General features: G+C 62.4%; 55 protein-coding genes (2 of these 55 only partly in view). 21 read left to right on the top strand and 34 right to left on the bottom strand.

Annotated elements, in window-relative coordinates; genetic code table 11:
- From ACN5AZ_RS13670 to ACN5AZ_RS13650, 5 genes are all read right to left on the bottom strand, one after another.
- Positions 1-1,037, bottom strand: partial view of an aromatic amino acid transaminase gene (locus ACN5AZ_RS13670; protein WP_419429439.1) — the 5' portion only. Its footprint begins 148 nt before the window's first position; 1,037 of the gene's 1,185 nt are visible here — the first part of the coding sequence; its start codon is at positions 1,035-1,037; its stop codon lies beyond the left edge, outside the window.
- Positions 1,037-1,894, bottom strand: a complete 858-nt coding sequence (gene sseA, locus ACN5AZ_RS13665; protein WP_419429438.1) for a 3-mercaptopyruvate sulfurtransferase — start codon at positions 1,892-1,894, stop codon at positions 1,037-1,039. Before sseA ends, ACN5AZ_RS13670 begins: the two co-directional genes overlap by 1 nt.
- 97 nt (positions 1,895-1,991) lie before the next feature.
- Positions 1,992-2,282 carry a hypothetical protein gene (locus ACN5AZ_RS13660; RefSeq protein WP_419429437.1) on the bottom strand — a complete coding sequence of 97 codons (291 nt, stop codon included), beginning with the start codon at positions 2,280-2,282 and terminating at the stop codon, positions 1,992-1,994.
- Positions 2,283-2,386: 104 nt separating this feature from the next.
- A complete protein-coding gene (gene smpB, locus ACN5AZ_RS13655) occupies positions 2,387-2,860 on the bottom strand; it encodes an SsrA-binding protein SmpB (protein WP_419429436.1) in 474 nt (157 codons plus the stop codon).
- Between the two features lie 188 nt (positions 2,861-3,048).
- A complete protein-coding gene (locus tag ACN5AZ_RS13650; RefSeq protein WP_419429435.1) occupies positions 3,049-3,519 on the bottom strand; it encodes a hypothetical protein in 471 nt (156 codons plus the stop codon).
- A 177-nt stretch (positions 3,520-3,696) separates the two neighbouring features.
- Between ACN5AZ_RS13650 and ACN5AZ_RS13645 the strand changes: the two genes are divergently transcribed.
- The gene (locus ACN5AZ_RS13645) at positions 3,697-3,987 is read left to right on the top strand and encodes a hypothetical protein (RefSeq protein WP_419429434.1); all 291 of its coding nucleotides are present in this window, start codon (positions 3,697-3,699) and stop codon (positions 3,985-3,987) included.
- Positions 3,959-4,663 carry a hypothetical protein gene (locus ACN5AZ_RS13640; RefSeq protein WP_419429433.1) on the top strand — a complete coding sequence of 235 codons (705 nt, stop codon included), beginning with the start codon at positions 3,959-3,961 and terminating at the stop codon, positions 4,661-4,663. Before ACN5AZ_RS13645 ends, ACN5AZ_RS13640 begins: the two co-directional genes overlap by 29 nt.
- Positions 4,664-4,676: 13 nt before the next feature.
- Here the strand turns inward: ACN5AZ_RS13640 and ACN5AZ_RS13635 are convergent, their stop codons facing one another.
- The 4 genes from ACN5AZ_RS13635 to ACN5AZ_RS13620 all read right to left on the bottom strand — a co-directional run bounded on the left by ACN5AZ_RS13635 (position 4,677) and on the right by ACN5AZ_RS13620 (position 9,385).
- On the bottom strand, positions 4,677-7,268 hold the full coding sequence (locus ACN5AZ_RS13635) for an HWE histidine kinase domain-containing protein (protein WP_419429432.1): 2,592 nt from the start codon (positions 7,266-7,268) through the stop codon (positions 4,677-4,679).
- Entirely contained in the window at positions 7,265-7,861 is a 597-nt protein-coding gene (locus tag ACN5AZ_RS13630; protein WP_419429431.1) for a hypothetical protein, read from the bottom strand. Before ACN5AZ_RS13630 ends, ACN5AZ_RS13635 begins: the two co-directional genes overlap by 4 nt.
- Positions 7,862-8,071: 210 nt before the next feature.
- Positions 8,072-8,347: a hypothetical protein gene (locus ACN5AZ_RS13625; protein ID WP_419429430.1), complete on the bottom strand. Its 276-nt coding sequence runs from the start codon at positions 8,345-8,347 to the stop codon at positions 8,072-8,074.
- Between the two features lie 270 nt (positions 8,348-8,617).
- Positions 8,618-9,385 (bottom strand): sulfite exporter TauE/SafE family protein, encoded by a 768-nt coding sequence (locus tag ACN5AZ_RS13620; protein WP_419429429.1) that lies wholly within the window; start codon positions 9,383-9,385, stop codon positions 8,618-8,620.
- A 146-nt stretch (positions 9,386-9,531) separates the two neighbouring features.
- On the opposite strand from ACN5AZ_RS13620, the gene ACN5AZ_RS13615 reads away from it, so the two are divergent.
- Positions 9,532-11,217, top strand: a complete 1,686-nt coding sequence (locus ACN5AZ_RS13615) for an acyl-CoA dehydrogenase family protein (RefSeq protein ID WP_419429428.1) — start codon at positions 9,532-9,534, stop codon at positions 11,215-11,217.
- 73 nt (positions 11,218-11,290) lie between these two features.
- Here the strand turns inward: ACN5AZ_RS13615 and ACN5AZ_RS13610 are convergent, their stop codons facing one another.
- The 3 genes from ACN5AZ_RS13610 to pheS form a co-directional block, all read right to left on the bottom strand.
- Positions 11,291-12,310: a fatty acid desaturase gene (locus tag ACN5AZ_RS13610; RefSeq protein WP_419429427.1), complete on the bottom strand. Its 1,020-nt coding sequence runs from the start codon at positions 12,308-12,310 to the stop codon at positions 11,291-11,293.
- 213 nt (positions 12,311-12,523) lie between these two features.
- Positions 12,524-14,920, bottom strand: coding sequence for a phenylalanine--tRNA ligase subunit beta (gene pheT / locus ACN5AZ_RS13605; RefSeq protein WP_419429426.1), 2,397 nt, complete (start codon positions 14,918-14,920; stop codon positions 12,524-12,526).
- 138 nt (positions 14,921-15,058) lie between these two features.
- The gene (gene pheS, locus ACN5AZ_RS13600; protein ID WP_419429425.1) at positions 15,059-16,132 is read right to left on the bottom strand and encodes a phenylalanine--tRNA ligase subunit alpha; all 1,074 of its coding nucleotides are present in this window, start codon (positions 16,130-16,132) and stop codon (positions 15,059-15,061) included.
- A gap of 102 nt (positions 16,133-16,234) precedes the next feature.
- Here pheS and ACN5AZ_RS13595 point away from each other — a divergent pair, with 102 nt between their 5' ends.
- Positions 16,235-16,894: an SGNH/GDSL hydrolase family protein gene (locus ACN5AZ_RS13595; protein ID WP_419429424.1), complete on the top strand. Its 660-nt coding sequence runs from the start codon at positions 16,235-16,237 to the stop codon at positions 16,892-16,894.
- A gap of 63 nt (positions 16,895-16,957) precedes the next feature.
- On the opposite strand, the gene rplT is transcribed toward ACN5AZ_RS13595, so the two are convergent.
- The 4 genes from rplT to pyk form a co-directional block, all read right to left on the bottom strand.
- Positions 16,958-17,326, bottom strand: a complete 369-nt coding sequence (gene rplT / locus ACN5AZ_RS13590) for a 50S ribosomal protein L20 (RefSeq protein WP_419429423.1) — start codon at positions 17,324-17,326, stop codon at positions 16,958-16,960.
- Positions 17,327-17,349: 23 nt separating this feature from the next.
- Positions 17,350-17,550, bottom strand: a complete 201-nt coding sequence (gene rpmI / locus ACN5AZ_RS13585) for a 50S ribosomal protein L35 (protein ID WP_419429422.1) — start codon at positions 17,548-17,550, stop codon at positions 17,350-17,352.
- 108 nt (positions 17,551-17,658) lie between these two features.
- Positions 17,659-17,880 carry a hypothetical protein gene (locus ACN5AZ_RS13580; RefSeq protein WP_419429421.1) on the bottom strand — a complete coding sequence of 74 codons (222 nt, stop codon included), beginning with the start codon at positions 17,878-17,880 and terminating at the stop codon, positions 17,659-17,661.
- A gap of 137 nt (positions 17,881-18,017) precedes the next feature.
- Positions 18,018-19,463, bottom strand: a complete 1,446-nt coding sequence (pyk, locus tag ACN5AZ_RS13575) for a pyruvate kinase (RefSeq protein WP_419429420.1) — start codon at positions 19,461-19,463, stop codon at positions 18,018-18,020.
- Between the two features lie 277 nt (positions 19,464-19,740).
- On the opposite strand from pyk, the gene ACN5AZ_RS13570 reads away from it, so the two are divergent.
- Complete coding sequence (locus ACN5AZ_RS13570) at positions 19,741-20,055, top strand: DUF1244 domain-containing protein (RefSeq protein ID WP_419429419.1); 315 nt, start codon at positions 19,741-19,743, stop codon at positions 20,053-20,055.
- Between the two features lie 21 nt (positions 20,056-20,076).
- Here ACN5AZ_RS13570 and holA read toward each other — a convergent pair whose 3' ends face one another.
- The 4 genes from holA to ACN5AZ_RS13550 form a co-directional block, all read right to left on the bottom strand.
- Positions 20,077-21,105: a DNA polymerase III subunit delta gene (gene holA / locus ACN5AZ_RS13565; protein ID WP_419429418.1), complete on the bottom strand. Its 1,029-nt coding sequence runs from the start codon at positions 21,103-21,105 to the stop codon at positions 20,077-20,079.
- Positions 21,102-21,602: an LPS assembly lipoprotein LptE gene (lptE, locus tag ACN5AZ_RS13560; protein ID WP_419429417.1), complete on the bottom strand. Its 501-nt coding sequence runs from the start codon at positions 21,600-21,602 to the stop codon at positions 21,102-21,104. Before lptE ends, holA begins: the two co-directional genes overlap by 4 nt.
- Before the next feature lie 28 nt (positions 21,603-21,630).
- Positions 21,631-24,204, bottom strand: a complete 2,574-nt coding sequence (gene leuS / locus ACN5AZ_RS13555; protein WP_419429416.1) for a leucine--tRNA ligase — start codon at positions 24,202-24,204, stop codon at positions 21,631-21,633.
- An 84-nt stretch (positions 24,205-24,288) separates the two neighbouring features.
- Positions 24,289-25,068 carry a hypothetical protein gene (locus ACN5AZ_RS13550; protein ID WP_419429415.1) on the bottom strand — a complete coding sequence of 260 codons (780 nt, stop codon included), beginning with the start codon at positions 25,066-25,068 and terminating at the stop codon, positions 24,289-24,291.
- Positions 25,069-25,205: 137 nt separating this feature from the next.
- Here ACN5AZ_RS13550 and ACN5AZ_RS13545 point away from each other — a divergent pair, with 137 nt between their 5' ends.
- The gene (locus ACN5AZ_RS13545; protein ID WP_419429414.1) at positions 25,206-26,465 is read left to right on the top strand and encodes a glycosyltransferase; all 1,260 of its coding nucleotides are present in this window, start codon (positions 25,206-25,208) and stop codon (positions 26,463-26,465) included.
- 54 nt (positions 26,466-26,519) lie between these two features.
- Here ACN5AZ_RS13545 and ACN5AZ_RS13540 read toward each other — a convergent pair whose 3' ends face one another.
- On the bottom strand, positions 26,520-27,047 hold the full coding sequence (locus ACN5AZ_RS13540; protein WP_419429413.1) for a DUF3576 domain-containing protein: 528 nt from the start codon (positions 27,045-27,047) through the stop codon (positions 26,520-26,522).
- 268 nt (positions 27,048-27,315) lie between these two features.
- Here ACN5AZ_RS13540 and ACN5AZ_RS13535 point away from each other — a divergent pair, with 268 nt between their 5' ends.
- The 7 genes from ACN5AZ_RS13535 (at position 27,316) to ACN5AZ_RS13505 (ending at position 34,511) form a co-directional block, all read left to right on the top strand.
- Positions 27,316-28,254 (top strand): porin, encoded by a 939-nt coding sequence (locus tag ACN5AZ_RS13535; protein ID WP_419429412.1) that lies wholly within the window; start codon positions 27,316-27,318, stop codon positions 28,252-28,254.
- A gap of 93 nt (positions 28,255-28,347) precedes the next feature.
- Entirely contained in the window at positions 28,348-29,808 is a 1,461-nt protein-coding gene (locus ACN5AZ_RS13530; RefSeq protein ID WP_419429411.1) for a tetratricopeptide repeat-containing sulfotransferase family protein, read from the top strand.
- Positions 29,799-30,452 carry a YggS family pyridoxal phosphate-dependent enzyme gene (locus ACN5AZ_RS13525; RefSeq protein ID WP_419429410.1) on the top strand — a complete coding sequence of 218 codons (654 nt, stop codon included), beginning with the start codon at positions 29,799-29,801 and terminating at the stop codon, positions 30,450-30,452. The genes ACN5AZ_RS13530 and ACN5AZ_RS13525 overlap by 10 nt, the downstream gene beginning before the upstream one ends.
- Positions 30,453-30,503: 51 nt before the next feature.
- Entirely contained in the window at positions 30,504-31,961 is a 1,458-nt protein-coding gene (locus ACN5AZ_RS13520) for a PLP-dependent aminotransferase family protein (RefSeq protein WP_419429409.1), read from the top strand.
- Positions 31,962-32,037: 76 nt separating this feature from the next.
- A complete protein-coding gene (locus ACN5AZ_RS13515; protein WP_419429408.1) occupies positions 32,038-32,970 on the top strand; it encodes a bifunctional riboflavin kinase/FAD synthetase in 933 nt (310 codons plus the stop codon).
- Positions 32,967-33,437: a YcgN family cysteine cluster protein gene (locus ACN5AZ_RS13510; RefSeq protein WP_419429407.1), complete on the top strand. Its 471-nt coding sequence runs from the start codon at positions 32,967-32,969 to the stop codon at positions 33,435-33,437. Before ACN5AZ_RS13515 ends, ACN5AZ_RS13510 begins: the two co-directional genes overlap by 4 nt.
- 30 nt (positions 33,438-33,467) lie before the next feature.
- Entirely contained in the window at positions 33,468-34,511 is a 1,044-nt protein-coding gene (locus ACN5AZ_RS13505; RefSeq protein ID WP_419429406.1) for a threonine aldolase family protein, read from the top strand.
- 39 nt (positions 34,512-34,550) lie between these two features.
- On the opposite strand, the gene hspQ is transcribed toward ACN5AZ_RS13505, so the two are convergent.
- Positions 34,551-34,877, bottom strand: coding sequence for a heat shock protein HspQ (gene hspQ / locus ACN5AZ_RS13500; RefSeq protein WP_419429405.1), 327 nt, complete (start codon positions 34,875-34,877; stop codon positions 34,551-34,553).
- A 239-nt stretch (positions 34,878-35,116) separates the two neighbouring features.
- On the opposite strand from hspQ, the gene ACN5AZ_RS13495 reads away from it, so the two are divergent.
- Positions 35,117-35,710, top strand: a complete 594-nt coding sequence (locus ACN5AZ_RS13495) for a lytic transglycosylase (RefSeq protein WP_419429404.1) — start codon at positions 35,117-35,119, stop codon at positions 35,708-35,710.
- 61 nt (positions 35,711-35,771) lie between these two features.
- Here the strand turns inward: ACN5AZ_RS13495 and ACN5AZ_RS13490 are convergent, their stop codons facing one another.
- The 3 genes from ACN5AZ_RS13490 to ACN5AZ_RS13480 form a co-directional block, all read right to left on the bottom strand.
- Positions 35,772-36,353: a LolA family protein gene (locus ACN5AZ_RS13490; RefSeq protein WP_419429403.1), complete on the bottom strand. Its 582-nt coding sequence runs from the start codon at positions 36,351-36,353 to the stop codon at positions 35,772-35,774.
- Positions 36,354-36,835: 482 nt separating this feature from the next.
- The gene (locus ACN5AZ_RS13485; RefSeq protein ID WP_419429402.1) at positions 36,836-40,033 is read right to left on the bottom strand and encodes a DNA translocase FtsK; all 3,198 of its coding nucleotides are present in this window, start codon (positions 40,031-40,033) and stop codon (positions 36,836-36,838) included.
- 17 nt (positions 40,034-40,050) lie between these two features.
- A complete protein-coding gene (locus ACN5AZ_RS13480) occupies positions 40,051-41,235 on the bottom strand; it encodes an aminotransferase class I/II-fold pyridoxal phosphate-dependent enzyme (RefSeq protein WP_419429477.1) in 1,185 nt (394 codons plus the stop codon).
- A gap of 223 nt (positions 41,236-41,458) precedes the next feature.
- On the opposite strand from ACN5AZ_RS13480, the gene ACN5AZ_RS13475 reads away from it, so the two are divergent.
- Entirely contained in the window at positions 41,459-42,703 is a 1,245-nt protein-coding gene (locus ACN5AZ_RS13475) for a UbiH/UbiF/VisC/COQ6 family ubiquinone biosynthesis hydroxylase (protein WP_419429401.1), read from the top strand.
- A 145-nt stretch (positions 42,704-42,848) separates the two neighbouring features.
- Here ACN5AZ_RS13475 and ACN5AZ_RS13470 read toward each other — a convergent pair whose 3' ends face one another.
- Positions 42,849-44,375, bottom strand: coding sequence for a DUF2125 domain-containing protein (locus ACN5AZ_RS13470; RefSeq protein WP_419429400.1), 1,527 nt, complete (start codon positions 44,373-44,375; stop codon positions 42,849-42,851).
- A 146-nt stretch (positions 44,376-44,521) separates the two neighbouring features.
- Here ACN5AZ_RS13470 and ACN5AZ_RS13465 point away from each other — a divergent pair, with 146 nt between their 5' ends.
- The 4 genes from ACN5AZ_RS13465 to ACN5AZ_RS13450 all read left to right on the top strand — a co-directional run bounded on the left by ACN5AZ_RS13465 (position 44,522) and on the right by ACN5AZ_RS13450 (position 48,337).
- The gene (locus tag ACN5AZ_RS13465) at positions 44,522-45,271 is read left to right on the top strand and encodes an SDR family oxidoreductase (protein ID WP_419429476.1); all 750 of its coding nucleotides are present in this window, start codon (positions 44,522-44,524) and stop codon (positions 45,269-45,271) included.
- On the top strand, positions 45,268-45,885 hold the full coding sequence (locus tag ACN5AZ_RS13460; protein ID WP_419429399.1) for an enoyl-CoA hydratase/isomerase family protein: 618 nt from the start codon (positions 45,268-45,270) through the stop codon (positions 45,883-45,885). Before ACN5AZ_RS13465 ends, ACN5AZ_RS13460 begins: the two co-directional genes overlap by 4 nt.
- A gap of 11 nt (positions 45,886-45,896) precedes the next feature.
- Entirely contained in the window at positions 45,897-47,591 is a 1,695-nt protein-coding gene (gene ade / locus ACN5AZ_RS13455) for an adenine deaminase (RefSeq protein WP_419429398.1), read from the top strand.
- 101 nt (positions 47,592-47,692) lie between these two features.
- Complete coding sequence (locus ACN5AZ_RS13450) at positions 47,693-48,337, top strand: hypothetical protein (protein ID WP_419429397.1); 645 nt, start codon at positions 47,693-47,695, stop codon at positions 48,335-48,337.
- A 3-nt stretch (positions 48,338-48,340) separates the two neighbouring features.
- Here ACN5AZ_RS13450 and ACN5AZ_RS13445 read toward each other — a convergent pair whose 3' ends face one another.
- A complete protein-coding gene (locus tag ACN5AZ_RS13445) occupies positions 48,341-49,531 on the bottom strand; it encodes a lytic murein transglycosylase (protein ID WP_419429396.1) in 1,191 nt (396 codons plus the stop codon).
- 242 nt (positions 49,532-49,773) lie between these two features.
- Between ACN5AZ_RS13445 and ACN5AZ_RS13440 the strand changes: the two genes are divergently transcribed.
- Positions 49,774-50,130 (top strand): response regulator, encoded by a 357-nt coding sequence (locus ACN5AZ_RS13440; protein ID WP_419429395.1) that lies wholly within the window; start codon positions 49,774-49,776, stop codon positions 50,128-50,130.
- A 15-nt stretch (positions 50,131-50,145) separates the two neighbouring features.
- Here the strand turns inward: ACN5AZ_RS13440 and ACN5AZ_RS13435 are convergent, their stop codons facing one another.
- The 7 genes from ACN5AZ_RS13435 to def (ACN5AZ_RS13405) form a co-directional block, all read right to left on the bottom strand.
- Positions 50,146-51,135, bottom strand: coding sequence for a glutathione S-transferase family protein (locus ACN5AZ_RS13435; protein WP_419429394.1), 990 nt, complete (start codon positions 51,133-51,135; stop codon positions 50,146-50,148).
- Between the two features lie 96 nt (positions 51,136-51,231).
- A complete protein-coding gene (locus ACN5AZ_RS13430) occupies positions 51,232-51,468 on the bottom strand; it encodes a GlsB/YeaQ/YmgE family stress response membrane protein (RefSeq protein ID WP_419429393.1) in 237 nt (78 codons plus the stop codon).
- A gap of 5 nt (positions 51,469-51,473) precedes the next feature.
- Complete coding sequence (locus tag ACN5AZ_RS13425; RefSeq protein WP_419429392.1) at positions 51,474-51,737, bottom strand: hypothetical protein; 264 nt, start codon at positions 51,735-51,737, stop codon at positions 51,474-51,476.
- A gap of 54 nt (positions 51,738-51,791) precedes the next feature.
- Positions 51,792-52,703 (bottom strand): methionyl-tRNA formyltransferase, encoded by a 912-nt coding sequence (gene fmt, locus ACN5AZ_RS13420; protein ID WP_419429391.1) that lies wholly within the window; start codon positions 52,701-52,703, stop codon positions 51,792-51,794.
- A gap of 179 nt (positions 52,704-52,882) precedes the next feature.
- Positions 52,883-53,374 (bottom strand): peptide deformylase, encoded by a 492-nt coding sequence (gene def / locus ACN5AZ_RS13415; protein ID WP_419429475.1) that lies wholly within the window; start codon positions 53,372-53,374, stop codon positions 52,883-52,885.
- Positions 53,371-53,868 (bottom strand): peptide deformylase, encoded by a 498-nt coding sequence (gene def, locus ACN5AZ_RS13410; RefSeq protein WP_419429390.1) that lies wholly within the window; start codon positions 53,866-53,868, stop codon positions 53,371-53,373. Before def (ACN5AZ_RS13410) ends, def (ACN5AZ_RS13415) begins: the two co-directional genes overlap by 4 nt.
- Positions 53,865-54,392, bottom strand: a complete 528-nt coding sequence (def, locus tag ACN5AZ_RS13405; protein WP_419429389.1) for a peptide deformylase — start codon at positions 54,390-54,392, stop codon at positions 53,865-53,867. The genes def (ACN5AZ_RS13410) and def (ACN5AZ_RS13405) overlap by 4 nt, the downstream gene beginning before the upstream one ends.
- A 137-nt stretch (positions 54,393-54,529) precedes the next feature.
- On the opposite strand from def (ACN5AZ_RS13405), the gene ACN5AZ_RS13400 reads away from it, so the two are divergent.
- Positions 54,530-55,172, top strand: the 5' portion of a protein-coding gene (locus tag ACN5AZ_RS13400) for a MalY/PatB family protein (RefSeq protein ID WP_419429388.1). Its footprint extends 530 nt past the window's final position; only the first 643 of its 1,173 coding nucleotides appear in the window; the start codon lies at positions 54,530-54,532; its stop codon lies beyond the right edge, outside the window.

Genomic DNA, 55,172 nt, shown 5'->3' with positions numbered 1-55,172 from the left:
GAGAACATGCCCCGGTGTTCCGCGATAAAGGCGAAGCGGTCGGAGTTGGTCAGACGGGCCAGTTCCGCAGACAATTGCTGGCGCAGGGACAACACGCCCTCGCGCACTTCGCGCAGTTCCTCTTCCCAATCGGCGCGCAGGGCCGGGTCTTGCAGGACCATCGTCACCAGACGGGCCCCATGGTCGGGCGGGAAAGAGAAGTTCTGGCGGTTCAGGTGGTTGAGCATGCCCTGATTGGTCTCGCGGCGCACCTTGTCCTGCGCCACAGCCATCAGCAGCCCTGTGCGTTCACGGTACACACCGAAGTTTTTCGAGCAGGAGGCCGCAATCAGGACCTCTGGCATCTGGCTGACCACCATGCGCAGACCTGCGGCGTCTTCGGCCAGACCATCACCGAAGCCCTGATAGGCGATGTCGATCATCGGGGTGGCGCCGGATTTCAGCAGCTGGTCAATGACTTGCTGCCATTGTTCCAGCGTCAGGTTCGCGCCCGTCGGGTTGTGGCAGCAGCCGTGCAGAAGAACCACATCACCCACACGCGCGTCGGAGATGTCTTCCATCATACCGGCGAAATCAACGCTGCGGCTGTCGGAATCAAAATACCGGTAGGGCTGGATGTGCAGATCCATGTGTTTGAGCATGGACAGATGGTTCGGCCATGTGGGGTCGGAGACGAACACCCGCGCCTCGCGGTTGGCCATACGGATCATGTCAAAGCCCTGACGCACCGCGCCGGTGCCGCCGGGGGTGGCCGCCGCAGCAATGCAATCGCGCGGGCAGGCGTCGCCAATCAGCAGATCAATCATGGCATCCGCAAAGCCGATGTCACCGGCAAGGCCCGTGTAGCTTTTGGTTTCCTCGACCTCCCAAAGCTGCTTTTCCGCAGCTTTGATGGCGCGCATGATCGGGGTCTTGCCCTCGGCGGTTTTGTAGACGCCAACACCGAGATCGATCTTCGCCTCGCGCGGGTCTTCGCGATAAGCCTGCATCAAGGCGAGGATCTTGTCCTTGGGTTGTTCATTGAGAAGTTCGAACATCAGTTTTCTCCCGTGGCGACGGGGAGCGTGGGGAAGGCCCCCCATTCCGCCCATGATCCGTCGTAAAGCGCGTGATCGTTTTTGCCCATGACCTCGAGCGCGAGGTTGATGATGGCGGCTGTCACGCCCGAGCCGCAGCTGGTGATCACCGGCTTGGTCAGATCCACCCCGGCGGCATCGAATTCCGCGCGCAGCGCATCGGGCGATTTCAGGCAGCCGGTGTCATCCATCAGGCGTCCAAAATACATGCTCTTTGCGCCCGGAATATGGCCGGAGCGCAGCCCCTTGCGCGGTTCGGGATCAGCCCCGGAAAATCGCGACATCGGGCGGGCATCAAGAATTTCGTGGTCTTTCAGCTTGGACGCGGCAGAGACCTGCGTGACATCACGGACCAGATGGGCCTGACGCCGGACGGTCATGTGACGGTCGCGGATCACCGGCGGCATGTCTTCGGTCGCGTGGCCGTCGGCGCGCCATTTCGGCAGGCCACCGTCCAGCACGGCAATGTCTTCCTTGCCCATCAGCTTGAACAGCCACCACACGCGGGCCGCCGAAAAGATGCCCATGCCGTCGTAGACCACCACTTGATGGCCATCGCCCACGCCCATCGCCCGCAGGCGGGACATGAATTTCTCCGGCTCGGGCGCCATATGCGGCAGCTCTGACCGGGCATCGCTGATATCGTCGATGTCAAAGAAGCGCGCACCGGGAATATGGGCTGCGTCATATTCCGCGCGGGCATCGCGACCCATCGCGGGCAGATACCAGCTGGCATCCAGAATCCGCAGATCGGGATCGTTCAGATGTTTCGCAAGCCAGTCCGTCGAAACGAGGACCTTTGGGTTGTCACCGGCCATGTCGCACCTCCCTGTCGGGAGAGAGGCTTAGGCCCGTGCCGCCCTATATGCAAGCGGATGCGGCGGGAAACCCGTGCCACATCCGCCCCAAATCGGCTTAGGCCGTCAAAACGTTGCGCAACAGGCCGACAATGCCCAGAACCGCGCCGCCGCCCACGCCGCCACCGGCGACTTGCCCCAGAATCGCGCCGATGTCCAAACCCTCGACCGCACCTGCGGCCCCGGCCAGATCCGGCGCACCCAGCATGCCCAGAAGCGTGCCGCCAATGCCGCCGCCCAAGATCCCGGCAACCGAGTTGATGATGGTGCCCTGATCGATGCTTTTGACCAGACCGCCAGCGGCATTCCCGCCTACGGCACCCGCGATCAGACTGATGATAAGTTCCATGATCTCTCCTGTCGTCGTCACACCCCAGCGGTGTCACAGGCAGGATAGATGAGCGATCAACCACAAGGCACGGGAACCGCAGGCGGCTATTCCCCGCGCGCCGATCAGCCGTTTTTCAGCAAACGCTGCTTTTGACGGCCCCAGTCGCGCTTGGCTTCGGTTTCGCGCTTGTCGTGGTTCTTCTTACCCTTGGCGATGCCGATCTTGAGCTTGGCGATCCCCTTGTGGTTGAAATACAAAACCAGCGGCACGATGGTCATGCCCTTGCGCTGGGTTTCATTCCACAGGCGGGACAGCTCTTTTTTCGACACCAGCAGTTTGCGACGGCGGCGTTCCTCGTGGCCGAACATGGCGCGATCATAGGGCGCGATGTAGGAGTTCACCAACCACAGTTCGCCCTCTTCGACCGCTGCATAGCTTTCGGCGATGTTCGACGTGTTCTCCCGCAGGGATTTCACCTCGGACCCCGACAGGATGATGCCACATTCGAGATCGTCCTCGATGGCATAATCGAATCGCGCGCGCCGGTTTTCGGCGATGACTTTGTAATTCGGGTCGGATTTGGGTTTCTTGGCCATGGCAGGACTAGATAGGGGCGCAAGCGCGGCATGTCCATATGCGCAGCACATGACAGCAAGGGAATCTTGACCGCCCACACCCGAAGGGGGCCACTGGCCCCCTTCACGCGAAGGATCATCCGGGACAGGGACGCCCCTCGTCGCCGCACAGGGCCGGTGCCGAGCAGTCCGGCCTGTGCAGTGTCAGGTCACCGCCGTGCGAGCGCATAGCCCCGCGCGCTCAGGCAGTTGTACTGAAACCCGTTGCGACGGTCGCCATTGGCGCGGAACACAGTGCGGCAGGCATTGGGCAGGCGATTAACCGCCTTGTAATTGCGGTTCAGACAGCCCTGCCCCATCACCAGCCCCTGCCTGCGGGTGTCGCGCAAGCACTGGCGCGGCAAAGCAGGTTTCGCATGCCCGCGCGGCGGAGCAGCCTTTTTGTGCGCAGGCGCGTGGGCGTGCTTTTTCACCTCCTTCTTCTTCGCCTCCTTCTTCGAGGACTTGGATTTTTCCTTTTGGTTCAGCTCGTGCAGCAACCAGATCGTCGCTGCCGTCCCGAGGAAAATCTTGGCCCCGTCATAATTTTCCGCACGCGCGGGTGCGGCGGCGGTCACAGCAGCGACCAACGCGCCGATGCTGAGAATCGAGGTGATGAATTTCATATGTTTCAGTGCCATTGGGCGGTCCTTTCTGCGGGTCATGCAGTCAGCCCCCTTTGGTGGGTGCCGTTCGTGCAAGCAGGCTGGCCCACAGTGTTCGGCCATCACAATATCGGCGCCCTGTTATCCGATATCGCCACGCGCAGCCCCCGTTGGATATTGAATTTCACCGCCCCCCGGCGCAGGGTCATGCTTATGAAACAGATGTTAGCCCTTGCACTGGTGATGATCGCGCTGGCCCTGCCCTCTCAGGCGGCGGCAGACTGTTTTGTCACCTACAAAGCCAAAAAGCAGCCACCACTGGAGCTGCATTTCGGCGTCATATCCATGTCCGGCAGCTGCCCCGACAGAGGCACCGCCGCATCGGAAACCGCTGCGCGGATCGCATCGGGCGGCTGGACCCTGCTGAATGTCGTAGCCCTGTCCAGCACCCCCCCTTCCAGCGCGGAGAGAGCCAATGCCGGCAGCTTCTATCTCCGTTACTGACAGCTTGCGGTCAGGCAGCCGTTTGGTGGCCTACGGGATCGGGGGGATCGTGATGATCCTTGCGGTGACGGCGGCGCTTTTGATGCTGACCCTCCCCGATGGGCAGGCCTTCAACGATCAGGTGGCCAACCTGTTTGCGCAGAACGATTCCCTGCAAAGTCAGGGCGAAGTGCAACTGTTGATGATCCTCGCACAGTCCGGCACCGCCTTTTCCGAGGTGCTGGGCAGCTACCGCATGATCATTCTGATCCTGCTGATCTTTGCCACAGCCCTGCTGATCGCGGCGCTGGTGTTTCTGGTCACGCTGGTCACCCTGAACCGTCGCATGGCACAGATCGAACGGTCCGGCATCGAGGTGAGCAGCCTGATCATCTCGCGCGAGGAACGCATGGTCTACCTGAACACGATGGGGTTCAAACTGACCGACGCCATGATCGAGACGCTTTCGGTTCTCGCAGAAGCGCGACTGGACGACGAGATGCTGACCGGCGCCGAAATCGAAGGGATGATTTCAGGCCGCGACGCATCGGATTGCGAAGAGGCCGCAGGCGCCACACGGATCAAGCGTCTGCGCGACGGTCTGGGCAACCAGATGGTGTCGGAATTGCTGGTCAAGAACATCAGCCGACGCGGCTATGTTCTCGCCATCGATAAAAACGTGATCGAGGTTCTGTAAGCGGCGGCGCGGGTTACTGCCCGCCCCGCCCCTGCAGTGCAAAGGCCTTTTGGAACGCCAATTCCAAAGCCGCCTGCGAAAACGGTTTTTGCACGATGATCGCCCCGGCGGGATACGCCTCTATCAGCTCGTCCGATGCGCCATAGCCAGTGGCCAAGACATAGGGCACACCCTCTGCTGCAAGACGTTCTGCCACGGGCAAGGATTGCTCATCCCCGAGGTTCACGTCAAGCAGGGCAAAATCGACGGTGTTGCCATCCAGATAGGACATGGCGTCCGCAACGGATGCGAGGATCTTGACGTCCGACGCGCCCAGATCGTCCAGAATATCTGCTGCGTCCATGGCGATGATCAGCGCATCTTCCAGCACCAGACCACGGCCTGCCACCTGCACAACATGCGAATCGGCAGCCACTGCGGCATCGCCATCCTCCGGCTGAGAGTCGTCGGTTACAGAGGCAATGCAGCGTGGCGGCAGCCGGAACCGTGCTTCGACCCCCGTGACCTTGTACGAGATCTCTGAATCGCCGCGCAGTTCATGCGGGATCGAATTTTCGATGATCGTCGTCCCGAACCCGCGCCGCGTCGGCGGGGCCACGGGCGGGCCGCCGCGTTCCTTCCAGAGCAGGGTCAGACCGCCGCTACCATCGACCTGCATCGTCAGCTGCAAATGGCCGCTTTGATCGCAAAGCGCGCCATATTTGATCGAGTTGGTCATCATCTCGTGGATAACGAGCGCCATGGTCGTATAGGCCTTGGGCGTTATCATCGCGTCCGGGCCATCAATCTGCAGCCTGTCGGCCTTATGATCGGCAAAGGCCTCAAGCTCGCAGCGGATCAGCTCCTTGAGAGACGCGGGTTCCCACTGTTCGGCCGTAAGCTGGTCATGCGCCCGCGCCAAGGCCTGAATCCGTCCATCCAGATTGCTGGCCAGCTGCTCTGTCGTGGTCGCAGCCGACGACGAACGCGCCAGCAGACCGCGCATCAGGTTCAGGATGTTGCGCACGCGGTGGTTCAATTCAGAGATCAGCAATTGCTGCTGTTCCTGCGCCCGTTTGCGTTCCAGATTGGCCGCATCGGTCACTTTCAGGAACACCTCGAGCAGCACAGTGCGCAGCAGTTCCGCCGCATGGCGTTCGGCCACGCCCCAAGGGGCGGACCGGCCATAGACCTTCTGCGTCCAGACCTCAAAGCTTTTGCGCGGGGTCAGACGGGTGCCGTTCGGGCCCACGGTCACGGGCTTTTCAGGGTTGCCCGCCCAATCGATCACATCGACCACCGGACGACGGATCAACAACAGATAATCGCGCGGACGTTTGGAGATCGGGATGGCCAATATCCCCGCGTGACGGTCCGCGTAATCCGCAGCTTCCGGCAACACGGCTGCCAGATGATCGGTCGCAAACACGCCGACGCCCGCGCCACGGTCGAGCATCTGACAGATCGCACGGGTCTGATCCTCCGTCGGGGCGCGCCCTGCGCTGCGGAAGGTCTCGTTCTCGTAAAGCACCAGCCCGTCGTGCGGGATCACGCGACGAATGTCTTCGGATACGGACAGAATGCTTTTGTCCAACGTCTCGCCATTGGCCATCTGCCCCATCAACTGGGTCTGCAGGCGGCGCGTGGCGAGCTCCACCTCTTTGCGGCTGCGCTCTTCGTGGCTGCCCAGCTCGTAGCTGAACATATGGGCGAACATCTCGACCGCGGTGCGGCGTTCGTAATCGATGTAGCGCGGGCTGTTGTTGTGGCAGGCAAACAGGCCCCACAGACGCCCCTCGCGCATGATCGATACGGACATCGATGCCTCGACCCCCATGTTGCGCAGATATTCGATATGGATCGGAGACACCGCGCGGGTGACGGCCAGCGACAGATCAATCGGCGCGCCGGTCAAATCGGTGCCCGGCGTGATCTCGACCCCGGGGTCGTTCACATCGGCAATCAACCGCAGCAAAGACCGCGCATAGAGCGCACGCGCCTGTACCGGAATGTCAGACGCAGGGAACATCATCCCGTTGTAGCGCTCCTCGCCATCCGCGCGATATTCGGCGATGACCTTGCCCGAATGGTCCGGCTGGAACTGGTAGACCATCACACTGTCAAAGCCGGATATCTCGTGCAGGCTGCGCGCGGCATCCCGTGCCAGACGGCGCAGGTCCCCGTCTTTCGCCAAACCCGCGATATGCGGATAGACCTCGGCCACAACGTCGTTGCCGCGAGTCGCGCGCTTGGGTTCGAATTCGATGATCAGCAGGGCGTCGGACTGGTGGATGCAGACATCATAGGTCACATCGGAGGCGCGCAGGGTGACGCCGAACATACGTGTGGTGGCATCGGCAGAATCAACCAGACGCAGGCCATTGCGAATGCGGTCGAACCCGTCGGAATAAATCAGCTCGCTCAGCGGTCGGCCAAGTGCGTCGGCTACATTGATGCCTAGAATCTCTGGCAGGTTGGCAGAGGCATGTTGCACCAACCAATCCGACGACACCGCGACCAGGGCCCCGTAGGACTGGATACGGCCAAGCCGGTGGATCGGCTCGCGGTCACAGTTGGTCAGATCGACAGCGGTCGACGCATGCGGCGGCGGAAAGGATGTGGTCACGCCGGCTCCCCTTCGGTCTTGGGGGCGGATTGCGCCCGGTCTTGCAGGGCAGCCGCCTGTTCAAACAGGGAAAAGCCGTGTTTCACGTCTTCGATGATGCGCGCGGCTTCGCTGCTGTCGACGGGGATGTCATCCAGCGTGCGGCAATGCCTTTGCCACAGCGCACCGGTGGAAGGCGCGAGGAAATAGGTGGGCATGTCTTCGCGGGCCATGTCGCGCGCCAATGCACGGCGCAGCACCTCTGTGCCCAAACGCGACCCAAGAACAAGATAATCGATGGCCAGATTATGCAGCGGGCGTTCTGACTGAACCTGAACCGCGCGCACCCCGGCGGTGGTCAGATCAAAATCGAGACGTTCGATCAGATCCTCCAACGCGACCTGAGACGCCCCGCGCTGTTGGTCCAGACGTGCCAGATCCAGCGCGGCAAGGCCCGCGCGCTGTGTCGACAAAAACCAGTACATCTCGGATGCGGGATTCGCATGGAACCGCGCGAACTGATGTTCGGCACCGTCATGCGCTTCGCGCGTGGCAAAGCGCAAAGCGTGACGGAAGCCGGCCGTTTCCCGGCGCGCGATTTCTTTGTTGTTCATTAAATGTCCAATATCCCTGCGTGGCACGCACTTGTTTTGAAGGCTAACTCACCGCTATTCAGTTTGGTTCCGCAAAAATTAACGAAAAGTTAATTATTCTTGAACCGAGCAAGCCATCCCCGCTGTCCGACCACGGTACCACACCAAGTGAACATGAAAAGACCCCGAACCGGATTCGGGGTCTTTCACGCAGGTTGTGGCCATCAGCCTTCAGTTGGGTGTACAGCGCAGGACCATCTTGCTGCCGTGCCAAAAGGATTTGACCTGTTTGTAGCGCAGCCCCGTATAAGGGTCGCGGCACTTCAGCTTTTTGTAGTGACCGGTCGCATAGGGTTCGTAGGCGGTGAAACAGATGCTGTGGGTCGTTAGGCCTTTGCGAAAGTTCTCCTTACATCCCGTGGTAACCAAATCCATCGGACCGGCCAAAGCCGCCCCTGCGGTCAAAGCGAAACCGGCGACGAGCGCGGATAGAGAAAGTTTTTTCATTAAAATATCTCCTGAAACATAGGCGCTGAAAATGCAGCCGTTGCAGGATAACACTGTTCGGGGTCGCTCAGACGGCTGGGGCGTCGATTAACGAAATTTTCATGTCCCTTGGGAAAGCCGAAGGATCACAAGATCTGGTATCCAACGCGAAAATCGCTGCGCTACAGGTAAGATGTGGACAAGGGCTAGGGCACCTGCCTGTGCCGCGATACGCCAGGTGACGGAGATTTTTCCACAGAAGGTTCCCGCAACAGGACGGAACTCCCGCCCTTAAAACACCGCGCGGCGCACCAAGTTCAGTCCGGCGACCAACAGCACAATCAGCGTGGCCCGTCTGAACGCCACCTGATCGATCCGATCCTGAATACGCGTGCCCAATACCATGCCCAGCACCGCAGGCGGCAGCAGCGCAAGGCTGAACCAAACCGTTTTGGCATTCAGCACACCCGATCCCGTATGCGCGAGGGTCAGCGCCGCCGCGCCCAATCCGTAGATCACCCCCTGCACCCGCATTTGTTCGCGCTTTTCCGTGCCAAGCGCCGTCAAATACGCCACCGTCGGCGGGCCCCAAACCCCCGACATGCCGCCAATAAACCCGGCAAAGGCGCCCACGCCGACCTCTGCCCGGCGCCGCTGTTCGGGGCGGATATGCAGCTGCCATCCGGCCAGTTGCGCCGTGGCGAACAAGACCACCGGCCCGCCGATCATCAACAACAGCACCTCGGCGCTGACCACTGCCACAAGCTGCGCAGAGATCAGCAACATTACAAACCCCGTCAGCAAAAACACCCTGAACTGCCGCACAGAGGCCCAAGCCGCCGCACCACCTTGCCGCAACGCCTGCATCCCGTTGGTCACAAGCGCTGGCAGAATCAGCCCCGCCAGCGCCAGATCAGGGGGCAGAAATGACGACAGAGCAGAGATCAGGATCATCGGCATGGCAAAGCCCACCATGCCCTTGACCACCCCCGCACCGACAGCGAGCCCCAGACTGACCAGCACCAAAGGCAGGCCGATTTCCGCAAATATCTCTAACATATGACTGCTGTAGCACGGGTCCGTGCGCTGCACCCGCAGAAAGTGCGCGCGCAAGAAATGGTCCACATGACGCAGTTAAACGCATTTATGTTGCGCTGCACCTGCAAAGACGCTACCACCATCGCAACCCTTTGGAGGAGAGTTTCATGCCCCATGACGGACAAGACATGAGCCGCGACACCGCCATTCTGAGCGAGCTTTTGACCACCACGGCCGCCGCGCTTCCGCCAGTGGAGGCTGTGTTTGAGACCGCCCGTGCGCGGGTGCGCGACATGGTAACGGTCGACGGGCGCGTCTCGGCCTCTGCGATCGAGGAAAACCAGACCGCCGCCCACGGGCTTGCGTGGCTTGCAACATATGTCGAAAGCCTGCGCCAGATGCAGGGCTGGGCCACGCGCATGGCCGAGGAGGGCACCTTTGGCGAGGTGGAACAGCTGCTGCACCAGATCGCCTTTGGCGAATATCTGGCGCAGATCATGGGTGGCATCCAGATGAACCAGGGCGAGGTGATCCGCCTTGCCGATCTGGGCCTGACCGCCGCCGATGTGCAGCCGCTGGCGGCAGAGCCTTTGGTGCGCCTGTCCTTGCAAGCAAACTCGCAAGCCGCGCGCAGCCGTCTCGTCACGCTGATGGAGGAACGCGCCGCCGAGATCACCGTCGGCCGCAGCGGGCTGGACGAAGAGCTGGAGATGATTCGCGAGCAATTCCGCCGCTACGCCGTGGAAAAGGTCGAACCCCACGCCCATGGCTGGCATCTCAACGATGATCTGATTCCGATGGACGTCATCGAAGAGCTGGCCGAAATGGGCGTGTTCGGCCTGACCATCCCCGAGGAACACGGCGGGCTGGGCCTGTCCAAAGCATCCATGTGCGTCGTCTCCGAAGAGCTGTCACGCGGCTATATCGGCGTCGGCTCGCTGGGGACCCGTTCGGAAATTGCGGCCGAGCTGATCATCGCCGGCGGCACCGATGTGCAAAAGGCCAAATGGCTGCCCAAGCTCGCCTCCGGCGAGGTGCTGCCCACGGCGGTCTTTACCGAACCCAACACTGGGTCCGATCTGGGCAGCCTGCGCACCCGCGCCGTCAAGGATGAGAACGGCGACTACCGCATCACCGGCAACAAAACATGGATCACCCATGCGGCGCGCACGCATATCATGACCCTGCTGGCCCGCACCGATCCTGACACCACCGACTACCGCGGCCTGTCCATGTTCATCGCCGAGAAAACGCCCGGCACGGACGAGAACCCCTTCCCGACCGAAGGCATGACCGGCGGCGAGATCGAGGTGCTCGGCTATCGCGGGATGAAGGAATATGAACTGGGGTTCGATAACTTCAAAGTCGCGGGGGAAAACCTGCTTGGTTCTGAAGAGGGCAAAGGTTTCAAACAGTTGATGGAGACGTTTGAATCCGCCCGCATCCAGACCGCCGCCCGCGCGATTGGTGTGGCACAGGCCGCGCTCGACGTGGGCATGCGCTATGCGCAGGATCGCAAACAGTTCGGCAAATCGCTGATCGCCTTCCCGCGCGTCTCCGGCAAGTTGGCCATGATGGCGGTCGAGATCATGATTGCCCGTCAGCTGACATACTTCTCGGCCCGCGAAAAGGACGAAGGCCGCCGCTGCGATCTGGAGGCCGGAATGGCCAAGCTGCTGGGTGCGCGGGTGGCCTGGGCTGCTGCTGATAATGCGTTGCAGATCCACGGCGGCAACGGCTTTGCGCTGGAATACACCGTTTCGCGGATTCTGTGCGATGCCCGCATCCTGAATATCTTTGAAGGGGCGGCAGAAATTCAGGCCCAAGTCATCGCCCGCCGCTTGCTGGCCTGACCCACCGAGACGGAGACATGCAAAAGGCCCCGCCAATCGCTGACGGGGCCTTTTTGTTTTAACGCGCCCGATCTCAGGCGGTTTTCAGCATCATCCGCGCCTCGCGGAAGGACAACAGCCGCTGATTGGCCTCGTCCCACAGGTGCAGGCGCACACTGGCAAAGCTTTCGCGGATGGTCAGGCGCTGTGCCTCTGCCAGCTCACGATGCTGGCGCAGCACCTCTGGCAGGCGGTAGAACGGAATGCGGGAATACAGGTGGTGCACATGGTGAATGCCGATGTTCCCCGACAACCAGCGCAGCGGCTGCGGCAGCACGTAATGAGACGACCCTTCCAGTGCGGCGTGATGCAACTGCCAGTCTTCGTCCTTGGACCAATGGGTTTCTTCGAACTGGTGCTGGACGTAGAACAGCCACACCCCGATCGTCGCCGCCGTGATCGCCGTCGGCAGGTAGATCCACAGCACAGGCGCCCAGCCGCCAAACCACAAAATGGCGCCGATGATAACAGCCATGCCGATGTTGGTGCCCATCGAAGAAATCCAATAGCGCCAGCCGGACCGCATCAGCCAGACCGGCAAACGATGCTGCAGCAGGAACATGTAGCTCGGCCCGATGCCAAACAGCACGATGGGATGGCGATAGACGCGATACATCAGCCGCCCCCACCAGCCACGGGATTGATATTCCGCAACTGTCAGAGTGGTGACATCGCCGATGCCGCGCAGATCAAGGTTGCCATGATGGGAATGGTGGATCGCATGGGTACGCTTCCACACGTCATAGGGCGTCAGGGTCAGCACCCCCAAAGCGCGCCCCAGCCAGTCCTGCGCGGTCCGGTTGCTGAGAAACGCACCATGGCCGCAATCGTGCTGGATGATGAACAGGCGCACCAGAAAGGCCCCGTTCACAACGGCCAGCAACAGCGACAGCCAAGGGCTGACTGACAGCAGCGCCCAAGCCACAGCCCAGATCGCAAAGAACGGGGCAAGCGTGACAGCCAGCTCGAACCAGCTGCGCCATGTGTTGGGTTCACGGTATTGCGCGAGCACCTTGAGCCATTCGTGCGCGGTACGGGGGGTCTGATCCGTCATAAGAGCCTGTCTTGTGAATGCGGTCACGCCGCCTTTTGTCATTGGCCATGCCAGAAAACGTCTAACAAAACGCTTCGATCAGGCTGCCGACTTCTAGTCCGACCTGCGCTTTCACGCAACGCGTTTCGCGTGGGTCCTATCCGATTGCGCGGGCGACCTGCCACGAAAAAGGGGCGGGAAAACCCGCCCCGTTGACCTGTAACGCTTGTGACGTCAACCGCGCAGCGTGCCGCCGGTGGCTTTGGTCACTTTGTCGACGATCTTGCTGGCCACGGCCTCGATGTCTTTTTCCTTCAGCGTTTTGTCTGTGGGCTGCAACCGCACCGTCAGGGCGAGCGATTTCTTCCCCTCGCCCAGCGAACCACCGATGAATTCGTCAAAGACGCGCACATCGGTGATCAGCGCCTTATCCGCGCCCGCCGCTGCATTCACGGCCGTGAGCGCCTCGACATCTGCGTCGACGACAAAGGCGAAGTCGCGTTCCACCGGTTGCAGATCGTTGAGCACAAGCGCCGGACGGGTTGCGCCCTTTTTCTTGGGCAGCGGAATCTCGGCGGGGTAGATGACAAAGGCCACCGCAGGCCCCTTGATGTCCATCTCCGCCAGCACTTTGGGGTGCAGCTCGCCGAAGGTGCCCAGCACCTTTTTCGGGCCCAGACAGAAGCGACCGTGACGCCCCGGGTGCCACCAACCCTCGCCCCCGCGCATAATCTGCATCTTGGCAGGTGCGCCAATGGCGGCCAGCACGGCCTCGGCATCGGCTTTGGCGTCGAACACATCCACGGCGCGCGACGCACCATGCACGTCCTTGGGGCCGGTCCGCCCCACCAGCAGGCCGGTGATCATCAGCGACTGCTGTTCCGGTTCGCCGCCCTGAAAGGCATGGCCGACCTCGAACAAGGCCAGATCCGCATAGCCACGCGCCTGATTGCGGGCAGCCGCCCGCAGCAGACCCGGCAGCAATTGCGGCCGCATGTGGGACATATCCGCGCTGATCGGATTGGCCAGCATGGTGGCGTCATCCCCACCACCAAACAGGGTCGCCGCCTGCTGGTCGATAAAGGTGTAGGTGACACATTCGTTGTACCCGAGGCTCGCAGCCGTGCGACGCGCCTGTTGTTCCCGCTTTTGCAGCGGTGACAGGATCGGCTTGGGCACGCCCGGAAGCTTGGGCAGGGGTTTGCCCTGCAGCTTTGTCAGCGAGGCCACGCGGGCGACCTCTTCGACAAGGTCTGCCTCGCCCATGACGTCGGGACGCCAAGAGGGGACATGCGCCATGTTGCCTTCCATACGGAAGCCGAGACGGGTCAGCGTCTGGCGCTGCTCGCTTTCGGGGATCTCCATGCCCACAAGGCTGATGACCCGCGCTGGGTCCAGCTTATAGGCGCGGGCGGTGTCCGGCACGCGCCCGGCGGTGACCACGTTCGACGGGGTGCCGCCGCACAGATCAAGGATCATCTGCGTCGCATCATCCAGCGCCTGCATGTTGTAGGCCGGATCAATGCCGCGTTCGTTGCGATAGCGGGCATCCGAGTTGATCTTGAGCGCGCGGCCGGTGTGGGCGATCTGGATACGATCCCAGACGGCCGCTTCGAGGAAGACATTTGTCGTCTCTTCGGTGGCGCCGGTGGACAGCCCGCCCATGATGCCGCCGATGGATTCCACACCGCTGTCGTCGGAGATCACAACCTGACCGCCGGAGAAGCTGTATTCCTTGTCATCCAACGCCGTGAGCGTTGCACCGGCCTCGGCGCGGTGGATGCGCAGATTGCCCGCGACCTTGTCCGCGTCGAAGACATGCAAGGGACGGTTGCGGTCAAAGGTGAAGAAGTTCGTGATATCCACCAACGCCGAAATCGGGCGCAGACCGATGGCGCGCAGACGATCCTGCAGCCACTGCGGCGAGGGGCCGTTCTTGACGTCTTTGATCAGGCGACCGGCAAAGATTTCGCAGCCGTCGGTCTGCGCATCCTCATCAATGGTGACCGAGATCGGGCAGGGGAACTGCCCTTCGATGGCGGATTTGGCGAGCGGCTTGAGCGTGCCCAGACCACGGGCCGCCAGATCACGCGCGATGCCGTGCACCCCCAAAGCGTCCTGACGGTTCGGCGTGATGGCGATTTCGATCATGGGGTCGACCTTGGCCGGATCGTTTTCCGCCAACCAGTCGGTGAAGCGCTGGCCCACGTCGCCAGACGGCAGTTCGATGATGCCGTTGTGTTCGTCGCTGAGTTCCAGCTCGCGCTCAGAGGCCATCATGCCGTGGCTTTCGACCCCACGGATGTTGCCCACCGACAGGGTCACGTCGATGCCCGGCACATAATCGCCCGGCTTGGCGAGCACCACGGTGATGCCCTCACGTGCGTTGGGCGCGCCGCAGACGATCTGTTTCTCGCCCTCGTTGGTCATGACCTTGCAGACCCGCAGACGGTCGGCGTCGGGATGCTGTTCGGCATGGACGACCTTGGCCAGAGTGAAGGTCTTGAGCTTGTCGGCGGGGTTGACCACCTCCTCGACCTCGAGGCCGAGATCGGTCAGTGCCTCGGCGATCTCGTCGACGGAGGCCGTGGTATCAAGGTGGTCTTTCAGCCAGGAAAGCGTGAATTTCATGAGCTCAGGCCCCGATCAAAATAGGTGTTGCGCAGTGCTTAGCGGATGCGCGGGAAGGTGGAAAGGGTGAGGGGGCGCTGCCCCCTCGGCCTTGCGGCCTCACCCCCGAGGTATTTCGCCAAGGAAAAGCAAATTGGTTCAGCGGCTCAGGCCGCCGTGCAGCGTCGGCACGTCGAGCGAGGCAAAGCCGTAGTGACGCAGCCAGCGCAGGTCGCTGTCGAAGAACGCGCGCAGGTCGGGGATGCCGTATTTCAGCATCGCGATGCGGTCGATCCCCATGCCGAAAGCGAAGCCTTGCCATTCGTCGGGGTTGACGCCTGCGTTTTGCAGAACCTTCGGGTGGACCATGCCGGAGCCGAGGATTTCCAGCCAGTCGTCGCCCTCGCCGACCTTGAGCACGCCGCCTTCCCATGAACACTGGATGTCGACCTCTGCCGAGGGTTCGGTGAAGGGGAAGTGCGAGGCGCGGAACCGCAGTTCCACGTGGTCGACCTCGAAATAGGCTTTGACGAATTCCTCGAGCACCCATTTCAGGTTCGCCATCGAGATGTCGCGGTCGATGGCAAGGCCTTCGACCTGGTGGAACATCGGCGTGTGGGTCTGGTCATAATCCGCACGGTAGACGCGGCCCGGTGCGATCACCCGGCACGGCGCGCCGTGTTTTTCCATATGACGGATCTGCACCGGCGATGTGTGTGTGCGCAGCACATGCGGCGGGCGGTCGTCACTTTCGGCGCGGTGCATGTAGAAGGTGTCCATCTCGGCCCGTGCCGGATGGTGGCCGGGAATGTTGAGCGCGTCGAAGTTGTACCAATCGTTGTCGATCTGCGGACCTTCGGCCACCGAAAAGCCCATGTCGGCGAAAATCGCGGTGATCTCCTCGGTGACCTGGCTGATCGGGTGGATCGTGCCCTGGCGCATGGGGCGGACGGGCAGTGTCACGTCCAGCCATTCGCCTTTCAGACGCTCCTCAAGCGCGGCATCCGCGAGGCCTGCCTTTTTCGCCGCAAGTGCTGCGTTGATTTCATCCTTCAGCGCGTTCAGCGCGGGGCCCGCGGTCTGGCGTTCCTCGGGCGTCATTTTGCCCAACTCGCGCATTTTCAGGCTGATCTCGCCTTTTTTGCCGACGGCCTGCACGCGCAGGTCCTCGAGCGTGGCCTCGTCCGAGGCCCCGGCAATGAGATCGATGTATTTGTTGCGCAGATCGTCCATGATGCATCCCTTAGGCTGTCGCGGCAGGGTTTAGAGGCGCGGCGGCGGCTTTGCAACAGCGCGCGGCTTGATCCCGGCGCTGACCGCGCCACTTACCAAGGTATGAGGTATGTTTTGATGATTGCGGCCCTGGCCGCCCTCGGGGCCTGCGGGCGCGGTGTGCCAGAGGGCGCACGCGTTGTGGTGGCCGGTGATTCCGTTATGGCGTGGAACCGCATCGACGGGCAATCGGTGGCGGATGTGTTGTCCGCGCGGCTGGGCCAAAGCGTGGGCGATGTGTCCTTGCCGCTGGCGCAGGTGGCGGGCGGGCGCGGCGCCCTGAATATTCCCAACCAGTTGCGCGGCGTGACCGCGGACTGGATTGTGCTGAACGGGGGCGCCAATGATCTGGGCGTGGGCTGTGATTGCACCGATTGCGACGCGGTGGTGGACGGGCTGATCGGGCCTGACGGGCAAACGGGCGCCATACCTGCACTGGTAAAGGCGTTGCGCGCCAAGGGCAGCCGAGTGGTCTGGGCCGATTACTACACCTCGCCGCGCTATGCAGGCACGGCCTGCACCGGCCCCTACCAGACAATGGAAGACCGCCTTTACCGAATGGCCGCGGCCGATGACGGGATCAGCGTTGTGGATATGGAGGACGTCCTTACACCCGACCAGACGGATCTGTTCGATGCGGACCGGCTGCACCCCTCCCCCGCTGGATCCAAGCGCATTGGCAACCTGATCGCCGATCAGATCCCGGCGCTGGCGCAGCCCTGACATAGCAAAAGGCCCGAACACGGGGGTCCGGGCCTTTCGTAAGCTGTAGGGTCTAAAAGAGGCTTAAGCCGCTTCCAGAGCGCCTTTTGCCTGAGCAACGATTGCGTTGAACGCATCGGGCTCGTGCACGGCCAGATCGGCCAGAACCTTACGGTCGACTTCGATGCCAGCCTTGGACAGGCCGTTGATGAAGCGCGAATAGGTCAGCGATTCGTCATAGGCACGGACAGCAGCGTTGATCCGCTGGATCCACAGCGCGCGGAACTGGCGCTTGCGGTTCTTGCGGTCGCGTGTCTTGTACTGGTTGGCTTTATCGACTGCCTGCGCCGCCACCTTGAAGGTGTTCTTGCGACGGCCGTAGTAACCTTTGGCCTGGTCGATGATTTTCTTGTGGCGCGCGTGGGTGACGGTACCGCCTTTGACTCGGGACATATCGTATCTCCTCTAGCTGGCGATTAGCGGTCGTAGGGCATGTAGCCCTTGACGATCTTGGCGTCGGGGGCCGACAGGGTGGTCGTGCCGCGCGCGTCGCGGATGAATTTCTTGTGGCGCTTGATCATGCCGTGGCGTTTGCCAGCCTGACCAGCGAGGACCTTGCCGGTCCCTGTGACCTTGAAGCGCTTTTTGGCGCTCGACTTTGTCTTCATCTTGGGCATTTCGGATCTCCGTTCTTTACGCGACTCGGCATGCCAAAGAAGGCCGGACGCGCGGTTAGAGCGCGCCGTATACGCAGGGGATCGGGTTTTGACAAGGGGATTCGCGGCTTAGTTCCAGATCCGGCCCAGAACGCGGAAGAAAACCTCTGGCATCTGGTCTGCCGTGTAGCCGCCGGTCTCTTGCCACGCCCAGATGCCAAGGCCAAGTCCGCCAATCAAAAGCAGCAGACCAACAAAGGGGAAGCGCTCGTTCGCCCATGCCGCCAGAAGCGACGGCACGGACAGGATAAGAAGAAAGGCCCCGGATATCAGGGCGGTATCAGGATCCATCTTCGAGCTCCGGCAAATGACAACACGCGTTACAGCGGATACAGTCCCCCTGATCCCCGGCGGCAGCAACCCCCAAGACAGCAAAAGACCCCGCGCCACGCCGGACACGGAGTCTTTCATCGCTAAGCGACAGTTAATTATTCTGGGTCGGTGCGGAAGATCAGGCGCTCGTCACAGGGCGCAACCCGCAGAATGTTCGTGGTGCCCGCCTGGTTGAACGGCACACCAGCGGTGACGACGATCTGGTCGTTCTCGGTTGCGAAACCCAGCGCACGCGCCGCGCGGGCAGAGTTCACAACCGCCTGTTTGAACCGCTCCAGCTCGCCTGCGATGACACAGTGCACGCCCCAATGCAGCGCCAGACGGCGCGCGGTGCCGCGCTGCGGTGTCATGGCGATGATCGGCACGCGCGGGCGTTCGCGGGCGGTCAGCGCCGCTGTGGTGCCTGATGCGGTGAAGCAACAGATTGCCTTGATCTCGGTGGTTTCCGCGATCTCGCGCGCAGCGGCCACGATGCCATCGGCGATGGTGTGGCGTGCGGCGGTGCGCGAGGCCTCGATCACATCGCGGTAGGTCGGATCGCTTTCAACCGACACGGCGACGTTGTGCATGGTGGAGACGGCTTCGATCGGGTACTGGCCCGCCGCAGATTCCGCCGACAGCATGACCGCATCCGCGCCCTCGTAGATCGCACCGGATACGTCGGACACCTCGGCGCGGGTGGGCATCGGGCTTTCGATCATGGATTCCAGCATCTGCGTGGCCACAATCACCGGCTTGGCGGCGGCACGGCATTTGCGCACCAGCTGCTTCTGGATCGGCGGCACGGAATGCACCGGCAGCTCCACGCCCAGATCGCCGCGCGCCACCATGATCCCGTCAGAGGCCTTCAGGATGGCGTCGAAGTTTTCGACAGCCGACGGCTTTTCGATCTTGGCCAGAACAGCGGCACGGCCACCGACCAGTTTGCGCGCCTCTTCCATGTCCTCGGGGCGCTGCACAAAAGACAGCGCCAGCCAGTCGATGCCCAGCGCACAGGAGAATTCCAGATCCGCGCGGTCCTTGTCGGACAGGGCCGCCAGCGGCAGAATAACGTCGGGAACGTTCACGCCCTTGCGGTTGGAAATGGTCCCGCCCGCCTCGACGGTGCACTGCGCGTGCTCCTTGCTGCAGTCGGTGACGCGCAGGCGGATCTTGCCGTCGTTGACCAGCAGGGTCGCGCCCGGTTCAAGCGCTGCGAAAATCTCGGGGTGCGGCAGCTGCACGCGGTTCACGTCACCCGGCGTTTCATCCAGATCCAGACGGAAGCCTGCGCCCCACTCCAGTTCCTCGGAGCCGTTGGCGAATTCGCCGACGCGCAGTTTCGGCCCCTGAAGGTCGGCCAGAATGGCGATCGGGCTGTCGAGATCCTTTTCCACCTGACGGATGATCTTGTGACGCTCGGCGATTTCCTCGTGGGTGCCGTGCGACATGTTCAGGCGGAACACATCGGCACCGGTTTCGTGCAATGCACGAATCATTTCGTAAGTTGAGGACGCAGGCCCCAAGGTGGCCACGATCTTTACGTTACGGTCGCGTTTCATCAGTCCCTGCCCTTCTTTCGTACAACGGCTCAGCGGCCCGAAGGCCTGCATATCCTTTTGCGGCCTCCTCCCACGGGTTACCGCTAACACGCGGGCTTATCGCCTATTTGTACAAGGCACGCAACGTAAGCCTGCGTCTGATCCGCCATTTTCATCATGCGGTGTTTGTCCTAGGTGTAGCGCGGCACGGATAACGACACCATGACACCCCCGTCATATAATGATCCGTTAGAATGCGGCTGCCCGTAAAAGCCGCACCAGCACAAAAGGACACCAGATGGACGACCAGACCCGGATCGAGCTTGAAGCCGCAGCCTTTCGCCGCCTGCAACAGCACCTGATGCTGGACCGGACCGATGTGCAGAACATCGACCTGATGAACCTTGCAGGGTTTTGCCGCAACTGCCTGAGCCGCTGGTATCAGGAGGCCGCCAACGCGCGCGGCATCGACATGACCAAAGAAGAAGGCCGCGAGGCGTTCTACGGCATGCCCTACGACACATGGCGGGACCTCAACCAGACAGAGGCCAGCCCAGAGAAGCAGGCCGCCTTTGAAAAAGCGTTCAAAGAGAACGTCACCGATCGCGGGTGATATCAGAACGGGCGGTGTGCTCTAGCGCCGCCCCGCCATATAGGCCAGCCGCACAAAGGCGCGCTCCACAAGGGCCATGGCCGGAGCCTTTTGACCCGCAGAGCGCAGAGTCAGGTCCGTGTCCATCAACAGCGTCATCGCATCTTCCAGCCGCGCCGTGCTCCAGCTTTGGGCCTGACGCAGCACGCGGTCGCGGCGCGGGCCAAAGATCGGCGGACGCATACGACCGATGGCCGCCGCAGGGCCGCCCTGGGCCGAGGACAGCGCATACAGCGTGCGGAAATGGCGCGCGCCCATGATCATCAGGGTCACAGGCGCCACCCCCTGCCCCGTCAAACGCTGCATCAGCGGCGCGATTTCGGCAGTGCGCCCTTCGGCCACGACGTTAAACACATCGTCCATCGCCGCCTCGACTGAGGCAGGCGCATTCAGCTCCACCTCTTCGACGGACAGGGGCGCGGTGTCGTTGAGCTTGTAGAGCGCGACCTTTTCCAACGTCTGGCGGAAATCCCCTGGTGTCAGCTCGCGACCCAGCACTTCGAGCGCGCCCATAGCATCGCGCCCCACCTCCGCGATCCCCGCGCGCTTGAGCTCATCCTCGATCTCGGACCGGGTCATCGCGTTGCTGTAGAGCGCGGCGCACAAAGCACTGCGGTGGGTCTCGAACAGCTTGCGCAAAGAGGATTTTGTCGCCAGCGCAACGGCGGTTGCGATGATCGTGGCATCGCCCTCGCGCCAATCCCCCAAAGCGGTCTTGATCGCCTCTGTGGTGCCATCGGCGGCCTCTTCGACCAGAACAGCGCGCGCTCCGGGAAAGAACCCCTGCGCCTTCACAGCATCCAACAGGGCGGCTTTGTCCTTGCGCAGCTCGGCCCCGTTGAGGCGGGTAAAGCGCATCTCGGCCTCGCCCTCCGGCCCGATCAAGGCGGCCACCACCTGCGCACGCTTCATCGCGACGCGCATCGTGTCCTCGCCGTAGATCAGAACACCGGGCACCTTCGGGTCAGGATTGCGAAAGAACCCTTCGGCATCGCGGGGCGACAGCTTCATGAACCGGACCCGGTCACATCCAGATCAGAGCTATGCAGCAGCAGGTCGTCGACCACCTGATCGGCAAGAATGCTCATCAGCCGTTCGCGGGCATCGCGACTGGCCGCCGTGGTGGCAACCGTCGTGCCGGTCGTGGAATAACCGGTGAAGGCGGTGGTCCGCCCTTCATGCAAAACCCGGCCCGTCGCCGTCTCTCGCAGTGTGTACACTGCCCGCCCGATCAGCCGCGTCCGCGTTGAACTGCCATCCGAGTTAATGCCCACGCTGCTGGAGGTCATCTGCAACTGTGTCGCCAGACCAAACAGCGCATCCGCATCGGCGCGGCCAAGCCGGTCCTCGAAACGCAGGTTGAATTCATACTGGGCGTCACCGCGCGCCTCGGGCAGATCGACATTGCCCAGCAAAACCCCACCAGCACCCTGCGGCCCGTACACCGGCGTAAAGCCACAGGCGGCGAGCGACGCCGCCGCAACAACCAGCAACGCACGGCGGGTCATCCCCGCCGCGCCAGTCTTTGTTTTTGGTTTAGATGACCACATTCACGATCCGCCCCGGCACCACGATCAGCTTTTTCGGCTGGCCCCCGTCGAGGGCCTTCACCACAGCTTCGTGCGCCAGCACCAGCTTTTCAACCTCTTCCTTGGGCATGTCCTTGGGTACGTCCAATTCGCCACGGCGTTTGCCATTCACCTGAATGGGCAGCGTCACGGAATCCTCGACCAGCATCGCATTGTCAGCCACCGGCCACGCCGCGTTGGCGATCAGCCCTTCACCACCCAGCATCTGCCAGATTTCTTCGGACAGGTGCGGGGTCATCGGTGACATCAACTGCGCCAGCGTCCGCGCGGCAAAGCGTTTGGCTTCGGTTCCCGCGCGCGATTTCGACAGCGCGGAGGTAAAGCCATACAGTTTCGCAATCGCCGCGTTGAAGCCAAAGGTTTCGACCCCTGCGGTCACGTCCTGAATGGCCTTGTGCGTTTCCTTCAAAAGCGCTGCGTCTTCTTTGGTCTCCGGCACGTCAGAGGCGGCGATATCCGCTGCAATCCGGTAGACGCGCCCCAGATGCTTGGCCGCAGCCTCGGCGCCGGAGGCGGTCCATTCCACGTCACGCTCTGGCGGGCTGTCGGACAGCACGAACCAGCGCGCGGTGTCGGCGCCATAGGTCGCGATGATCTGCATCGGGTCGACCACGTTGTTCTTGGACTTCGACATTTTGGCGGAGGGGATGATCTCCACCTCGGTGCCATCTGTCAGAAAGCCCTTGCCGTCGCGCAGTTCGACATCCTCGGGGTAGTGGTAGACCGGGCGGCCTTCGGCGTTGCGGGTCTGGTAGATCGCGTGGGTCACCATGCCTTGGGTGAACAAGGCATTAAAAGGCTCGGCGGCCTTTTCCGGCAGGTGGCCGGTCTTGATCATCGCCCGCGCGAAGAAGCGCGAATACAGCAGGTGCAAGATCGCGTGCTCGATGCCGCCGATATACTGGTCGACATTCATCCAATATTCGGCCTCGGCCTTGTCGGTGGGTGTCTCCGCACGCGGTGCGGTGAACCGCGCGAAATACCACGACGAATCGACAAAGGTGTCCATCGTGTCGGTTTCACGCTTGGCAGGCGCACCACAAGACGGGCAAGCACAGTCACGCCACGTGGGGTGCCGGTCCAGCGGGTTGCCCGGAATGTCGAAGGACACATCATCAGGCAGCGCGATGGGCAGGTTTTCCTTTTTCTCGGGCACCACACCACAGGCGTCACAATGCACCACGGGGATCGGACAGCCCCAGTAGCGCTGCCGCGACAGACCCCAATCGCGCAGGCGGTATTTGGTCACCCCCTGCCCCACGCCATTGGCTTCGCAGAAATCGATGGCCGCATCGACAGCGGCATCGCCGGTCTGCGCCTCTTCCCCCGCAAAGCCACGGATGTAGCGCACGGTTTCCTGCTTCACCGGCACATAGGCGGGACCGCCGTCTTCGGGCTGGATGAATGTGCCGTCCTCGCCCATCGCGGGGCCAAAGACCGTGCGCACCGGCAAATCATACTTGCGCGCGAAATCAAGGTCGCGCTGGTCATGTGCGGGACAGCCAAAGATCGCGCCCGTGCCGTAGTCCATCAAGATGAAATTCGCCACATAGACCGGCAATTCCCACGCCGTATCAAAGGGATGGCGCACGCGGATGCCGGTGTCAAAGCCCAGCTTCTCGGCCTTTTCCAATGCCTCTGCGGTGGTGCCGCCCTTGCGCATCTCGGCCACGGCAGCGGCCAGTTCGGGGTTGTCCTTTTCCAGCGCGCGCGTCAGCGGATGATCCGGCGACAGCCCGACAAAGGACGCGCCCATCAGCGTATCGGGACGGGTGGTGTATACGTCGATGCGGTCATGCCCTTCGGGGGCATCCACGGTCGAAAACGCAAACTGCAACCCGCGCGAGCGGCCGATCCAGTTGGCCTGCATGGTCTTCACCTTCGCCGGCCAGTCGTCGAGACCGTCCAGCGCGTCCAGCAGCTCTCCCGACATGTCGGAGATTTTAAAGAACCACTGGGTCAGCTCCTTGCGCTCGACCTCGGCACCAGACCGCCAGCCCTTGCCGTCAATCACCTGCTCGTTGGCAAGAACAGTCATGTCGACAGGGTCCCAGTTCACGACCGCGTTCTTGCGGTAAACCAGTCCCTCGGACAGCATGTCGATGAACAGCGCCTGCTGCTGACCATAGTATTCGGGATCACAGGTGGCGAACATGCGCGACCAGTCCAGACCAAAGCCCAAAGGCTTCATCTGGCCGACCATCGTTTCGATGTTGCCGTAGGTCCAGTCCTTGGGGTGGCCGCCCGATGCCATTGCGGCGTTTTCCGCAGGCATGCCAAAGGCGTCAAAGCCCATCGGATGCAGCACGTTATGGCCGGTCGACAGTTTGTAACGCGCGATCACATCGCCCATGGTGTAGTTGCGCACGTGGCCGATATGGATGCGCCCCGACGGATAGGGGAACATCTCGAGCACGTAATATTTCGGCTTGTCGCCATCCCGGCGGGCCACAAATGTGCCCGCCTCTTCCCAGGCTTGCTGCCATTTCGGTTCGATGCTGGCGGGGTCGTAACGCGACATGCGGGCCTCCGGTCGGTAAACGTGCGGGTGTTGTTGGGCGTGATACGGCCTGCGTGCGCAATCGTCCAGAGGCGCTTGGCCCGCTTAGCCCTGCGACATGCGCCGCAGCTTGCGCAGAACGGATTTCTTGGTTTCGCGCACAAAGCCGTCCGGCAGGCCGGATCGATTGAGCGCAAGGAACACATCGGCGATGCCCTCGGCCTGCGGGCGCGCGTTGGCGCGGGCGTCAGGCAGATGCGGCAAGAGCGCGTCCAACCCCGCCAAACGCAGCAGCGGCGCGGCCGGTTGGTCTGCGCAATCCTCCAAGGCCTGATAATGGACCTGACAGACGGGCAGCGCCGCGCGCACCTCATCCACAATCGCGGTTAAGTCTGCGGCCGTCTGAAAGGTCTCGGCGAATGTTGCGGCATCCAGCGTCATCCGCGTGCTGCGCAGGTTCTGCCACCACAGGCTTGCCAGCCACGGCGCTGCATCACGGGTCGAGAAATAGTAGGCCACCTCGACCTCTGCCCCGAAGGCTGCCACACAGGCGCGGTGCAAACACACCATCAGATCCGCCGTGCGGGCATAGCGGGTCAGGCCGCGCCGCCCCGGCAACAGCCCGCCCAGATCCTCGGCAGAGATCACCAGCAAAGCCCTGCCCGTGCCAAGGTCGAACAACCGCTCTGACGCCAGCGTCTCGAACGCCCCGAGATCACTGTCAGGCTCGACCGATAAAGCGCGCGCCATCTCGCACAGGCGGGGGATGTCCGGCTGCAAAACGATCCCCACATCGGCAGGCAGCATCGGTCGCACGGCAGACAGCGCCGCCTGAACACTGGACGTGCCGGTTTTATGGAAACCGCAGTGAAACAGAACCCGCATCTGTGCCTCGTATATTCTGACGCGCCGAGCGTAGCCTGCTGCGCCTTTGGCGCAACCCCTGTCGGGCTTTGCCGCGCCGCCTCTTGGACATGTGGCTTGTGCATGCCACTACTGCGCAAACAGTACCGAGAACCGTCATGAAAATCCTGCTGATCCACCAGAACTTTCCGGGCCAGTACAAACACCTCGCCCCCGCGCTGGTGAAGCAGGGCCATCAGGTCATCGCGCTGACCTGCAAGGTCAAAGAGCCGCAAGTCTGGCAAGGGGTGCAGATCGTCCCCTACCAGATCCACGGGCAAAGCACCCCCAACATGCACCCGTGGCTGGCGGACTTTGAGACAAAACTGCTGCGCGCCACCTCCTGCTATCGCGGAGCCAAGGGGCTGAAGGCGCAGGGCTTTGAACCCGATGTGATCTGCGCCCACCACGGCTGGGGCGAATCCATGTTTCTCAAGGACATCTGGCCCAATGCCCGACTGGGGCTGTACTGTGAACTCTACCACCTGACGGACTACCCGTTCATCGGCTTTGACCCGGAATTTCCGTCAAAATCCCCCGAAGCGGACATCCTGCGCATCCGCATGAAGAACCTCAACAACCGCCTGCATGAGGAGATTATGGATGCGGGCATATCGCCAACCCGCTTTCAGGCGGACACCTTCCCCGACCATTGGCAGGACCGCATCACCGTGGCCCACGACGGCATCGACACCGATCTGGTGCGCCCTTCTGACAATGCCGCGCTAAGCGTTTCGGATGATCTGACCCTGACGCGAGATGACGAGGTTATCACCTTTATCAATCGCAACCTCGAACCCTATCGCGGCTACCATGTCTTTATGCGCGCCCTGCCGGACATTCTAAAACAGCGGCCCAATGCGCATGTGGTGATTTTGGGCGGGGACGAGACGTCTTATGGTGCCAAACCCCCGAAAGGGCAGACCTGGAAACAGATCTATATCGACGAGGTGCGTGGCCGCATCCCCACCCCGCATTGGAACCGGGTGCATTTTCTGGGCCGCGTGCCCTACGACCGCTTTCTGGCGATGATGCAAATCAGCACGGTGCATGTCTATCTGACATATCCGTTCGTTCTGTCGTGGTCCTTGCTGGAATCCATGTCAGCAGGCTGTGCCATTCTGGCCAGCGACACAGCCCCCGTGCGCGAAGTCATGACCGAGGACGAAAACGGCGTGATGGTGGATTTCTTTGACCGCGATGCTTTGGTCGCCAAACTGGATGCGCTGCTGGACGATGCGCCCCGACGCGCGCGACTGGGACAGACGGCGCGACGCTATGTGCAGGAAAACTATGACCTGTCGCGCATCTGCCTGCCCCAGCATCTGGACTGGGTCGCGCGTCTTGCACAGACGCAACCGCGCCCGGTCCGCGACTAGCGCATAAAAAACCCGGCCATGGGGCCGGGTTTGGGTCGCGCTATGGCCGAGGCCTTACAGCTTGGCGTCACGGGCGCGCAGCTGGCGCGCGCGGGTCAGGATCGCATCCTCGATCGCGCGCACGGTCGATGCAGAGGCCGGACCGCTGCGTGTCATCAGCGCAAGGTTCAAGGACCGCGCATCCAGCGCCGGATCATTCACCAGAATGGTGGCGCGATAGGCCTGACCGCCACCCGGAGGCGTACCAAAGCCCGTGGTAATCACGCCGGTGAAGGGGTCGACTGTTTCCACAGGCAGGAAATTCAGAACCTCCAGCGACGCGGTCCAGATGTATTTGTTCACCGCACCGATCTGCCCCTGATCGCCACGTGGCTTGAACAGATCCGCAAGGGTAGAGCGTGACCGCCCACGGGCCGTACCTTCACGCTCTGCCGTCTCGGCAAGGATTTCGTCCGATGTCGGGGTCTCAACCGGGGCGCGGGTGCCGCGATTGCCGGTCAAACCACAAGAGGCCGTGGCCAGCAGCATCACCGCCATGCCTGTGCCCAGCAAAATACGCGCGGACGCGGGACGCTGTGTCATGTTATCTACTCCCACCGAGAATGCCTGTTGCCATTTCATTAATGCGACAGCCCGTCACCGGCAACCCATCAGTCGTCGGCAGGTTTCTGCCCAATTCTATGTAATAAAACCGGACCGACGCAAACCTTGTGGCAATTGCGCATCACAAATTCGCTTTGGACCGCTGCGGTTTTGGTCCGGCTTGCAAACAAAGGGTCGGGGGGCGCATAGAAACGTCATCACAGCCGGCAACGGCTTGGTACGTGCCTTTGAACACATGAGGGAAACAATGAAAAACATCCTGTTCGCGACCACCGCACTGGTCGGTTTTGCAGGCGCAGCCGCAGCAGAAGTGACTGTCTCCGGCTCCGCAGAAGTTGGTATCGTCGGCGGTGAGCGTTATGCAACTGCTTCCGATGACAGCGGCGTAACCCAGTTCTTCACCGACGTCGAAGTCGTCTTCACCATGACCGGCGAAGCAGACAACGGCCTGACCTTCGGTGCGAAAATCGACCTCGACGAGGGCGACAACACACTGAACGGCCAAGACGATGACGGCGCAACCTGGTTCCTGGCCTACGGCAACGCACGTCTGGACATGGGCGACACCGACGGCGCATTCGACTGGGCCCTGCAGGAAACTGCTCTGGTCGGCGGCACCATCGACGACACCGAAACCGATCACGCCGGCTACAACGGCAACTCCGGCTTCGACGGCACCTTCGACGGTCAAGTTGCTCGCGCAACCTACTCCTTCGCTGACTTCGCAGCTGCGATCTCCGCTGAAATGGACGACGATGGCGACGACGACGCTGTTTACGGCGTTGGTGTGAAGTACACCGCAGACTTCGCTGGCACCGCAGTTGGCCTGGGCCTGGGTTACCAGACCCGTGACGACGAGAACGATGGCGTTGCTCAGTACGACGAGATCCTCGGCGTGTCCGCAGACGCAACTCTGGCCAACGGCCTGAAAGTTGCTGTGAACTACTCCGAAGCATGGGGCGCAGGTCTGGAAGAGCAGACTTACACCGGCATCGGTCTGGGTTACGAAATGAACGCTCTGGGTCTGGCCGCCAACTACGGCGTCTATGACGTGGACGGCGAAGAGACCGACGGTTACGCACTGGTTGCGACCTACGACCTCGGCGGCGGTCTGGCAGTTCAGGCTGGTTACGCTGACGGCGAAGAGCGTGACAACTTCTCGCTGGGTCTGGCAATGTCCTTCTAAGGACACCAGCCATTCGGCTTAGGGAAGAGCGGGCGCTTGCGTCCGCTCTTTTCTTTTGGTTCAAGCACGGGGCATGACACAGTCAGGACCGGCATGACCCCCTCTCAGATCAAGGCGCAGTTCGATCAGGCCCAGTCCATGATCCGCACCGGCCAGCCCGATAAGGCCGCCGCCCTGTTGCGCAGTCTGCTGCTGCCCACCGGCCATGCGCCCGAGGTGAATTTCCAACTCGCCCGCGCGCTCGACCGTCTTGGCGACAGTCCCGCCGCGGCCAAGGCCATTGACGCCGCCCTGACCAAACGCCCCGACAGCCCTGCCCTTATCGATCTGGCCCTCCAGATCTTTGACCTGTTGGGGGACACCGACCGCGTGCTGGCCCTGCATGATGCGCGCATCGCGCTGGCCCCCAAGGACATCAAGCCCCGCGCGGACAAGGCGCTGGCCCTGCAACGCCACGGGCGCTTTGACGAGGCGGAAACGCTGCTGCGCAAACTGCTGAAAAAGCACCCGCAGGAAAGCGAGCTGTATCGCATGCTCTTTGCGGTGACCAAGGCGTTCAAGGGGGAGCCGCTGCTGGCGCAGGCGCGCAAGCTGTGGTCGGACAAGCGTCTGAACGATCATGGCCGTATGAACCTTGGCTTCGCGCTGGCCAAGGCGGCCGAGGACACAGGCGCCAACGATCAGGTGTTCCGCTATCTGGACGCGGCGAATGCAGCACAGGCCCGTCTGGCCCCCGCCGACATGGATGCCCGCGCGGCGGAATGGCAGGCCTATCAGCGCGCCCAGGACGGGGCGGATCTCTCGCCGCCAACGGACACGGCAGAGCTGTCGCCCGTGTTTGTCACCGGAATGCCCCGCTCCGGCACAACGCTGGTGGAGCAGATCATCGCGGCGCATCCGCAGGCCACAGCCGGTGGCGAGATGGGACACGCCTTGCGCGAATCCCGCAGGCTTTTCGGGACGGCCGATCAGATGCCGCATCTTGATGCCATCCTTGCCGACCAACGCACAGCCTTTGCCGACAGCTACGCCCGTTTGGTGCGCCGCGAAACGCAGGCCACACAAGGGGTGGTCACCGATAAATCCATTCGCAGCCAGCTGATCTTTGGCCTGATTGCCGCCTGTCTGCCACAGGCGCGGCTGATCGTGGTGCACCGCGATCCGCGCGACATCGCCCTGTCGATCTACCGCAATGCCTTTCGGCTCGGCACGCACCGCTACGCCAATGACCTTGGCCACATCGCCACGGAGATCAAAGCCTTTCGCGCGCAGGTCGCGTGGTGGCAGGAGCAGATGCCCGGACGCATTCACACCATCCATTACGAGGATCTGGTCAGCGATCCCGACCCTCAGGCGCGCGCGTTGATCGACGCCGCAGGCCTGCTGTGGGATGATCGCTGCCTTGCCTTTCACACGCAAAACACCAGCGTCAAAACGCTTAGTCTGGCGCAGGTGCGCCAACCGATCCACACCGGACGCCGGGCCGCATGGCGCAGATATGCGGATGAACTGGCCCCGTTCATCACCGCTTGGGGAGACACGCCATGGGACTGACAGATATTGAAACGCGCATCGCAAAGGCCTGTTCCGACGCCGGGCGCGACCGTGCCGATGTGCAACTGATCGCTGTCAGCAAGGTGCAGCCCGCCGACCGTGTCGAGGCCGTACTGGCCGAGGGCCACCGCGTCTATGGCGAGAACCGCGTCCAAGAGGCTCAGGACCGCTGGCCCCCGTTCAAAGACCAATTCGACGGGATCGAACTGCATCTGATCGGCCCGCTGCAAAGCAACAAGGCGCGCGCCGCTATGGGGTTCTTTGACGCGATCCATTCGGTTGACCGCCCCAAGCTGGCGCAGGCCATCGCGCGGCTGGCACAGGAAACCGGCGCCTGCCCCGACCTGTTCGTGCAGGTCAACACCGGCGCCGAGGAGCAAAAAGCAGGCGTTCTGCCCGCCGAGACCGATGGTTTTATCGCGGAATGCCGCGCGCTGGATCTGCCCGTGCGCGGGCTGATGTGTATCCCCCCGGTGGACGAAACTCCGTCGCTGCATTTCGCCCTGCTGGCCAAGATCGCCGCGCGCAATGGGCTGTCCGGCCTGTCTATGGGCATGAGCAGCGATTTCGAGCAGGCGATTGCCTTTGGCGCGACACATATCCGCGTGGGCTCTGCCATCTTCGGGGAACGCACGCCGACCTGACGCCCTGCGCGCCGGATTGCGTGCGCGGTGCTGCGACAATAAGCTGATCCCATGGCCTCCATCCCTGTCGAAGTTTTCCATCTATCGCGCGATGCGCAGGGCACGCTGCATGCGCGCATCCAGCAGATGGTGGCGCAGGGCATCCTGTCGGGGCGGTTCGCACGTGGGGAAAAGCTGCCCTCGACCCGTGCCTTGGCGCGCCATCTGGGCGTGAGCCGCATCACCGTCAGCGCCGCCTATACCGAACTGGTCGCCAATGATTACCTGTCGGCGCGGGGGCGGTCGGGGTATTATGTCTCGGACGAGGCGCCGGAACCGCCGCGCTTTGCCCCGCCGCGCCCACAGGCGGGCACCGTCGACTGGCCGCAAAAGCTGACACAGCGCTATGCTGATGGGCCGGCCTTTGACATGGGACGACCTGCGGATTGGGCGCGCTACCCCTACCCCTTTGTCTACGGTCAGGTGGATCCGACATTGTTCGATCACGCCAACTGGCGGCTGTGTGCAATGCAGGCCTTGGGGGCGCGGGATTTCAACGCCCTGACGCAGGATCAATTCGACGCCGACGATCCCGAGTTGGTCGAATTTATCGCCCGCCAGATCCTGCCGCGGCGGGGCATCCACGTCCATCCCGACGAAATCCTGATCACGCTGGGCGCACAGAATGCCCTGTGGCTGGCGACCCAACTGCTGGCGCGCGGCCAAAAGGTGGCGGTCGAAGATCCCGCCTACCCCACAACGCGCCGCCTGCTGCATCAGGTGCATGCGGAGCTTACCCCGATCCCTGTGGACGCGGATGGCCTGCCGCCTGACGCGATCCCGCAAGGCACGCGGGTCATCTACACCACCCCCAGCCATCAATGCCCCACCTCGACAACGCTGCCGATGGCACGCCGCACCGCGCTGCTGGACCGCGCCGCCGACTTGGATGCGCTGGTGATCGAGGATGACTACGAATTCGAGATGGCCTATCTCAAACCCCCGTCGCCCGCGCTCAAAAGTCTCGATGATGCGGGGCGGGTGATCTATGTGGGCAGCTTTTCCAAATCGCTCTTCCCCGGTTTGCGGCTTGGCTATCTGGTGGGGGCCGCCCCCTTTATCCGCGAGGCCCGTGCGCTGCGCGCCTCTGTCCTGCGGCACCCGCCCGGACATACGCAACGCACCGTCGCGCGGTTTCTATCCTTGGGCCATTACGACACGCTGGTCCGCCGGATCGGACGCGCGCTGGCCGACCGCCGCGCCGAGATAGAGCGCGCCGCCAACGAACACGGGCTGACCATCGCAGGCATGGCGCCGCATGGCGGCTCTGCCCTGTGGATGCGCGGGCCAGAGGGCTGCGACATGGCAGAAGTGGCGCAGACCTTGCGCGCCCAAGGCGTGTTGATCGAACCGGGCCAGCCGTTCTTTGCCGGGCCGGACGCGCCGCGCAATCACTACCGTTTGGGATACAGCTCTATTGCCCGCGACCGCATCGCCGAGGGCATTGCCCGCATCGCAGGCGCATTCTGAACAACCGCCCCTGCGCGATGAAAAAGCGCAAGAAAATCGGTTTCCCCTTTGGCGCGAATGCTCTAACTGCGAAGCTATGCGCATCGTCAGAGATTACCAATACACCCAAGCCGAGGACCGTGGCGCCAGCGCGGCCATCGGCAATTTCGACGGGGTCCACCGGGGCCATCAGGGCATCATCGCGCTGGCCCGTAAGGTGCTGCCCGATGCGCCATTGGGCGTGATGACCTTTGAGCCGCACCCGCGCGAATACTTTGCCCCCGATGCCCCATCCTTCCGCCTGATGAGCGCCGAGGCCCGCGCCGCGCGGCTGGAAAAGCTGGGCGTGGATGTGCTGTATCAGCTGAATTTCAACACCGCGATGGCGTCGCTGTCGCCGCGCGAATTTGCAGAACGTGTCATCTGCAAAGGGCTGGGCCTGCGCAATGTGGTGGTGGGGGCCGATTTCTGTTTCGGCAAAGGCCGTGCCGGCACCGTGACAGAACTGACCCGCTATGGCGCCGAGATGGGCTTTACCGTGACTGTGGCCGACCTGATGCAGACAGACGGTCTGGTGGTCTCCTCAACCGCGATCCGCCATGCGCTGACCGAGGGCCGCCCCCGCGATGCCGCGCAGCTTCTGGGCCATTGGCACCGCATCGAAGGCATGGTGATCGGCGGCGAACAACGCGGCCGCGAGTTGGGCTATCCCACCGCGAACATGTCAATCGAGGGGCTGCACCCGCCGAAATTCGGCGTCTATGCGGTGCTGGTGGACGTGCGCGACGGCCCGCATAAGGGCAGCTATCATGGCGCGGCCTCCATCGGTGTGCGCCCGATGTTCAACGGCGAGGTTCCCAATATCGAAACCTTCCTGTTCGACTTTACCGGCGATCTTTACGGCAGCACCCTGTCTGTGGGGCTGGTCGAATATCTCCGCCCGGAGCTGAAATTTGACGGGCTGCAGGCGCTGATTACACAGATGGATGCGGATTGCGCGCAGGCCCGCAGCATTTTGGCCGCGCTGTGACCGACCCCATCGCCCGCCCCGATCTGCCGCCCCGTTTCTGGGAATCCAAACGTCTGACAGAGATGTCCAAAGACGAATGGGAAGCGCTGTGTGACGGCTGTGGCAAATGCTGCATGAACAAGCTCGAGGACGAGGACACCGCCGAGGTCGCCCTGACCCGCATCGCTTGTCGGCTGTTCGACGATGCCACCTGCCGCTGCGCGCAATATCCCATCCGCCACCAGTTCGTGCCGGAATGTATCGTGCTGTCGGCGGACAACCTGCCCCAGCACCTGTACTGGATGCCGGAAACCTGCGCCTACAAGCTGCTGTGGAACAACAAACCGCTGTACCCGTGGCATCCGCTGGTCTCTGGCGATCCCGAAAGCGTTCACCGCGCGGGCGTGTCCATGCAGGGCATGACCGTCCCGGAATTCGACATCGACGATGAAGATTGGGAAGACCACATCATCGACGAGCCGCAGTGAGCCGCCACCCCCATCAATAGGAGCCCGCCCATGTTCTTTGCCTCTGACAACTCCGGAACGGTGCACCCGCAAGTGATGCAAGCCATGGCAGAGGCCAACACCGGCTACCACCACGGCTACGGCAATGATCCGCACACCACCGCCGCGCGTGCGGCCCTGCGGGATCTGTTCGAGGCGCCGGAGGCCGAAGTTTTCCTGATGCCGGGGGGGACCGCCTCCAACGCTTTGGCGCTGGCGACAATCGTCCAGCCCTATCAGGCGGTCTATTGCTCCGGTCTGGCCCACATCCACGTGGATGAATGCGGCGCGCCGGAATTCTACAGCGGCGGGGCCAAACTGGTGCCGGTCTGCAAAGACGACAAGATCACCCCCGCCGCCCTGTCCGATGCGCTGTCCTTTTGGAACACCGGCGACGTGCATCAATTCGATCGCGGCGCGCTGTCGCTGACCAACACGACCGAGCGCGGCAATGTCTATACGCTGGACGAGATCAGGGCGCTGGCCAAACAGGCCCATGACAACGGCCTGCTGGTGCATCTGGACGGCGCGCGGTTCGCCAATGCCTGCGCCCATCTGGGCTGCACCCCCGCGGAGATGACGTGGAAAGCGGGCGTCGACGTGGCGGTCTTCGGCGGCACGAAAAACGGCTGCATGGCGGTGGAAGCGGTGATTTTCTTTGATCCCGCGCGGGCGCAGGGCCTGCCCTTCCGCCGGATGCGGTCAGGGCATCTTTTGTCCAAACACCGCTACCTCGCGGCGCAGATGAACGGCTATCTCAGGGACGGTCTGTGGCTGACGCTGGCGCAATCCGCCAATGACCGCTGTGCGCGGTTGGTCGCGGGGCTGCGCGCCGAAGGCATCGAGATTCTGACGCAGACGCCTGCCAATCTGATCTACTTTCAGGCACCACGCCGCATCCATGATGCGCTGCAGGCCGAAGGGGCGATGTATTACGACATGCGCGCGGCCCACGCCGGTCCCGATGACATGGTGCGCGGGCGACTGGTTTGCGACTGGAACCTGACGGATGCGGACATCGACTGCTTTCTGCAAAAGCTAAAGGCGGCCCTGTAAAGGACCGCCTTCGGCTTGCTACGAGAGAGCGAGAGAGAATCAGTTCAACGCGAAATGCAGCTCGTAGCTGCCATCGTTGAATTTGCCGAACAGGTCGGGAATGTCAGGGTGGTCGACCGGCTCGCCGGAATAATCGGCCACAAGGTTCTGCTCGGACACGTAAGCCACGTAAAAGCTTTGGTCATTTTCTGCGAGCAGATGGTAAAACGGCTGCCCCTTGGCAGGGCGTGCTTCCTCGGGGATGGATTCATACCATTCCTCGGTGTTGGCGAATTCCGGATCCACGTCAAACACCACACCGCGAAACGGATGTTTGCGATGCCGGACAACCTGTCCCAGGTGATATTTTGCACGTGTCTTCAGCATAAGCTCCACCTTTGATCTGGCCCTATAGTATCGAAGCCCAGCCCCCTTTGTCCAACTATTGCCAAAGATTCGCCAGAAACACATTGTCGTGACCCGACAAACAGTTGGATGACGTTAGGGCACCCTATTCCCCACCGCAGCGCCTGCAATTCCCCGCCAGTCCTCGTGAATTGTGATTTCCACTTAGCCAGAGTTGCGTTAAAATGTTCGCAATGAAAAACAAATGACGCGAGAGGCACATGAGCAGACTCTTTCGCGCGCTGGTGATATTACTTTTGGTTGCGTCCTGCGGGGGAGGCGGTGGTTCCGGCACGTCCCCCAACAATCTGGATAATGCCTGTTCGATTCTCCAGCAGCGCCCGACCTATTACCGCGCCTTCAAGGCTGCCGAACGTCGCTGGGGCGTTCCGGTGCACGTCCAGATGGCCACAATTTACCAAGAATCCAAATTCGATTCGGATGCCCGCACCCCGCTGCGCTATTCGCTGGGGGTGATCCCGATTGGTCGCCAAAGCTCGGCCTTCGGGTACAGTCAGGCGCTGGATGGCACCTGGGACGAATACCTGAACGAAAAGGGGCGCCGGGGCGCACGTCGCGACAATATCCACGACGCGACGGACTTCATGGGCTGGTATATGAAGAAATCCAACGAACAGCTCGGTATCCCCATGTGGGACGCACGCAACCACTACCTTGCCTATCACGAGGGACGGACCGGCTATCGCCGTGGCTCCTATAACTCCAAGGCATGGCTGCTGCGCGTCTCCTCCGAGGTTGGGTCCCGCGCGGTGACCTACAGCCAACAACTGCGTACCTGCCGTTACGCACGCTAGGCTGCAAACGAAAAGCCCCCCGATGCAGGCGCGTCGGGGGGCTTTTTTTTCGAGCGGTTGCTTACTGCAGTACGGTGTCGATCAGGAACTGGCTTGTTGGGATCGACGTCTTTTCCAGACCGCCCAGAACCACTGTGGTCTTGGTGCCGTCGCCGTCGGTGATGATCCACTGACGCAGCTCCACCGGATTGCCGGTGAATTTCATCTGGATCGACCCGTATTCCGGCCGTTGGGGGTCCTGCGCGGTCACCGTCGTGGCGGTCCCGTCATAGGAGTGCCCCGTGACCATCCCTGCCGTCGCAAGGTTCACATTGTTGGCCAGAATGATCGACAGCGGCGTCTGGTTCAGCGGGTAGGTCTCAGGGTTCCCGCCCAGCTTGCGGTCAATGATGTAGACAGACCCGGCAGAGACCAGAACCAGACCACGCTCCGGCGGATTGTAGTCGAACTTTGCCTTGCCGGGACGTTTGATCGCGATCTCACCCGTGGAAATCGTCCCATCCGCGTTGATCTGGGTAAAGGGGCTTTTGACCGTTTGCAGCGTGTTAAGATATTTGGAGATCTCGTTCAGCGACAATTGCTGCGCATAAGACGGCACGGCAGCACAGGCAATGGCAGCAGCGGCAATCAGGGTACGGATCATGTCAGTCCTTTTCGTATCGTTACGGCCCCACTGTCCCCGAATCATCGGTGACATGCGATAACCACGGGCGGGTTACGGCCTTTTATCTGATATCGTCCGCTCTCCCCCGTGGATCAAGGTTAAGGCGCAAGGAAAGCTCCCCATCGGCGGAAAGCTGTTGCACGGGCAGGGATTCATGAGACGTATCAATTGGTTGACCGGTAACGGATCGCTACGCAGCGATATTCCGACCAATACAGTCAAGTATTTGTTTTTATTCATTAATTCTTGAAAACCGCGCGCTCAACGGCTATCTAGAGATCAAGACCAGCAAGCCAGCACCCGCCAGCCAGCCAAACGCTCGCCCGCCACGTGCAAGCCAGCCCGTCTTCGTCAAAACCGCGGCAGGGTCTCCTGTCGCGTTTTTTATTGGCCGCAGCCCGCCCATGAAAAAGGGCGGCCGCGCCGCCCTCATCCACATTCGAAACGTTAGGCTCGCGCCGTTACTGCTGTTCCGGCACCAGAATCTCGCGTTTGCCCACATGGTTGGCCGACGACACGACGCCCTCGTCCTCCATCTGTTCGACCAGTCGCGCGGCTTTGTTATAGCCGATGCCCAATTTGCGTTGGATATAGGAGGTCGAGCATTTGCGATCCTTGATCACGATGCCCACCGCCTGATCGTACAGCGCATCCTCGCCGCCGGTGTTGCCGCCGGTGTTCAGACCCAGAACCGCATCGATGTTGTCGGCCTTTTCCTCGTCCGGGCCTTCGACCACACCACCGACGTAGTCCGGCGGGCCGAATGCCTTCAGGTGGTTCACGATTTCCTCGACCTCTTCATCCGAACAGAACGGGCCGTGGCAGCGGGTGATCTTGGCCCCACCGGCCATGAACAGCATATCGCCCATGCCCAGCAACTGCTCTGCCCCCATCTCGCCCAGAATGGTGCGGCTGTCGATTTTCGACGTCACCTGGAAGGAGATCCGCGTCGGGAAGTTCGCCTTGATCGTGCCGGTGATGACGTCGACCGACGGGCGCTGTGTCGCCATGATCAGGTGGATACCCGAGGCACGGGCCATCTGGGCCAGACGCTGGATGCAAGCTTCGATTTCCTTGCCCGCGACCATCATCAGGTCGGCCATCTCGTCCACGATCACGACGATATAGGGCATTTTCTTCGGCTCGATCTGCTCTGTCTCGAAGACGGGTTCGCCCGTTTCATCGTCAAAGCCGGTCTGCACGGTACGCTCGAACATCTCGCCCTTGTCGAGCGCGTCTTTCACGCGGCTGTTGTAGCCGTCGATGTTGCGCACGCCCATCTTGGACATCTTGCGATAGCGGTCTTCCATCTCGCCCACGACCCATTTCAGCGCCACAACCGCCTTTTTCGGGTCGGTCACAACAGGCGACAACAGGTGCGGGATGCCGTCATAGACCGACAGTTCCAGCATTTTGGGGTCGATCATCACCAGACGCAGATCCTCTGGCGTCAGCTTATAGAGCAGCGACAGGATCATGGTATTGATGGCCACGGATTTACCCGAACCGGTGGTCCCCGCGATCAGCAGGTGGGGCATCTTGGCTAGGTTGGCCACGACAGGATCACCGCCGATGTCCTTGCCCAGCGCCAACGGCAGCTTGTGGTTGCCATCGCCAAAATCACGACCCGCAAGGATCTCACGGAAGCAGACCATCTCGCGCTTGTCGTTGGGCAGTTCGATGCCGATCACCGACCGCCCCGGCACGGTGGACACACGCGCCGACAGGGCGGACATCGACCGTGCGATGTCATCGGCCAGACCGATCACGCGGCTGGCCTTCAGGCCCGGTGCGGGTTCCAGTTCGTACATGGTGACCACGGGACCGGGACGCACCGACACGATCTCGCCCTTCACGCCGTAGTCGTCAAGCACCGATTCCAGCATGCGGGCGTTTTCTTCCAACGCCTCGTCGGACAGGTGGTGGCGCTCGATCTGGTCGGGCGACATCAACAGGTTCAGCGGCGGCAATTCGTAGTCAGCCGGTTTGTCCTCGAAGCCGAGCGATGGCTGCGCTTCCAGCTTGGCGCGAGTCGACAGTTGCACGGGCTTGCGCACCGGCTGTTGCACCACTTTCTTGGCTTCGGGCACGGGAGCGGCGGCAGGCGCACGCTGCACCGGCGCGGCAGGCATGGGCGGTGCGGGGGGCACAGCGGGCTCTGGCGTGTAGGCCTGCATGTCTGCCCCGTCATCGTAGGACGCACCGTAGTCGTCAAAGTCCGACAGATCACCGTACTCATCCTGCGATGCCTCGAACGGCGAGGTCGCATCAGAGGCCTGCGTGCCCCCACGGCTGACGCGCGATGCGGTCAGCGGCGGCAATTCCTGCGCCACCTCAGGCTCCGGCGCGTAGGCCTGGGTGTCAAAACCATCGTCAAACGGCGCCTCATAGGCATCCATCGGGGCGGCATACTCGGCGGGCGGCGCGGCAGCGTAAGAAGCGGTCACCGGCGGCTCAGGCGGCAGGCCCGCTACGGCAGCGGTCAAGGGCGGCTCGGCAGGGATCGTATGGGGGCGCGGCGCGGGGTTAAAGATCAGCGGCTTTGGCCCGTGACCCCGACCCCGTGTCAGCGGCTTGCTGGGATCGTCCTTGCGCGCCACCACCGGCGGCACCTGCGGGCTGCGCGATTTCACTGCATGTGCGATCTTGGCGCTGATGCGGTCAGGGGCGGGCGCATCCACATCCTCGGCAAAGCGGGTTTCGACCAATTCGGGTTCCGGCATGGGCGCGGGTTCGGACCGGCGCATCAGCGACGGCATCCGCGCCAGAAAACCGCCCTTTTCCGCCTTGGGTTCGGGCCCGGGCATGTCACCGAAATCGTCATCGTCCAGCAACGGCACATCAAGGCTGTCCTGCATCGCAGGCACCGCACGTTGGACCCGCGACACCGCGGGCGCCGAGGCATAGGCGTCCCGCGATGCGGTGGCTTCGGCCTTTGTGGCGCGACGTTCAGACTGGCGGGACTGCAAATCACGCGCAGCCCCCAAGGCCCCGCTGGCACCTTTGCCGGTCAGACGCACGATCTGGGCGTAGGTCATCACAACGCCCACCAACAGGAACCGGCCAAGGAACCGCAGCTCGGGACGGGTGAAGCCCAGCACAAATACGCCAAGGCCAAGGATCGCCAGACCCAGAACAAGCATCATGAATTTCAGACCAATCGCAGGCGACAACGGCAGGGCAGTCAGGGCCGACCCCATGACCATATCGCCAAACAACCCGCCAAGGCCAAAGTGATGCGACCAGCCTGTCCCCTGCGGCACACCCGAGGCATAGATGGCACAGACAGCAATCCAGATCGGCGCGAAGATCAGACAGGAAAAGGCACGGCCCTGCACCTTGTGCAAGGCAAACCGCAGCCCCCAGACCACCAGTGTGGCCGACAGCGCCCAGGCCCCAAGCCCCACAATCATGAACAACGGCGCGGCGACATAGGCCCCCAGACGGCCCATCCAGTTCTGCACCGGCGCATCTGTGGCCGACAGCCACGACGGATCGTCCGGCGAATAGGAGGCGATCATCGCCCCGACCATCAGGCCCAGAACCACCAGAACCACGCCAACCAGCTCACGCCCGCGTCGCTCCAACACCTCTTGGGTAGAGCTGTCCAGCAGAGGATCGCGCCGCCTGTTCGACTGGTTGACCTGATAAGATGCCATTGTTCCGCCTCGTGTTTTTATTGTTGAGCGTAGAGACTGTCCCGGATCAGGGTCAGCCCAGCTTTTGTTTCTTCGTAGTCCGCCACCATCGCGACACGGACGTAGCCGTGGCCGGGATTGCCCTGCGGCGTATCCTTGGACAGATAGGCCCCCGGCAATGCCCGCACGCCGGTCTGCGTCCAAAGCTTCAGCGTCGCGGCTTCGCCATCCTCCACCGGCAACCACAGGAACATCCCCGCCTGCGGGCTGAGATAGCCGTCGATATGCCCCAGCAGCCGGTCGGCCAGTTCGTATTTCTCCACGTACAGCGCGCGGTTGGCGGTCACATGGGTTTCCTCTGCCCAAAGCTTTGCCGACACGCGCTGGATCGGCATGGGCAGCGGCGCGCCCGCATAGGACCGCAGCTGCTTGATCCGCGCGATGGTTTCAGGACCACCCGCGACAAAGCCGGACCGCAGCCCGGGCAGGTTTGACCGTTTTGACAACGAATGAAAGGCCACCACCCGTTCGGGGTCGGCGCCCATATCGCGCGCGACCTCCAGCACGCCGACGGGGGGCGTGTCACGGTAAATCTCGGCGTAGCATTCATCCGCGAGGATCTGGAAATCATACTGTTCGGCCAGCGCGATCAGTTCCCGCCAATAGGCCGTGTCTGCCATCGCCCCTTGCGGGTTGGCCGGCGAGCAGATGTAGACGGCCGCCGTGCGGTTCAGCACCTCCGCCCCGACAGAGGCGAAATCCGGCAAATGCCCGGTCTCGGATGTGGCCGGCACAAATCGCGGCTCCGCCCCCACCGAAATCGACGAGATCATATACACCGGGTAAAACGGGTTCGGCATCAAAACGACAGGCCGCGCGCCATTCTTGACCTCGGGGATCAGGGCCATGCCCGCGTTGTACAAACCTTCGCGCGATCCGCTCAGCGCCATCACCTGCGTATCGGGATCGACCTGCACGCCATACCGCCGGTACAGCCAATCGCGGATCGCGCCGCGCAGCTCGGGGTTCCCCTCGTTGACGGGGTACTGTCCGAACTCATGCGCATGCTGCACCAGCGTATCGGTGATCCACTGCGGAAAGGCGTGTTTCGGCTCGCCGATGGACATATGACGGACCACACCACCGGGTTCATGCACGTCCAACAGGGCGCGCAAACGCGGAAACGCATAGGCCGGTAGGTTCGAAAACCGCTCGGGGAACATGGGGTACACTCTGATTTGCCTCGGGCTGCCGGATCGTTTTTCGTCCGACGATTGGCGACAGGATACGGAACAAAGGGGGGGGCTGTCCAGAATCTTGACGGTACAGCGGGCCGCTGTGGCGCGAAAGTCGCAACAGACCCCGCCACTTGCCGCAAAGCCACGTCAGGTAAAGACGCCGCTTGCCGCAGCGATAGGCCTGCAACCTCTTGCCGCGCCGTGCTGCATGGACAATCCTGCCCGTCCCGCCATATTCACCGGCATGGACTATGACCTGATCATTATCGGCGGCGGCCTGAATGGATCCGCCATGGCATTGGCAGCAGCTCAATGCGGGCTGACCAGCGTGGTGCTCGACGCCCTGCCCCGCCCCACCCGCGAAGATCCCGATTTCGACGGGCGCAGCTACGCGCTGGCGCTGTCATCGCAACGCATGCTGGACGCGCTCGGCCTGTGGGAAGCGCTCGAAGACCACGCCCAGCCCATGCACCAGATAAAGGTCTCTGACGGGCGCACGGGCGATGCCAGTGTCTTCCTTGGCCTGCATTTCGACAGCGCAGAGCTCGAAGAAGGCCCGATGGGCTACATGATCGAAGACCGCCACCTGCGCCGCGCCCTCCTCGACGCTATGGAAGGCACGGACAAGATCACCGCGCGCGCCGACGCCCGCGTCACAGGCCAGACCTGCAACCCGACCGGTGCAAAGGTCACCCTGTCCGATGGCACCACATTAACCGGCCGCCTGCTCGTGGGTGCAGACGGGCGCAACAGCGGCGCGGCGCAACGCGCGGGCATCCGGCGCACAGGCTGGGACTACCAACAAACGGCGCTGGTCTGCGCCATCGCGCATGAAAAGCCGCACAACGGCACCGCCCACCAACTGTTCTTGCCAGCGGGGCCCTTGGCCATTCTGCCCCTGACGAACAATCGCTCTTCCATTGTCTGGACCGAGACAACAGACCGAGCCACAGCCATCAACGCCCTGCCGGACGAGGATTACCTGACTGTGCTGCGCCCACGGTTCGGTGATTTTCTGGGCGACATCTCTCTGGCCGGTCTGCGCCACACCTACCCGCTGAACCTGACGCTCGCCAACAGCTTTACCGCGCCACGGCTGGCGCTCGTCGGCGACGCGGCACATGGCATGCACCCGATCGCCGGTCAGGGCCTGAATGCCGGGCTGCGGGACGTAGCCAGTTTGGCCCATGTTCTCGCCCATGCCACAAAACGGGGCGAAGACATGGCCGCGCCTGCCATTTTGGACCGCTACCAGCAGTGGCGCCGCTGGGACACAGCCACGCTCGCCGCCAGCACAGACCTGTTCAACCGCCTGTTCTCCAACGACAACCCGCTCTTGCGCGCCGCCCGCGATCTTGGCATGGCGGCGGTGAACGCGGCCCCCGGCCTGCGGCGTGGCGTGATCCGCGAGGCGGCAGGCCTCACCGGGGATCTACCCGATCTGATGCGCTGACAGACAAACACCCCCGGGATCGCCTCCCGAGGGTGCCTTCGATACCGACCGCCGCACAAAACGCCGCCGCCGCGATACTCAAATCGCCTCACGCTTTTCCTTGGCCAAATACCTATTCGGCCAAGGTCGCGACATGGTCTGGCGCTTATTTTATGCGCTGACCGTTGGCCAGAATATGCCCCTGATCGTTGATCTCGATGGTGGCGGTGGCGGTGTCAGGTTCCGCGCCCGGCACCGTGAACATGCCCAGCATCAAACGCGCCCCCATGGCATCCTGCTCCTGAACAAAGCCCATGGCGATCAGCCTGTCGATCAGACCGTTGATGCCCGCAATTTGCAAATCCACCTGCCCCTCGGGCGCGGGCATACCGCCAAAGCTCTCCAGATCGGTATTGTCAAAGGTAAAGGCGCCCTTGCCCAGAAGCTCCGCACCGATGGCGCGCACGACAACGTCCGACAGGGTGACCTCGTTCAACTCACCGGGCATAGCGCCCTCTGCCTCGATCTTTGCCAGCGCCTCTTCGTCGAGAAGGCTGACAAAGGGCGTCACCTGCGCCTGCACGTTCGCGCCAATGGTGGCAGGATCGCGGGGCAATTGCTGCTGCGGATCAAACAGGTTCCACAGCATATCCGCCATGGTGAAATCTTCCAGAAGGACCGACAGGTTCAACGGCTGCGGTGTGTCCGACGCCGCCAGTGGCAGCTCGAACGACAGGCCGGCTTCGGCAATTTCTCCTTCGATGGGGAAAGGCATATCCGGCACGCGCAGGTTGATCGCCTGCCCAAGCGCCTTGACCGCATAAACCATCTTGTCGCGAGACATCGACATGCCGATTTCACCGCCGGTCGAGGTCATCGTGCCCGACACCCGGTCAGACCCGTCGTCGAAATCGAATTCGGTTTCGCCACCGGTGTGGGTGACAGAGGCATCCACGCCAAAGCCGCTTTCAAACATCGCCGCAGGGTCCTGCGTGGCCGCGCCTTCGGGGATCAGGACCTCCCCCGCTCCGGCAAGCCCGGTCACCTTGCCGCGCAGCATGCCCGCGGAATCGCCCTCGTCCTCGGGCGCCTGATAGGACAGGTCATAAGACACATCACCGTAGCTGACGTCTTGCGTCACCCGGCGCGCGCCATCCTCCACCGCAACCACGGCGGTGGCGTCCAGCGGCCCCATCGACATCTGACCGCGCAGCACCTCTGGCGGCAGCGCTTCGCCCCCCTCGACCACCTCGGCCAAGACCATGCCGATGCTCTCGCCGGTCATGGCATAGGTCATCTTGTCCGCGTCGCCCGATGCGTTCACCAGCAGACCCGACTGGGTAAGATCAAAGGACACCACCACATCGTCGGCATCCTCAACCATGACCGAGATCGTCATTTCGCTGGTCTCGGGCAGGGTGATATCCACGCTGCCATCGCCTGCGTTGGCAAACAGCATATCGGGCGCGGTGACCGTCAGGCGACCGTCATCCTCGGGCAGATCCATGCTGTAGGTCACATCGCTCAGCGACAGGCCACGGGCGGTATCGGTTTCGGTCGCGGTGACCTCGTAGCCCATATCCGCCATATAGGCGGTCAGATTGTCCCAAACCTCGTTTGCTGTGACCTCTGCAAAAGACGGCCCCGCCAATGCGATCAGCGCAAGGGTGGAAACTGTGGTTCCCCGTGTCATGAAATATGCCTCTTGATATATGTGTCTGAAATCCTGTGCCGCAGTGTTTGCTGGAGCGCTCCTTGGGTCAAGGGACTGGATTCCGGACCTTGATGTCTTTACCAGTTTTTCACGACAGCACAGGACACGCAAGGATGAGGCAAGATATGGATCTGACAGGCAAAGTGGCGCTCATCACCGGGGCTAGCCGTGGCATCGGCGCGGATGCGGCACGGGCTTTTGCGGCAGCAGGCGCAAAGGTGGCGCTGGTCGCACGCGGCGCCGATGCGATTGCCGATCTTGCTGGTGAAATCGGTCCGAACGCCGTGGCCATCCCCTGTGACATTTCCCGCTACTGGGAGGTCGAACAGGCCATCGCCAATTGCGTCACTGCCCATGGGCGGTTGGACATCATGGTCAACAATGCAGGGGTGATCGAACCCATCGCCCATCTGGCAGAGGCGGACCCGGACGCATGGGGCACTGTGATCGACATCAACCTGAAGGGGGTGTTCCACGGCATGCGCGCGGCGCTTCCGGTGATGCTGCAACAGGGCGGCGGCACCATGCTGACCATCGGATCGGGCGCGGCCCATGGCCCGGTCGAGGCATGGTCCCACTACTGTTCGTCCAAAGCGGGCGCACTGATGCTGACCAAGATGGCGCATAAGGAATACGGCGACAAAGGCATCCGCGCGCTGTCGCTGTCGCCGGGCACCGTCGCCACCCAGATGCAGCGCGAGATCAAGGCCTCGGGCGTGAACCCCGTCAGCCAGCTTGACTGGTCCGATCACATCCCCCCCGAATGGGTCGCGCGCACATTGGTGTGGATGTGCGGCGCACAGGCGGACGGATATCTGGGCGACGAAATCTCGCTGCGCGATCCCGACATCCGAGCCAAGGTCGGCGTCGCATGATCCAGCTGGAGCGCGCAGACGGCATCTGGACCATCACGCTGGACCGCCCGGACAAGGCCAATGCCCTGACGCCCCAGATGCTGGAACAGCTCTGCACTATTGTCGAGGACGCGGCAGAGGCCCGCGTTCTGGTTCTGACAGGCACGGGCCGCGTGTTTTCCGCCGGTGCCGATCTGGACGCGGCCAAGGCCGGACTGGCCACATCGGATCTGTGGGAGCGGCTGTCGGGCGCGATTGCCCGCCACCCCGGCCTCACGATCTGCGCGCTCAATGGCACTGTCGCGGGCGGGGCCATGGGCATGGTCCTCGCCTGTGACCTGCGGCTGTCTGTTCCGGGGGCCAAGATGTTCTACCCCGTTATGAAGCTCGGCTTTTTGCCGCAACCGTCGGATCCGGTGCGTCTTGCGGCCATCGCGGGTGCTTCGCGCGCCAAGATGATCCTGATGGGCGGGGCCAAGATCATGGTCGAAGAGGCCTTGACTTGGGGGCTGATCGACCGCATCTGCGACGACCCCGTCACCGAGGCGCACAGCCTGTCCACCGACACACTGGCCGCCAGCCCGGCCCATGCCCGCGCCATCAAATCCATGATCGGCCCAGCCGCGACTATCTGAAAGGCCCCGCCATGAGCACTCTCGACACCCGCATTGCACAGGGCAAGGGCGACCAACCCGCAGACAAGGTGCTGCGCGGGGGGCGGATCTTTGACCTGATGACCGGCAGCCTGCTGGACGGGGATGTGGCCATTTGTGGCGACACCATCGTCGGCATCATGGACCATTACGATGGCCACGAGATCATCGATGTCAGCGGGCTGATCCTTGTGCCCGGTTTTATCGATACGCATCTGCATATCGAATCCTCGCTGGTCACCCCCTTTGAATTCGACCGCTGTGTCACCCCGCGCGGGGTGACCACGGCCATCTGTGACCCGCATGAAATCGCCAATGTGATCGGCACCGCCGGCGTGCGCTATTTTCAACAGGCCAGCGCGCATACTTTGATGGACATAAAGGTGCAGCTGTCCTCCTGCGTGCCCTCCACCCATATGGAAACGGCAGGGGCCACGCTCGACGCCGCCGATATTGCCGGTCTGATGGGGCATCCTTCGGGGCTGGGTCTGGCGGAATTCATGAACTACCCGGGCGTGATCCACCGTGATCCTGCCTGCATGGACAAGCTGGCGCTGTTCGAGGGCGGCCACATCGACGGCCATTGCCCCCTGCTGTCGGGCAAGGACCTCAATGCCTATGTCGCCGCCGGTATCCGCACCGAACACGAGGCGACCTCTGCCCCCGAGGCGCTGGAAAAGCTGCGCAAGGGGATGCGCGTTCTGATCCGCGAGGGGTCGGTGTCCAAGGATCTGCATGCGCTGCAACCGCTGCTGACGGACACGACATCGCCCTACATGTGCCTGTGCACCGATGACCGCAATCCGCTGGACATCGGGGAACACGGTCATCTCGACTACATGATCCGCGAGTTGATCCGGCTGGGCACCTCGCCGCTGGCGGCTTATCGCGCGGCCTCCTTGTCCGCCGCCGAGGCCTTTGGCCTGAAAGACCGTGGCCAGATTGCGCCGGGCAAACGCGCCGATATCGTCGCGATCCGCACGCTGGAGGCCTGTGATGCGCAGGTCGTTCTGGCCGGTGGCGTGGTGGTCAACGATCAAAGCTTTGCCGCGCGCAGCCAGATCGACCCTGTGGGCCGTGGGTCGGTCAAGGCGCCTACTGTTACCGCCACGGATTTCCGCCATCGCGGCAACCAGACCGCCACCGATGTCATCGGCATCCGCGAGGGTCAGATCCTCACAGACCACCTACACGAGGATATTGCCATCATCGACGGCGACAAACGCCCCGATCTGACCCGCGATCTGATCCGCATTGCGGTCATCGAACGCCACGGCAAAAACGGCAATATCGCCACCGGATTTGTGCGCGGCTTTGGCCTGCAAGCCGGGGCCATCGCGTCGACCGTGTGCCATGACCACCACAACATCGCCTGCGTGGGCGCGTCTTATGACGACATGGCGCTGGCCGCGAACCGGCTGGGCGAGATCGAGGGCGGCTTTGTCGTCGTGCGTGACGGTGCCATTCTGGCCGAGTTGCCGCTGCCGGTGGCCGGTCTGATGTCGCTCGACCCGTTTGAAACCGTGCGCGATACGCTGGAAACCCTGCGGTCTGCGGCGGCCTCCCTTGGTGTCACGCTTGAAGAGCCGTTCTTGCAACTCGCGTTTCTGGCCCTGCCGGTGATCCCCGCGCTCAAGATCACAGACCGGGGCATGGTGGATGTAACGAAATTCGAAATCATCCCCTGAGATCCGTGCCTTGGCGGAGCTTTGCCAATGGCGCAAACGCGCCGTTTGTCCGGCCCATGCGACGTGTTACCTATGTTCGGCATCGCTGAACGGAGACTTCCATGCCCCGCCTTGTCGCTATCGGGCCCGCCCTGCTGGCCTGTCTGACTGCCCTGCCTTCTCACGCCCAACAAGAGACGGGGATTTGCGCCTACAAGCCCTCGCGTCTGGCCGGGGCCGCCGCTGATAAGCTCAGCGGCACGGGCGATCTGGCCAAGACCGGGGCAAAGGCCGTGGGCAACTACATGCTGACCCATCCCGAACAGGGGGTCAGCTTTGTCACCGGCGCGGCCAGCACCCTTTCGGGCGCGGCTGCAGGCGCAGGTGGCGCAGGCGGGCTGGCCTCCGGCGTGGTGGCCGTGGTGACCGCCCCTGTGACATTGGCCGTGGGCGCGGTGACCTTTGCCGCCGCGGGCAGCTACGAGGGACTGTGCTACCTCAAGGTGGACCGCGTGACCGATCCTGACGATGTGCGCGCGATCATCGACGATATCTCGGGGCATGATCCGCTGGTCTGGACGCGCAACACCAACAAGGGGCCGGTGATGGTCCTCGCCGGTCCGGACGGCGAAACCACCTATGCGATCAAGGACCTGTACATCGCGGACGGCGATCTGAAGCTGCGCAACTGGGGGCCGAACAAAACGCTGGGCTCGGTCGCCTATGTCCAGCCGGAGGCAGAGATCCTGCCGACCGGAGCCGACTAGACCTTAAAGCCGGTTCAGCAGATCCGGCGTGGGCCAGGCATCCGCAGGCAGACCAAGCGCGCGTTGGGCATGGCGCACCGCATCCCGCGTGCCCGCGCCCAGAATGCCGTCGATATCGCCCACATCATAGCCACGCTCCTGCAGCTTTTGCTGCAGGCGTTTCATCTGGTCACCGCTTAGACCCGCATCCGGCGCGCCCGCGTCATAGATCGGCGCGCCTTGCAGGCGTGTGCCGAAATAGGCGGCGGTCAGCACGTAGGTAAAGCTCTGGTTCCATTCGAAATAAACGCTGAAGTTGGGATAGGCGATAAAAGCCGGCCCGTGACGTCCCTGCGGCAGGATCACCGACGCCTCCAGCGCGCCATCCGCAAGTGAGCCGGTGCGTGCGCGCAGACCAAGCTGCGCCCATTCGGCCACGGGTTTGGTGACGTGCAGCCCCGTTTCGAACCAGTCCATATCCTGCGGAAGGACCACCTCCTGCAGCCAAGGCTCGTTCGCGCGCCAGCCGAGATGGGACAGCATCTTGGCCCCTGACATCAGCGCATCCGCCGCAGAGGTCTTGAGCGAGACATGCCCGTCGCCATCCCCGTCGACACCGTTTTCCAGAATGTCCTTGGGCAGCATCTGCACCATACCGATCTCACCGGCCCATGCGCCGGTTGTGGTCATCGGGTCAAAATCCCCCTGCGCAAACAGTTGCAGCGCGGCAAATATCTGCGGGCGGAACAGTTCGGGGCGGCGGCAGTCATGGGACAGCGTCACCAAAGCATTCAGCGTGTTGAAATCGCCCTGAAAGCTGCCGTAGTCGGTCTCGAACGCCCAGAAGGCCAGCAACACCCCCGGTGCAATCCCGTAGTCCCCTTCAATCCGTGCAAAGGTATCGGCATGGCGCTGTTTCATCTGCAGCCCCTTGTCGAACCGATTCTGCGAAATCAGCTTGCGTGAAAACGTGATGAACGGATCCTGAAAGATGCCCTGCCGCCGATCCGCGCGCAGCACCGTCGGATCGATCTGCACCCCCTCGAAAAACCGCGCGGCGGTGGCTGGCTCAAACCCTTGGGCCACAGCGTCGGCTTTCAGGTCGGCGACAAAGGCGTTGAAATCCCCGCCACATGTTACCTGCTGCGCCTGTGCGGCCCCGCCGAGACAGGCAAATAACGCGGCAGCGCCGAGCAAGGATACAGATGGGCGCATGGGGCAAGCTCCAGTTTAAGTCGTGGGTCGGGTCAAAGTATCAAACCGCCAGAGGGCTTCAACCGGAGTGGTGATCGTCGCACAGCAGCCTGCTATCGGCATCTATCCGCCGGAATAGATGATTCCTACCCGTATGTTTGCCAAACCACCCGTCGGCGCTTTGCAAAATTAACGATTCATTAGGGCTGGTAAAGCTATTCTGTAACCAAGGTTGGGGAACCGTTTCACTCGCGGAGGGGCAATTGCCAATTCTCATCGTACAGGGGCGACGCCCCTTGGCCGCGCTATGGGCCCAGCATCTGCAACGCAAAGGGTTCGAGGTCTGCACCGCGCATTCCGAGGAGGACGCCTTGCGGGCCATCGAGACGACCACCTTCAATGTTGTCATCACCGATATCGTCATCGACGGACAAAGCGTTCTGTCGGTCTGCGACATGGTCCAGCTGCGTCAGCCCGAGGCGCGTGTGATCTTTGCCACCGCCTCGACCTTCTTTTCTGACGGGTCGATCTTTAACCTCTACCCGAACGCCTGCGCGCATCTGCACCGCGATTCCGCCCCCGACGATATCGTCGCACTGGCGGAACATTACGCGGCCTGAGCGCGCTTCGGCGCGTCACCGGGATGACAAGCGGTCGCGCCCATGCGGGGCCGACAGATCCAGTTCGGGCCCGATTGGCACGATGCGATGCGGGTTCACCGTTTCGTGGCTGTAGTGGTAGTGGCGCATGATGTGATCCATGAACACCGTGTCGGCCGCGCCGGGGACCTGATACAACTCTCGCGTGTAGCCCCACAGATTGGGGTAATCCACGATACGCGCACGGTTGCATTTGAAATGACCGTGATACACCGCGTCGAACCGGATCAAGGTGGTAAACAGCCGCCAGTCCGCTTCTGTCAGGCGATCCCCCATCAGGTAACGATTGTCACTCAGGCGCTCTTCGAGCCAATCCAGCGTCTCGAACAGCGGGGTCACCGCGCGGTCATAAGCCGCCTGCGATGTCGCAAAACCGGCCTTGTAGACGCCGTTGTTCACCGTGTCGTAAATCCGGTCATTGACCGGCGCGATCGCCTCGCGCAGGTCCTCTGGCCAATAGTCGTCAGTGTTGCCGGTGATCCCGTCAAAGGCCGAATTGAACATCCGGATAATCTCGGAGGATTCGTTCGACACGATGGTGTTACGCTGCTTGTCCCACAACACAGGTACCGTCACCTTCCCCGAGGCCTGCGGATCGGCGGTGGTGTAGATGTCGCGCAAGAACGGTTTGCCGAACAGGCGGTCGCCCGTCGCCCCCGCAAAGCCGGTGTCAAAGCTCCAGCCATCGCCCAGCATATCAGGGTGGACCACATCGACGGAAATCAGATCCGTCAGCCCCTTGATTGCGCGAAACACCAAGGCGCGATGCGCCCACGGGCAGGCGTACGAGACATAAAGGTGGTACCTATCGGCCTCGGCCTTGAACCCGCCCTCGCCCGAGGGGCCAGCGCTGCCATCCGCCGTGATCCAGTTGCGCCAGCTTTGCCTGCTGCGCTTGAATTCCCCGCCGGTGGATTTGGTATCATACCAGCCGCTGTGCCATTCGCCGTTGCGCAATTCGCCCATGTCGTTCTCCTGATCTTTGGCCAGAAGCTAGGCCACCCGCGCGCAAAGACACAGACCCGCAGGTGCATAGGATTGGTGCGCGGCCGCACATGGCCCCTAGCGGCGGGTGCCCAAATGCCAAAGCCCGATCAGCACGATGGCCCCCAGAACGGCGCCCACCAAACCCGCAGCAAGCCCCGTCAGCATCAACAAAAACCGCAGCACCAGACCGCCCAGCAAGGCACCCAGCACCCCGATGGCGATGGTGGTGAACAGCCCCGTATCCACACCCATAATCCGCGTGGCGATAAACCCTGCCGCAGCACCAATCATCAAAAGAAAGACAATAGACATGCCCGTCAGCGATCGCGACGTTTGCGCCGCATCGACGGGCGGTAATGGGTCGGCACGATCAAAAGCGCCCCCACCGACGACGCGATGGCGTTCCACGCCGGCGTGCGGAACCCGATGCCGAACATCAGCTTGACGAAATAGAAAAGAAAGGCCCCGCCGATGCAGATGATGATCGATTGCAGATAGCCGTTGCGGGTAAAGCCCGACTTCTCGGACACATAGCCGACGATACCGGCGATCACGACCGTACCGATCAGAACTGGGAACATGGCGGTCTCTCCTTTTGGGGCAATATGGCGTGCCGCACCTACCCTGCCAAGGGGTCAGCCGCCAAGCGGTGTGCCAGCGGGGATTTTCTGCCCGCGCAAGAAGATCTCTGCCGCTTGCGCCGCCTTGCCGGCCCGCTGGGCCATAGTGACACGCAAAGCCCCATGCCCGCAGGCAATCCGCAGGCTGTCATCCAAAGCCACACCGGCATCCCCCTGCCCTTCGGCGGGCTCAGCAGCCAAAAGCTTGATCCGTGCGCCGTCCACCGTTGTCCAGGCGCCGGGAAAGGGGGACAGACCGTTGATCTGGCGCACCACCTCGATGGCGGGGCGGGTCCAGTCGATGGCGGCCTCGGCCTTGTCGATCTTGGAGGCGTAGGTCACGCCTGCCTCCGGCTGCGTGACCGCCGTGAGATCGGGCAGGCGGTCCAGCGCCTCGACAATCGAGGCAGCGCCGATTGCGCTGAGCCGGTCATGCAACTGGCCGGTGGTCTCTTGCGGCGCGATCGGCGTGGCGTGACGCAACAGCACCGGACCAGTGTCAAGTCCTGCCTCCATCTGCATGATGCAAATGCCGGTCATATCGTCCCCTGCCATGATGGCGCGGTGAATGGGGGCGGCCCCCCGCCAGCGCGGCAACAGCGAGGCATGGATATTCAGGCAGCCATGGGTCGGCGCATCCAGAATGGCCTGCGGCAGGATCAAACCATAGGCCACGACCACCGCCACATCAGCATCAAGCGCGGCAAACTCTGCCTGAGCCTCGGGGGATTTCAGGGATTTGGGGTGGCGCACGGTCATGCCCAGCGCCTCTGCCCGCGCATGAACGGGGGTTGGGCGTTCTTTCTTGCCACGGCCCGCCGGGCGCGGCGGCTGGCAATAGACGGCCGCAATGTCATGGCCCGCTTCGACCAGCGCGTCGAGCACCGGAACCGAGAAATCCGGCGTGCCCATAAAAACCAACCGCATCTGATGCTCCTGTCCGTGGTGTGGCGGGGCTGTCGGTGCATCCCCCTTGCCTCTGTGATTGGCGCAAACGGGGAGCAGACGCAAGCGGGCCACCAAACGCATGCGCTGTGCAAGAGGTGAGGACGGGATGAGGTATTTGCCCCAAGGAAAAACAGCGGGGCGCGCCCGATGCCGTTGGGTTAGCGTTTGCGCGCTTTGCGGATGAGCATGTCGCGCTTTACCTTCGAGAGGTGGTCAAAAAACATCTTGCCGTTGAGATGGTCGATCTGGTGCTGCACCGAGGTTGCCCAGAGCCCAACGAAGTCCTTTTCGACACGTGCGCCGGTCTCGTCGAGATAGGCGACCGTGACTGCGCGTGGGCGCGACAGTTTTGCCCAGACGCCGGGGAGGTTCGGGCTGCCCTCTTCGTGGTCGCGCAGTTTGACAGAGGCATGCAGGATCTCGGGGTTGGCCATGCGGATGGCTTCGCCGCGGGTCTCGGACGCGTCAACGACGGCCACGCGTAGCATCACGCCGATCTGTGGGGCGGCAAGGCCCACGCCGGGCATGGCCTCCATCGTGTCGATCATATCCTGCCAGAGCTGCCGGATGTCGTCGGTGACGGCATCGATGGGAGCTGCGGTGGTGCGCAGGCGTTTGTCGGGCCAAGGCACAAAGGGGCGGACGGTCATGGCAGGGCGTTCCATTCTGTCAGGGCAGAGGCGCGGGCCTCGGCGGAAAGGCGGTGGATGTGCATCACCCCGTCGAGGTGGTCCGCCTCGTGTTGGGCGATCCGGGCGGCGGCGCCGTCAAGTTCCAGCGTTTGCGCGGCACCGGTTTCATCAAGAAACGACAGCCGGATCCGGTCGGCCCGTGTCACGCGAACGGCGATGTTCGGCATGGACAGGCAGGCTTCTGTGTCGATGACATCGCACGGCCCAAGCAGATCAAGCGTGGGGTTGATGCAGGCCAGCGGCGTGGCGCTGCCGGATTTCCACCCCGCATCCATGACGAACAAACGGGCGTTGATGCCGATTTGTGGCGCTGCAAGCCCGCGCCCCGGTGCGGCATACATGGTGTCGAACATATCGCGGATAAGATCCGAGACATCACTCGGGTCCAGAACGGGCTGGCAGATCACCTGAAGCGCCTGATCGGGCCAGCGCAGCACCGGGCGTGTGGTCATCCGCGTTCTCTCGCCAGTTCTTTTTTCAGCTTCACCATTTTGCGGGTGATCATCTGCCGTTTCAGCGGTTTGAGGTGGTCGATGAACAGTTTGCCGTCGAGGTGATCGATCTCGTGCTGGACGCAGGTCGCCCAAAGCCCGTCGAAGGTCTCGCGCTGCAGTGCCCCGTTCAGGTCCATCCATTCCACATCGACGATTTTGGGGCGCTCGACCTCGGCGTATTGGTCGGGGATCGACAGACAGCCCTCTTCGTAGATGTTGCGTTCGTCGGACCCTGCAACAATGCGCGGGTTCACCATGACCAGCGGGCGCGCGTCCTCGCCGTTGTCGGTTTTGGCACAGTCGAGCACGATCATACGGTCAAGAATGCCGATCTGCGGCGCGGCCAGACCGATGCCCGGCGCGTCATACATGGTTTCCAGCATGTCGTCGGCCAAGCTGCGCAAGTCGTCCGACATATCGGGCACTTCGGCGCAGACCTTTTTCAGACGCGGGTCGGGGTGGATCAGGATGGAACGCTTCATGGGCGTGATTTATGCGGGCGTGCGAAAAATCGCAACAGCGGCGTTGATGGGGCGGGGCGCGGGCAAGGGGTGCTTTTGGCCTTGCACCGGGGGCCCGGAGTTGGAACTGATACGGGCAAACCGAAAGGAGCCCCCGCATGAGCCGCTTTGACGAAGAGATCGACCGCTTTGGCACCCATTCCGTAAAATGGGACATGATGGACAAGCTGTATGATGTTCCGGCGCAGGACGGTCTGGCCATGTGGGTTGCGGATATGGATTTCCGCCCCCCCGAGATCGTGCAGGCCGCTGTGCAGAAAATGGCGGATCACGGGATTTACGGCTACTACGGGGATGATGCGGCCTATCGCGCGGCAATCGGTTGGTGGATGGACACGCGGCACGGCTGGTCGGTCGACCCGTCCGCGATCTTTACCACGCATGGTTTGGTCAACGGGACGGCGATGTGTCTGGATGCCTTTACCAAGCCGGGCGATGGTGTGGTCCTGTTCACGCCGGTGTACCATGCCTTTGCCCGCGTGATCGCCGCCGCAGGGCGCGACGTCGTGGAATGCGAACTGGCGCTGGCAGATGGCCGCTACGAGATGGATTTCGACGCGTGGGACGCGCAGATGACCGGGGGCGAGCGTATGCTGATCCTGTGCTCGCCGCACAACCCCGGCGGCCGCGTCTGGACCCGTGACGAGCTGGAACAGGTCGCAGCCTTTGCAAAACGTCATGATCTTGTGATCGTGTCGGACGAGATCCACCATGATCTGGTGATGCCGGGGCAGGTGCATA

Origin of the sequence: Sagittula sp. SSi028 (assembly GCF_048553715.1) — a bacterium.
Classification (GTDB): domain Bacteria; phylum Pseudomonadota; class Alphaproteobacteria; order Rhodobacterales; family Rhodobacteraceae; genus Sagittula.
The sequence above is the reverse complement of the archived record's forward strand: the minus strand, read 5'-3'. Positions and strand labels throughout refer to the sequence as shown.

Excerpts from the sequence above, each read along its gene's own strand:
- sseA (WP_419429438.1), bottom strand. The coding sequence starts at position 1,894 with ATGGCCGGTGACAACCCAAAGGTCCTCGTTTCGACGGACTGGCTTGCG.
- ACN5AZ_RS13660 (WP_419429437.1), bottom strand. The coding sequence starts at position 2,282 with ATGGAACTTATCATCAGTCTGATCGCGGGTGCCGTAGGCGGGAATGCC.
- smpB (WP_419429436.1), bottom strand. The coding sequence starts at position 2,860 with ATGGCCAAGAAACCCAAATCCGACCCGAATTACAAAGTCATCGCCGAA.
- ACN5AZ_RS13650 (WP_419429435.1), bottom strand. The coding sequence starts at position 3,519 with ATGGCACTGAAACATATGAAATTCATCACCTCGATTCTCAGCATCGGC.
- ACN5AZ_RS13645 (WP_419429434.1), top strand. The coding sequence starts at position 3,697 with ATGAAACAGATGTTAGCCCTTGCACTGGTGATGATCGCGCTGGCCCTG.
- ACN5AZ_RS13640 (WP_419429433.1), top strand. The coding sequence starts at position 3,959 with ATGCCGGCAGCTTCTATCTCCGTTACTGACAGCTTGCGGTCAGGCAGC.
- ACN5AZ_RS13630 (WP_419429431.1), bottom strand. The coding sequence starts at position 7,861 with ATGAACAACAAAGAAATCGCGCGCCGGGAAACGGCCGGCTTCCGTCAC.
- ACN5AZ_RS13625 (WP_419429430.1), bottom strand. The coding sequence starts at position 8,347 with ATGAAAAAACTTTCTCTATCCGCGCTCGTCGCCGGTTTCGCTTTGACC.
- ACN5AZ_RS13620 (WP_419429429.1), bottom strand. The coding sequence starts at position 9,385 with ATGTTAGAGATATTTGCGGAAATCGGCCTGCCTTTGGTGCTGGTCAGT.
- ACN5AZ_RS13615 (WP_419429428.1), top strand. The coding sequence starts at position 9,532 with ATGCCCCATGACGGACAAGACATGAGCCGCGACACCGCCATTCTGAGC.
- ACN5AZ_RS13610 (WP_419429427.1), bottom strand. The coding sequence starts at position 12,310 with ATGACGGATCAGACCCCCCGTACCGCGCACGAATGGCTCAAGGTGCTC.
- pheT (WP_419429426.1), bottom strand. The coding sequence starts at position 14,920 with ATGAAATTCACGCTTTCCTGGCTGAAAGACCACCTTGATACCACGGCC.
- pheS (WP_419429425.1), bottom strand. The coding sequence starts at position 16,132 with ATGGACGATCTGCGCAACAAATACATCGATCTCATTGCCGGGGCCTCG.
- ACN5AZ_RS13595 (WP_419429424.1), top strand. The coding sequence starts at position 16,235 with ATGAGGTATGTTTTGATGATTGCGGCCCTGGCCGCCCTCGGGGCCTGC.
- rplT (WP_419429423.1), bottom strand. The coding sequence starts at position 17,326 with ATGTCCCGAGTCAAAGGCGGTACCGTCACCCACGCGCGCCACAAGAAA.
- rpmI (WP_419429422.1), bottom strand. The coding sequence starts at position 17,550 with ATGCCCAAGATGAAGACAAAGTCGAGCGCCAAAAAGCGCTTCAAGGTC.
- ACN5AZ_RS13580 (WP_419429421.1), bottom strand. The coding sequence starts at position 17,880 with ATGGATCCTGATACCGCCCTGATATCCGGGGCCTTTCTTCTTATCCTG.
- pyk (WP_419429420.1), bottom strand. The coding sequence starts at position 19,463 with ATGAAACGCGACCGTAACGTAAAGATCGTGGCCACCTTGGGGCCTGCG.
- ACN5AZ_RS13570 (WP_419429419.1), top strand. The coding sequence starts at position 19,741 with ATGGACGACCAGACCCGGATCGAGCTTGAAGCCGCAGCCTTTCGCCGC.
- holA (WP_419429418.1), bottom strand. The coding sequence starts at position 21,105 with ATGAAGCTGTCGCCCCGCGATGCCGAAGGGTTCTTTCGCAATCCTGAC.
- lptE (WP_419429417.1), bottom strand. The coding sequence starts at position 21,602 with ATGACCCGCCGTGCGTTGCTGGTTGTTGCGGCGGCGTCGCTCGCCGCC.
- leuS (WP_419429416.1), bottom strand. The coding sequence starts at position 24,204 with ATGTCGCGTTACGACCCCGCCAGCATCGAACCGAAATGGCAGCAAGCC.
- ACN5AZ_RS13550 (WP_419429415.1), bottom strand. The coding sequence starts at position 25,068 with ATGCGGGTTCTGTTTCACTGCGGTTTCCATAAAACCGGCACGTCCAGT.
- ACN5AZ_RS13545 (WP_419429414.1), top strand. The coding sequence starts at position 25,206 with ATGAAAATCCTGCTGATCCACCAGAACTTTCCGGGCCAGTACAAACAC.
- ACN5AZ_RS13540 (WP_419429413.1), bottom strand. The coding sequence starts at position 27,047 with ATGACACAGCGTCCCGCGTCCGCGCGTATTTTGCTGGGCACAGGCATG.
- ACN5AZ_RS13535 (WP_419429412.1), top strand. The coding sequence starts at position 27,316 with ATGAAAAACATCCTGTTCGCGACCACCGCACTGGTCGGTTTTGCAGGC.
- ACN5AZ_RS13530 (WP_419429411.1), top strand. The coding sequence starts at position 28,348 with ATGACCCCCTCTCAGATCAAGGCGCAGTTCGATCAGGCCCAGTCCATG.
- ACN5AZ_RS13525 (WP_419429410.1), top strand. The coding sequence starts at position 29,799 with ATGGGACTGACAGATATTGAAACGCGCATCGCAAAGGCCTGTTCCGAC.
- ACN5AZ_RS13520 (WP_419429409.1), top strand. The coding sequence starts at position 30,504 with ATGGCCTCCATCCCTGTCGAAGTTTTCCATCTATCGCGCGATGCGCAG.
- ACN5AZ_RS13515 (WP_419429408.1), top strand. The coding sequence starts at position 32,038 with ATGCGCATCGTCAGAGATTACCAATACACCCAAGCCGAGGACCGTGGC.
- ACN5AZ_RS13505 (WP_419429406.1), top strand. The coding sequence starts at position 33,468 with ATGTTCTTTGCCTCTGACAACTCCGGAACGGTGCACCCGCAAGTGATG.
- hspQ (WP_419429405.1), bottom strand. The coding sequence starts at position 34,877 with ATGCTGAAGACACGTGCAAAATATCACCTGGGACAGGTTGTCCGGCAT.
- ACN5AZ_RS13495 (WP_419429404.1), top strand. The coding sequence starts at position 35,117 with ATGAGCAGACTCTTTCGCGCGCTGGTGATATTACTTTTGGTTGCGTCC.
- ACN5AZ_RS13490 (WP_419429403.1), bottom strand. The coding sequence starts at position 36,353 with ATGATCCGTACCCTGATTGCCGCTGCTGCCATTGCCTGTGCTGCCGTG.
- ACN5AZ_RS13485 (WP_419429402.1), bottom strand. The coding sequence starts at position 40,033 with ATGGCATCTTATCAGGTCAACCAGTCGAACAGGCGGCGCGATCCTCTG.
- ACN5AZ_RS13480 (WP_419429477.1), bottom strand. The coding sequence starts at position 41,235 with ATGTTCCCCGAGCGGTTTTCGAACCTACCGGCCTATGCGTTTCCGCGT.
- ACN5AZ_RS13475 (WP_419429401.1), top strand. The coding sequence starts at position 41,459 with ATGGACAATCCTGCCCGTCCCGCCATATTCACCGGCATGGACTATGAC.
- ACN5AZ_RS13470 (WP_419429400.1), bottom strand. The coding sequence starts at position 44,375 with ATGACACGGGGAACCACAGTTTCCACCCTTGCGCTGATCGCATTGGCG.
- ACN5AZ_RS13465 (WP_419429476.1), top strand. The coding sequence starts at position 44,522 with ATGGATCTGACAGGCAAAGTGGCGCTCATCACCGGGGCTAGCCGTGGC.
- ACN5AZ_RS13460 (WP_419429399.1), top strand. The coding sequence starts at position 45,268 with ATGATCCAGCTGGAGCGCGCAGACGGCATCTGGACCATCACGCTGGAC.
- ade (WP_419429398.1), top strand. The coding sequence starts at position 45,897 with ATGAGCACTCTCGACACCCGCATTGCACAGGGCAAGGGCGACCAACCC.
- ACN5AZ_RS13450 (WP_419429397.1), top strand. The coding sequence starts at position 47,693 with ATGCCCCGCCTTGTCGCTATCGGGCCCGCCCTGCTGGCCTGTCTGACT.
- ACN5AZ_RS13445 (WP_419429396.1), bottom strand. The coding sequence starts at position 49,531 with ATGCGCCCATCTGTATCCTTGCTCGGCGCTGCCGCGTTATTTGCCTGT.
- ACN5AZ_RS13435 (WP_419429394.1), bottom strand. The coding sequence starts at position 51,135 with ATGGGCGAATTGCGCAACGGCGAATGGCACAGCGGCTGGTATGATACC.
- ACN5AZ_RS13430 (WP_419429393.1), bottom strand. The coding sequence starts at position 51,468 with ATGTCTATTGTCTTTCTTTTGATGATTGGTGCTGCGGCAGGGTTTATC.
- ACN5AZ_RS13425 (WP_419429392.1), bottom strand. The coding sequence starts at position 51,737 with ATGTTCCCAGTTCTGATCGGTACGGTCGTGATCGCCGGTATCGTCGGC.
- fmt (WP_419429391.1), bottom strand. The coding sequence starts at position 52,703 with ATGCGGTTGGTTTTTATGGGCACGCCGGATTTCTCGGTTCCGGTGCTC.
- def (WP_419429475.1), bottom strand. The coding sequence starts at position 53,374 with ATGACCGTCCGCCCCTTTGTGCCTTGGCCCGACAAACGCCTGCGCACC.
- def (WP_419429390.1), bottom strand. The coding sequence starts at position 53,868 with ATGACCACACGCCCGGTGCTGCGCTGGCCCGATCAGGCGCTTCAGGTG.
- def (WP_419429389.1), bottom strand. The coding sequence starts at position 54,392 with ATGAAGCGTTCCATCCTGATCCACCCCGACCCGCGTCTGAAAAAGGTC.